Source organism: Streptococcus sp. 23.2 (assembly GCF_016648665.1).
In the GTDB taxonomy this organism is placed as follows: Bacteria; Bacillota; Bacilli; order Lactobacillales; family Streptococcaceae; genus Streptococcus; species Streptococcus salivarius_E.
The window spans coordinates 1-57,671 of record NZ_JACLQJ010000008.1 but is presented as its reverse complement, the minus strand read 5'-3'; the positions used below and the strand labels follow the sequence as shown (position 1 = coordinate 57,671).

General features: G+C 40.7%; 49 protein-coding genes and 3 pseudogenes. 9 read left to right on the top strand and 43 right to left on the bottom strand.

The window, feature by feature from the left end; genetic code table 11:
* Positions 1-333: 333 nt before the first annotated feature.
* A pseudogene (locus H7T98_RS05745) lies at positions 334-1,306 on the bottom strand (transposase); the annotation flags it as partial.
* On the opposite strand from H7T98_RS05745, the pseudogene H7T98_RS05735 reads away from it, so the two are divergent.
* A pseudogene (locus H7T98_RS05735) lies at positions 1,298-1,780 on the top strand (transposase); the annotation flags it as partial. The pseudogenes H7T98_RS05745 and H7T98_RS05735 overlap by 9 nt on opposite strands.
* Before the next feature lie 353 nt (positions 1,781-2,133).
* Here H7T98_RS05735 and H7T98_RS05730 read toward each other — a convergent pair.
* From H7T98_RS05730 to mecA, 23 genes are all read right to left on the bottom strand, one after another.
* Positions 2,134-2,496 (bottom strand): PTS glucitol/sorbitol transporter subunit IIA, encoded by a 363-nt coding sequence (locus H7T98_RS05730; protein WP_195520192.1) that lies wholly within the window; start codon positions 2,494-2,496, stop codon positions 2,134-2,136.
* Between the two features lie 94 nt (positions 2,497-2,590).
* Positions 2,591-3,571: a PTS glucitol/sorbitol transporter subunit IIB gene (locus tag H7T98_RS05725; protein ID WP_022496544.1), complete on the bottom strand. Its 981-nt coding sequence runs from the start codon at positions 3,569-3,571 to the stop codon at positions 2,591-2,593.
* A gap of 16 nt (positions 3,572-3,587) precedes the next feature.
* A complete protein-coding gene (locus tag H7T98_RS05720) occupies positions 3,588-4,130 on the bottom strand; it encodes a PTS glucitol/sorbitol transporter subunit IIC (RefSeq protein WP_022496543.1) in 543 nt (180 codons plus the stop codon).
* A complete protein-coding gene (locus tag H7T98_RS05715) occupies positions 4,127-4,624 on the bottom strand; it encodes a transcriptional regulator GutM (RefSeq protein ID WP_022496542.1) in 498 nt (165 codons plus the stop codon). The genes H7T98_RS05720 and H7T98_RS05715 overlap by 4 nt, the downstream gene beginning before the upstream one ends.
* The gene (locus H7T98_RS05710) at positions 4,624-6,450 is read right to left on the bottom strand and encodes a BglG family transcription antiterminator (RefSeq protein ID WP_079119902.1); all 1,827 of its coding nucleotides are present in this window, start codon (positions 6,448-6,450) and stop codon (positions 4,624-4,626) included. Before H7T98_RS05710 ends, H7T98_RS05715 begins: the two co-directional genes overlap by 1 nt.
* Positions 6,451-6,512: 62 nt before the next feature.
* A complete protein-coding gene (locus H7T98_RS05705) occupies positions 6,513-7,313 on the bottom strand; it encodes an SDR family oxidoreductase (RefSeq protein ID WP_022496540.1) in 801 nt (266 codons plus the stop codon).
* A gap of 184 nt (positions 7,314-7,497) precedes the next feature.
* Positions 7,498-8,847, bottom strand: coding sequence for a glucose-6-phosphate isomerase (locus H7T98_RS05700; protein ID WP_022496539.1), 1,350 nt, complete (start codon positions 8,845-8,847; stop codon positions 7,498-7,500).
* Positions 8,848-8,950: 103 nt separating this feature from the next.
* Positions 8,951-9,766, bottom strand: a complete 816-nt coding sequence (locus H7T98_RS05695) for an endonuclease/exonuclease/phosphatase family protein (RefSeq protein ID WP_037600399.1) — start codon at positions 9,764-9,766, stop codon at positions 8,951-8,953.
* Positions 9,767-9,863: 97 nt separating this feature from the next.
* Positions 9,864-12,050, bottom strand: a complete 2,187-nt coding sequence (locus H7T98_RS05690) for a PTS transporter subunit IIBC (protein ID WP_201061458.1) — start codon at positions 12,048-12,050, stop codon at positions 9,864-9,866.
* Between the two features lie 153 nt (positions 12,051-12,203).
* Positions 12,204-13,142, bottom strand: a complete 939-nt coding sequence (locus tag H7T98_RS05685) for an AEC family transporter (RefSeq protein ID WP_201061456.1) — start codon at positions 13,140-13,142, stop codon at positions 12,204-12,206.
* Positions 13,143-13,305: 163 nt separating this feature from the next.
* On the bottom strand, positions 13,306-14,118 hold the full coding sequence (locus H7T98_RS05680; RefSeq protein ID WP_037598920.1) for a metal ABC transporter permease: 813 nt from the start codon (positions 14,116-14,118) through the stop codon (positions 13,306-13,308).
* Complete coding sequence (locus H7T98_RS05675; protein ID WP_037600153.1) at positions 14,111-14,818, bottom strand: metal ABC transporter ATP-binding protein; 708 nt, start codon at positions 14,816-14,818, stop codon at positions 14,111-14,113. Before H7T98_RS05675 ends, H7T98_RS05680 begins: the two co-directional genes overlap by 8 nt.
* Before the next feature lies 1 nt (position 14,819).
* Positions 14,820-15,263 (bottom strand): zinc-dependent MarR family transcriptional regulator, encoded by a 444-nt coding sequence (locus H7T98_RS05670; protein WP_037600147.1) that lies wholly within the window; start codon positions 15,261-15,263, stop codon positions 14,820-14,822.
* A 165-nt stretch (positions 15,264-15,428) separates the two neighbouring features.
* On the bottom strand, positions 15,429-16,406 hold the full coding sequence (gene dusB / locus H7T98_RS05665) for a tRNA dihydrouridine synthase DusB (RefSeq protein ID WP_201061455.1): 978 nt from the start codon (positions 16,404-16,406) through the stop codon (positions 15,429-15,431).
* Positions 16,399-17,265: an Hsp33 family molecular chaperone HslO gene (gene hslO / locus H7T98_RS05660; RefSeq protein ID WP_037600144.1), complete on the bottom strand. Its 867-nt coding sequence runs from the start codon at positions 17,263-17,265 to the stop codon at positions 16,399-16,401. Before hslO ends, dusB begins: the two co-directional genes overlap by 8 nt.
* An 80-nt stretch (positions 17,266-17,345) precedes the next feature.
* Entirely contained in the window at positions 17,346-17,705 is a 360-nt protein-coding gene (locus H7T98_RS05655; protein ID WP_201059455.1) for a hypothetical protein, read from the bottom strand.
* A gap of 174 nt (positions 17,706-17,879) precedes the next feature.
* Complete coding sequence (gene sufB, locus H7T98_RS05650) at positions 17,880-19,298, bottom strand: Fe-S cluster assembly protein SufB (RefSeq protein WP_002883666.1); 1,419 nt, start codon at positions 19,296-19,298, stop codon at positions 17,880-17,882.
* A 75-nt stretch (positions 19,299-19,373) separates the two neighbouring features.
* A complete protein-coding gene (gene sufU / locus H7T98_RS05645; RefSeq protein ID WP_002883658.1) occupies positions 19,374-19,805 on the bottom strand; it encodes a Fe-S cluster assembly sulfur transfer protein SufU in 432 nt (143 codons plus the stop codon).
* The gene (locus tag H7T98_RS05640; RefSeq protein ID WP_201059452.1) at positions 19,792-21,024 is read right to left on the bottom strand and encodes a cysteine desulfurase; all 1,233 of its coding nucleotides are present in this window, start codon (positions 21,022-21,024) and stop codon (positions 19,792-19,794) included. The genes sufU and H7T98_RS05640 overlap by 14 nt, the downstream gene beginning before the upstream one ends.
* 53 nt (positions 21,025-21,077) lie before the next feature.
* Positions 21,078-22,340, bottom strand: coding sequence for a Fe-S cluster assembly protein SufD (sufD, locus tag H7T98_RS05635; protein ID WP_048790376.1), 1,263 nt, complete (start codon positions 22,338-22,340; stop codon positions 21,078-21,080).
* A 36-nt stretch (positions 22,341-22,376) separates the two neighbouring features.
* Complete coding sequence (gene sufC, locus H7T98_RS05630; protein WP_002883600.1) at positions 22,377-23,147, bottom strand: Fe-S cluster assembly ATPase SufC; 771 nt, start codon at positions 23,145-23,147, stop codon at positions 22,377-22,379.
* Positions 23,148-23,308: 161 nt separating this feature from the next.
* The gene (locus H7T98_RS05625; RefSeq protein ID WP_061652476.1) at positions 23,309-24,466 is read right to left on the bottom strand and encodes a glycosyltransferase family 4 protein; all 1,158 of its coding nucleotides are present in this window, start codon (positions 24,464-24,466) and stop codon (positions 23,309-23,311) included.
* Positions 24,467-24,469: 3 nt separating this feature from the next.
* Positions 24,470-25,219 (bottom strand): adaptor protein MecA, encoded by a 750-nt coding sequence (mecA, locus tag H7T98_RS05620; RefSeq protein WP_014633817.1) that lies wholly within the window; start codon positions 25,217-25,219, stop codon positions 24,470-24,472.
* Between the two features lie 206 nt (positions 25,220-25,425).
* Between mecA and H7T98_RS05615 the strand changes: the two genes are divergently transcribed.
* Positions 25,426-25,797 carry a DUF3021 family protein gene (locus H7T98_RS05615; RefSeq protein ID WP_073689825.1) on the top strand — a complete coding sequence of 124 codons (372 nt, stop codon included), beginning with the start codon at positions 25,426-25,428 and terminating at the stop codon, positions 25,795-25,797.
* 59 nt (positions 25,798-25,856) lie between these two features.
* Here H7T98_RS05615 and H7T98_RS05610 read toward each other — a convergent pair whose 3' ends face one another.
* Positions 25,857-26,711, bottom strand: a complete 855-nt coding sequence (locus H7T98_RS05610) for an undecaprenyl-diphosphate phosphatase (protein ID WP_002883622.1) — start codon at positions 26,709-26,711, stop codon at positions 25,857-25,859.
* A gap of 205 nt (positions 26,712-26,916) precedes the next feature.
* On the opposite strand from H7T98_RS05610, the gene H7T98_RS05605 reads away from it, so the two are divergent.
* Both H7T98_RS05605 and H7T98_RS05600 read left to right on the top strand, forming a co-directional pair.
* Positions 26,917-28,464 (top strand): ABC transporter substrate-binding protein/permease, encoded by a 1,548-nt coding sequence (locus H7T98_RS05605; RefSeq protein ID WP_156685181.1) that lies wholly within the window; start codon positions 26,917-26,919, stop codon positions 28,462-28,464.
* Positions 28,464-29,204, top strand: coding sequence for an amino acid ABC transporter ATP-binding protein (locus H7T98_RS05600; RefSeq protein ID WP_073689731.1), 741 nt, complete (start codon positions 28,464-28,466; stop codon positions 29,202-29,204). The genes H7T98_RS05605 and H7T98_RS05600 overlap by 1 nt, the downstream gene beginning before the upstream one ends.
* 90 nt (positions 29,205-29,294) lie before the next feature.
* On the opposite strand, the gene H7T98_RS05595 is transcribed toward H7T98_RS05600, so the two are convergent.
* Entirely contained in the window at positions 29,295-31,862 is a 2,568-nt protein-coding gene (locus tag H7T98_RS05595) for an SEC10/PgrA surface exclusion domain-containing protein (RefSeq protein WP_073689730.1), read from the bottom strand.
* 298 nt (positions 31,863-32,160) lie between these two features.
* Here H7T98_RS05595 and H7T98_RS05590 point away from each other — a divergent pair, with 298 nt between their 5' ends.
* Positions 32,161-32,751 carry a VanZ family protein gene (locus H7T98_RS05590; protein ID WP_049529346.1) on the top strand — a complete coding sequence of 197 codons (591 nt, stop codon included), beginning with the start codon at positions 32,161-32,163 and terminating at the stop codon, positions 32,749-32,751.
* 214 nt (positions 32,752-32,965) lie between these two features.
* Here H7T98_RS05590 and rpsO read toward each other — a convergent pair whose 3' ends face one another.
* Positions 32,966-33,235, bottom strand: a complete 270-nt coding sequence (gene rpsO / locus H7T98_RS05585) for a 30S ribosomal protein S15 (protein ID WP_002883618.1) — start codon at positions 33,233-33,235, stop codon at positions 32,966-32,968.
* Between the two features lie 149 nt (positions 33,236-33,384).
* Positions 33,385-34,542: an MFS transporter gene (locus H7T98_RS05580; protein WP_110980925.1), complete on the bottom strand. Its 1,158-nt coding sequence runs from the start codon at positions 34,540-34,542 to the stop codon at positions 33,385-33,387.
* 107 nt (positions 34,543-34,649) lie between these two features.
* Here H7T98_RS05580 and H7T98_RS05575 point away from each other — a divergent pair, with 107 nt between their 5' ends.
* Positions 34,650-35,288: a Crp/Fnr family transcriptional regulator gene (locus H7T98_RS05575; RefSeq protein ID WP_002883647.1), complete on the top strand. Its 639-nt coding sequence runs from the start codon at positions 34,650-34,652 to the stop codon at positions 35,286-35,288.
* Positions 35,289-35,381: 93 nt separating this feature from the next.
* On the top strand, positions 35,382-35,996 hold the full coding sequence (gene def, locus H7T98_RS05570) for a peptide deformylase (protein ID WP_002883663.1): 615 nt from the start codon (positions 35,382-35,384) through the stop codon (positions 35,994-35,996).
* Positions 35,997-36,121: 125 nt separating this feature from the next.
* Here the strand turns inward: def and ilvA are convergent, their stop codons facing one another.
* From ilvA to H7T98_RS05550, 4 genes are all read right to left on the bottom strand, one after another.
* On the bottom strand, positions 36,122-37,372 hold the full coding sequence (ilvA, locus tag H7T98_RS05565; RefSeq protein ID WP_002883616.1) for a threonine ammonia-lyase IlvA: 1,251 nt from the start codon (positions 37,370-37,372) through the stop codon (positions 36,122-36,124).
* A 110-nt stretch (positions 37,373-37,482) separates the two neighbouring features.
* Complete coding sequence (locus tag H7T98_RS05560) at positions 37,483-41,244, bottom strand: glycoside hydrolase family 66 protein (RefSeq protein ID WP_037604084.1); 3,762 nt, start codon at positions 41,242-41,244, stop codon at positions 37,483-37,485.
* Positions 41,245-41,629: 385 nt separating this feature from the next.
* Complete coding sequence (dtd, locus tag H7T98_RS05555) at positions 41,630-42,073, bottom strand: D-aminoacyl-tRNA deacylase (RefSeq protein WP_002889739.1); 444 nt, start codon at positions 42,071-42,073, stop codon at positions 41,630-41,632.
* Between the two features lie 12 nt (positions 42,074-42,085).
* On the bottom strand, positions 42,086-44,305 hold the full coding sequence (locus H7T98_RS05550) for a RelA/SpoT family protein (protein ID WP_037604083.1): 2,220 nt from the start codon (positions 44,303-44,305) through the stop codon (positions 42,086-42,088).
* A gap of 168 nt (positions 44,306-44,473) precedes the next feature.
* Here H7T98_RS05550 and nrdI point away from each other — a divergent pair, with 168 nt between their 5' ends.
* The gene (gene nrdI, locus H7T98_RS05545) at positions 44,474-44,932 is read left to right on the top strand and encodes a class Ib ribonucleoside-diphosphate reductase assembly flavoprotein NrdI (protein WP_022496522.1); all 459 of its coding nucleotides are present in this window, start codon (positions 44,474-44,476) and stop codon (positions 44,930-44,932) included.
* A 42-nt stretch (positions 44,933-44,974) separates the two neighbouring features.
* Here nrdI and H7T98_RS05540 read toward each other — a convergent pair whose 3' ends face one another.
* The 9 genes from H7T98_RS05540 to tig all read right to left on the bottom strand — a co-directional run bounded on the left by H7T98_RS05540 (position 44,975) and on the right by tig (position 55,177).
* Complete coding sequence (locus H7T98_RS05540; RefSeq protein WP_175057377.1) at positions 44,975-47,515, bottom strand: bifunctional 2',3'-cyclic-nucleotide 2'-phosphodiesterase/3'-nucleotidase; 2,541 nt, start codon at positions 47,513-47,515, stop codon at positions 44,975-44,977.
* Between the two features lie 165 nt (positions 47,516-47,680).
* The gene (locus H7T98_RS05535; protein ID WP_175057376.1) at positions 47,681-48,424 is read right to left on the bottom strand and encodes a 16S rRNA (uracil(1498)-N(3))-methyltransferase; all 744 of its coding nucleotides are present in this window, start codon (positions 48,422-48,424) and stop codon (positions 47,681-47,683) included.
* Complete coding sequence (gene prmA / locus H7T98_RS05530) at positions 48,425-49,378, bottom strand: 50S ribosomal protein L11 methyltransferase (protein ID WP_175057375.1); 954 nt, start codon at positions 49,376-49,378, stop codon at positions 48,425-48,427. It abuts the gene before it with no gap.
* Between the two features lie 10 nt (positions 49,379-49,388).
* Complete coding sequence (locus H7T98_RS05525) at positions 49,389-50,285, bottom strand: GIY-YIG nuclease family protein (RefSeq protein ID WP_175057374.1); 897 nt, start codon at positions 50,283-50,285, stop codon at positions 49,389-49,391.
* A 3-nt stretch (positions 50,286-50,288) separates the two neighbouring features.
* A complete protein-coding gene (locus tag H7T98_RS05520; RefSeq protein WP_175057373.1) occupies positions 50,289-50,723 on the bottom strand; it encodes an NUDIX hydrolase in 435 nt (144 codons plus the stop codon).
* Between the two features lie 15 nt (positions 50,724-50,738).
* On the bottom strand, positions 50,739-51,209 hold the full coding sequence (locus H7T98_RS05515) for a DUF3013 family protein (protein ID WP_175057372.1): 471 nt from the start codon (positions 51,207-51,209) through the stop codon (positions 50,739-50,741).
* 94 nt (positions 51,210-51,303) lie between these two features.
* On the bottom strand, positions 51,304-52,908 hold the full coding sequence (locus H7T98_RS05510; RefSeq protein WP_117647281.1) for a CTP synthase: 1,605 nt from the start codon (positions 52,906-52,908) through the stop codon (positions 51,304-51,306).
* A gap of 252 nt (positions 52,909-53,160) precedes the next feature.
* The gene (rpoE, locus tag H7T98_RS05505; protein ID WP_002885605.1) at positions 53,161-53,736 is read right to left on the bottom strand and encodes a DNA-directed RNA polymerase subunit delta; all 576 of its coding nucleotides are present in this window, start codon (positions 53,734-53,736) and stop codon (positions 53,161-53,163) included.
* A 157-nt stretch (positions 53,737-53,893) separates the two neighbouring features.
* The gene (gene tig, locus H7T98_RS05500) at positions 53,894-55,177 is read right to left on the bottom strand and encodes a trigger factor (RefSeq protein WP_002889721.1); all 1,284 of its coding nucleotides are present in this window, start codon (positions 55,175-55,177) and stop codon (positions 53,894-53,896) included.
* A gap of 142 nt (positions 55,178-55,319) precedes the next feature.
* Between tig and H7T98_RS05495 the strand changes: the two genes are divergently transcribed.
* A complete protein-coding gene (locus H7T98_RS05495) occupies positions 55,320-56,162 on the top strand; it encodes a mechanosensitive ion channel family protein (protein ID WP_175057371.1) in 843 nt (280 codons plus the stop codon).
* Positions 56,163-56,274: 112 nt separating this feature from the next.
* On the opposite strand, the gene H7T98_RS05490 is transcribed toward H7T98_RS05495, so the two are convergent.
* Entirely contained in the window at positions 56,275-56,772 is a 498-nt protein-coding gene (locus H7T98_RS05490; RefSeq protein WP_175057370.1) for a sigma-70 family RNA polymerase sigma factor, read from the bottom strand.
* Positions 56,773-57,323: 551 nt separating this feature from the next.
* Positions 57,324-57,491 (bottom strand): annotated as a pseudogene (tnpA, locus tag H7T98_RS05485) (IS200/IS605 family transposase); the annotation flags it as partial.
* Between the last annotated feature and the right edge of the window lie 180 nt (positions 57,492-57,671).

Sequence of the window (57,671 nt, the reverse complement as noted above, 5' to 3'; positions counted from 1 at the left end):
TTTTTTTATTTCTGTGATTTGTAAAACCACTGTAGAGATTATAGAGCTTTTTGAGTATACACAAAAAGTCCCATAAAAATTGTACTGACCCCAAAAAGTTAGACAATTAATTTATCCAAAGGATTTAGTTCTGTATTGCACAGGACTGAGTCCTTTTCTACCATTTGTCAAGCATATCAAGGCATTTGATAAAAAAATAGATTGAATTACATAGTCAAACTAAGGAGTTTGTCTATTTTTGAACTAAAGTTTAGTGTAAAAAGTGCACGCAAAAACAACACCTTACCTAGTGGTTTTTTGATAAGGTGTTACAATCATATGGCATAAACAATTTTACCGATTTTGGGTAGAAGTATAATCGTAAAGCTTGTTATGTGTTATGAGGTAATACATTGTTCTAATGAGACGATGTGTAGAGGCAATCGTGTGTGGTTTGGTTGAAGTCACTTGCGATTGTCTTTTCCGTTTCTCATAGAAGTCTGCTATATGACAAGGATTGGTGTAGCCAGCTGAAGCTATGTTATGAATGCACTTAAAGAGAACCTTTATGGCATAGGGATTCCCACGTTTGGTGATATGTTCCTTTGCTAGAAAGTCCCCAGATTCATAGTGGCTGAGGTCAATGCTGATCAAAGCATTGATTTGATTGGCAGAATGAAATTGACGAATGTCACCAAGTTCGCCAATAATACTTGTCGCTGTGGTTTCAGTGATTCCAGGAATAGAGAGAAGAATCTCGTATTCTGGCAAAGGTTGAGCCAAAGTTACCATCTCCTCTAAAACGCCTTGTCTATATTCAGAAAGCCTAAGTAACTCCCCTGCATAGTATTTGATCTCTTCCATCATTGGAGAGGTTTTCTTGACCTCACAATAAGACTGATTAGCTAGTTTTGTAAGCTTATCTACTAAGTAAGTCACACGTTTTTCAGAGATGCGTTTTGCCGTAGACTGACGGATGATAGCTGTTAATTCGGCGTCATCTAACTCCAGTACAAAACTATTACATGGAAAAGTCATGACCAAGTTCCAATATTGTTCCCACAGTTGGTGAAGATAAGATGTTTTACAATTCAGGAAAAGAGACCTGTAGAACCTTGTGCAGACGATTTTTAGCGCAGAAAATATCCCCAGTAAGATTCTGATAGAAATGGCTGAGGTCGCGTAATTCTTGATAAAGCACTTCTTGGACATAGCTTGGTTTACGATTGAGGATGAACTGAGACGTAGCTAGTTTTTCAGCGTCAATCTTATCTGTTTTACGTACTCGTAAGCTATCTAGTTGTTTTTGTGATTCTAAGGGCTTGAGCAGATTATCAGTCAGGCTTACCCATTAGCTAAACAACAACGTTGCTTGATTCATATTAGTCGAAATCTGGCTAGTAGGGTGAAACGATCTGATCGAGCGGTTATTCTGGGGTAATTTAAAATGATTTATCGTGCTGAAAATTTAGAAATGGCAGTACAAGCTTTAGAGGACTTTATCGCCGAATGGAAACCAAAGTATAGGAAAGTCACGGAAAGCCTGGAGAAAACGGATAATCTTTTAACTTTTTTTCAGTTTCCCTATCAAATTTGGCACAGCATTTATTCGACAAACCTCATTGAGTCTCTTAACAAAGAAATCAAACGTCAAACGAAAAAGAAGGTTCTTTTTCCTAACGAGGAGGCTCTGGAACGTTACTTAGTTACTTTGTTTGAAGATTATAATTTCAAGCAAAGTCAACGAATCCATAAAGGGTTTGGACAATGTTCTGACACACTTGAAAGCTTATTTGATTAGCACTCTATAACTCTACTTGAGTGTTTACACAAAATTATTGACAGTATCATAAAGTCGAAATCAACCTCTGATTCCAATTGGCGAAGAAAGTGATCTTCTGGGACCAATTCGTCTATCGTATAGAAGCCATATTGGCAGCGATGATAATCAGGTTTTTCTTTGTGAAACATAGCTAGCACCTCACAACTTTTCTTACCTCTATTATACAACTTTACAAAAAGAAAAGCCCTTAGAAAAGTGTCTTCTAAGGACTTTGTCTTCAATCCGAACCTCCCCTAAGGGAGGCTGCGTTTAGTTTTAGGCTGCTGCTTTGATAGTTTACAGGATTTGATTTTCTATCCTACTTGAGCTACTTAGAAAATCTGAATGGTAGAACCTTTCTCAATTACTACTGCTTGGTCTGCTGCAACATGGAGAGTGCCCGGCAGACTGCCCTCTTTTGAACCATCAAAAGAAATAGTGATATGGCCCAGTCCAGTTAAATTTTTTTCTACTACATTTCCCACGGCAGTAATCGAATATTCCTGATTATCTACCACCAGCTTGCCGCCTTCTAGTATTGAACCTAGCAGATTTTTGTTATCAATCTTAAAACAATACTCTGCTAAGTCTTCCGGAGCTTCTTCTCCAAATAAAATGAGCATATTAGCGTCTTGAATCATATTCTGAGCTTCAGGTCCCACTTGAATTACTTTAGCTTCAAAAATTTTCTTCATCTAATTCCGATCCATCCTTTCTCTAATCTTTCATGTTCCTAATAGATAAGTTTAAGATACTATTTTTTATATGTGTGCACAACCTAACCATGCTCTACTGATAAAGACCAATACTAGCGACCCAAGCTACTAAGACCCGAGGAACACCATTGAGAAAACGTGAATAGAGAACAGAAGGGACACCAACCTCAACAGTTTCAGCTTTCGCCTCAGATAGCCCAAGTGCTACAGGAATGAAATCACAGCCATTTTGAGTGTTGATAGCAAATATAGCTGGCAGAGCCATTTGAGGCGGAATATTTCCTTTTCCGATTTCGACTCCAATTAAGGTTCCGATAATCTGACTGATAACAGCTCCAGGGCCCAACAAAGGAGATAAGAATGGCAAGGAACAGATAAAGCCAATCAAAATGAGTCCCCAAATGTTCCCAGCTAGAGGAACCATTAGTTTTGCCAGCCAATTTCCAACACCAGAACCCTGAATAACCCCAATTAGTAAAGAAACAAAGGCCATGAAAGGAATAATAGTATTGAGCATTGTTTGGATGGCTTCACGAGCAGCCTGGTTGAAAGTCGCAACAACCTTACCAGCCCCCATCCCAATTCTTGCTACAATACTTGTTTCTGCTTTTTGTTCTGTGATTTTTTTACTAGTATCGTAAGTTGGTTTTTCAGTAACCACCGTTGTCGCTTTTTCATCTTCATTAGCAGCGGAAATTTGATCAAGACCAACTGCTGATACATAGATTTCCTCTGTAATATACTGAGCTAGAGGTCCGCTTTTACCTGTAGCGACAATATTGATCGTCGGAATCCCCTTCTTAGGATAGATTCCACAGCGAAGAGTTCCGCCACAATCTACAATTGCCAAAGCAATTTCCTCATCAGGAATAGATGTTTTAAATCCATTAACAGCTTCCATACCTGTCAAATCAGCAATTTTATCCACAATATCTGGCTTTTCTCCGCCGCCAGTGATATAGATAAATTTATGCTTTGCCTCACTAGGAGTAATGACCAAAGGTCCTCCGAAACCGCCATTTCCTTTAACAACTTTTATACTCTTATATGACATAAATTCACTCTTTCTATCAATCAAATGTTTTACTCAAGGTAACCCCTTGCTGTTTCGCAACATAAGCAGTTGTAAAATCTGTTACCCAGCCACCTACAAAGTTCATGACAATCCCAACAAGCATGTAACGAATGGCTAAGTCCATTTGACTCAAGCCTAAAGTTTGAATCCCTGTCGCGATTCCCATCCATACAAACAATTCCCCAGGATTGATATGCGGAAATACACCATTTGAAGTGTGGCAGAACTGCATCTGAGCTGCTACAAAACTAGGTTTATAATATTCTGGTAAAAAACGTCCCATACTGATTGACATCGGGTTCCCCAGCATAAAGGCTGAAATGAAAGGTAAAATCATATACCGGCTAACAGGATTTTTGGCAGAAATCTTAGCCAGGGAATTGACCTTCTCTTCTCCCAAGAAAGCGATAAGGGTATTCATTGCAATCAATAGCATTAGGACAAGCGGTACAATATTTGTCATCCAGCTAATAAAGGTTTCTCCACCTAATTGGAAGAGTTTCATAAAATTCTCTGCAAATTTTGTAATGTGATTCATAAGGAACCCCTTTTCTTATTTTTTTTTAATAACTGTTTAATAGATAATTGTAAGTAATTCGCATAAAAGCCAAATCCCAAAAAAGAATCAGATGAACTTGTCTCTTTCTCAATACCTGCCTCATGCAAAAGATAGACTTTTCTAGCATCTTCTATGGCTGATTGCATCAACTTATTTTCTTTTCTCACAAGAGGATTATACTTGTCAAAATAATGGATGTCTTCTCCAACATAATCGTCCATATTTTGAAAACGCGCTAAGATTGTGACTCCTTGCATTTTGCTAGCTTTAAGAACCCGACCGTTTTCATCAACCGCGAACATGACAATCGTACCGGATTTGATTCTTCCGGACTTCCTGCCAATCGCTACGCGACCCAGTTTTCGGAGCATCGTATAGGTCTTATTGAAGTCTTTGAGTTGCTGCCAGCCGAGGAACATTTGAAATATATAAGCTGCCATTACAAATACGGCGAAAATTATTAGCGAATTCATTAAAATACTCCTTTGCTCTTAGAAAATGATAGAAACTCTGTCTCTGTTTCTACCGATCTCAATGCCTCTTTCAGAGAAGGCTCTCCTGCAATTCTAAAAATATCATCATACAATTCCAGTAATTCACTTTCCATTTTTGTTTCAATTTCTGAGGGAATGGCGACTAGAAAGATAAATTCAATCCATTCATCTCCTTTTTGATAAGGCTCTTCTAGTTTTCCAAACATTAAAATAGTCTTTGCATAACCCTGGTTAATTGTATGGGGGAAGGCAATTCCTCCACCAAAAATGGTTGATTGCTTTTTCTCCCTATCAATTATCCGTTCTATAAAACCTTTATCAATCATCTGAAGTTTCCCTAACTCTGCAACCATATTTAGCAAGTATTGCTGATAGGTTTTTTGGGGGCTTAATCGAAGAAAGCGTAAGCTAACTGTTTCTAGATTTTTTTGATGAAAAGCATTGGCTTTCTGCCATTCTTCCTGCAGCCATTGATCATCAAAAAGATGATTAACTTGAATGACTGGAGATTTAGAATCTTTATATTTTAGAGGAACTGTCGTAAAAATCGCGAAATAGTCCTGATTCAATTCCACATTAAAATCCTCTTCAGAATACTGAGTAATGTCTACATCATTTCCAAGGACTCGTCTGAGTTGCTGAATAATCATCGCAGCGGTTCCTCTTCCTGTTGTGCAAACTACAGCTATCTGCTTGCGAGAACCCTTAACAGCAGAATTTTGCTTTCTTAAAATCATTTCAAAATACAAAGCCAGATATCCGATTTCAGATAATTCCAATTCTGAACCCAAAATTGCAGATAGTTCTTCTCCAGCAATTTTCGCCATTTCAAAAGCAAAAGGATATTGAGTTTGAACCTCGCCATGAAATATATCATTAGCTTGCACATGGAAAATCAGTCGATTGATTAAAGCGCCTAGATGAGACTTTATTTCTTCAAATAATTCTTCATCATCAAAGTGAACCAACATTGTTTCTTTGACTTTCTTGACAATCCCTTGAAAAATGTTTGCAACCTGTTCAGATTGATAAGACGGCTTGCTTAAAGTGTCAATAAAACGGACATTAAACGGAAAACACAAAAAGTCTATTTCAAACTGACTGAGGGAAATCTTATAAGTCATCTCAATATGATAGATTAATTTCTCAGCCAAAGGTGTCTCTGTTAAATCATTCTTATAATAAGGAATAGGACAATTCAACACCTTAGATGTATGAATACGTTCCACCATAATTGAAATGGTCTTTCGAAGGAGTTCCTGTGTTTCTTTAGGGATTTTATAGTCCTGGACTAGCGTCTCCAGAAAAGAAGAGGTTGCCTCAGTGAGTGTCCTTTCTTCAAAGTAAGGAGCCACTTGGTGAATATAGAGCAAGCGCAAATTCAGCTCGCTCCCCAAGACCTCCAGCCCACGGTTGGGCTTTCCTGAAATAGTAATAGAGTAACTCTCTGCCAAAGATTTTACTTGTTTTAAATCCTTATTAAGGGTACTTCTACTAACACCTACTTCCTCAGCCAAGTCGTCAATAAGAAGAGGGGAGGTTGACTCAATTAAACGTTTTAGCAAATAGGCAATTCTTTTACTGGAAGAATTGAAGTCACTCTCCTGTTTTAAACTACCAGATAAAATCCTTTCCAACTCTGTATAGTCATACACTTCCAACATTAACAGATCATCTTGTGAGATAATCTGGATATTAGGAGCCAAAACATCATTTAATTGTTGGATACTCTTTTGCAAGGTTTGCAAACTAATATCCAGTTCTGAGCGCATATCTACCAAGGAATAAGTTGGCTGCGAAACCATTTTGTCTAAAATATTATACCATCGATTTACTAAGGTCAACTCTCTTCCCCACCTTCATTGTTTTATCCGCGAGTTTTACCTCCGGCAATATTTGTAGTGACACCTGTTATATAGCTAGAACGGTCTGAAATATAGAACGCTACAAGATCAGCTACTTCACGTAGTTTCCCACTCCGTCCCAATGGAGTCGTTGAGGTTGAAGCATAACCAGCTCGAATATCTTCTACCGTCTTTCCACGGGTATAAGCAAGAGCTTCCTCATAAGAAAGAGTTCGAAGTCCCGTAGCTTCCATAATTCCTGGAGCAATTCCAACCACACGTACACCATGCTTACCAAGCTCTTTCGCCCATGAACGAGTGTAACTATAGACTGCTGCTTTTGTTGCAGCATAGGCACTTTGTCCTTCAGAACCTTCCAAGCCTGCTTCTGAAGCCATGTTCACAATTACACCTTTTCCATTTTTCACTAAAATACGTCCTACTGCCTGACTAACCAAATACAAACCTTTTTGATTAATCATTGTTATTTTTTCGAACGTCTCATCGTCCAACTCGTAAGGACCTTTAGGATTTTCTGCATCGATTAATAATCTAGGTACATTAATCCCCGCATTATTGACTACCGCATCAATATTGCCAAATCTTTCAACTATTTTAGCGACTCCTGCTTCTACTTCAGAGCGAGAAGTTACATCAACTTTTACAAATAATAGATTCGGGTGACGCAAATCGTTGTCGCTAAGATCAAAATTCGCTACATTGACTCCTAATTCCAACAATTCTTCGACTATTGCCTTACCAATCCCAGATGACGCACCCGTCACAAGAACTGTTTTGCCTTTAATGTCTAACCAATCATTCATTTTGATACCTCTCAAATTTTATTTACAAGGCAATTATACAGCGCTTTCATAAAAGAATTAAGACACTCTTTTTTACACTGTTCAAAAAATTAATAAACTAATTAAGAGGCTTGTACTAAAAAATCCACTAGAAATGAACTTGTGGATCTTTTTATATTCTAAATGAACTCAAAGCATATGAGAATCAAAGACGTGCATTCAACTCAGCACCAAGCTCTTCAAAGCCTGGTTTACCAAGCAAGGCAAACATATTCTTCTTGTATGCTTCCACACCTGGTTGGTCAAATGGATTGATACCATTCAGGTAGCCAGAAAGAGCAATAGCTAACTCAAAGAAGTAAATAGTATAGCCCAAAGTGAACTCATCTTGCTCAGGCAGGGTCACAAACATATTTGGCACTCCGCCGTCTGTATGAGCTAACAGCACTCCATCTGTTGCTTTCTTATTGACAAAGTCAACATCTTTTCCTTGCAGATAGCCAAGGCCATCCAAGTCTTCTGCTAATTCAGGAATCAACACATTTTTGCGAGGCTTATCTACACGAATAACTGTTTCAAAGAGGATACGAGTTCCTTCTTGAATAAATTGCCCCAAAGAGTGCAGGTCTGTTGAGAAGTTCGCTGAAGTTGGGTAAATACCTTTTTGGTCTTTACCTTCTGACTCACCAGCCAATTGCTTCCACCATTCTGAGAAGTATTGCAATGATGGTTCGTAGTTAGCTAGAACTTCTGTCAGATAACCTTTACGGTACAAGATATTGCGTACAACTGCATATTGATATGCTTCATTTTCAGCCAACTTATCAGAAGCATAAGCCTTGCGAGCAGCATTTGCTCCTTCCATCAACTTGCTGATATCAGCCCCTGCAGCTGCGATTGGCAAGAGTCCCACTGCTGTCAATACTGTAAAACGACCACCAACACTATCAGGCACTACAAAAGTATCCCAGCCATTAGCATCTGCTTCAACCTTAACTGCACCTTTAGCGCGGTCTGTAGTTGCATAAATCCGTTTATTTGCTTCTTCCTGACCATACTTCTTAACCAAGAGTTCTTTGAAGACACGGAAAGCAATAGCAGGCTCTGTAGTTGTTCCTGACTTAGAAATAACGTTGACAGAGAAATCTTTGTCTGATACATAGTCTACCAAATCAGCCAAATAGCTTGATGAGATAGAGTTTCCAGCATAGAGGATTTGAGGTGCCTTACGTTCTTCCTTGCTTTGTAGATTTACAAAAGAATTATTCAAGAAATCAATCGCTGCACGTGCCCCTAAATAAGATCCTCCAATACCGATGACGATTAACACTTCACTATCAGATTGGATTTTAGCAGCCGCCTTTTGAATACGAGCAAATTCATCTTTATCATATTCTTCAGGCAGATTCAACCAGCCTGTCATTTCTGCTCCGGGACCTGTTCCGTTTCGTAGAGCATTATCTGCTGCTGTAACTTGTGCTTGCATGTATTCCACTTCATGTGGTGCAACAAATTTGTCTAATACTTTTGAATAATCAAATGTAATATGAGCCATTAGTTTCTCCTTTAAAAAAATCAATTCTACCCTTTATTCTACTCTTTTATTTATCTTTTGACAATACTTTTTACCCTTATTAGGTCAAGATAGGCTACAGTTACTATCTAAATGCAAGGTCTGCTTCAAGGCCATAGTGATCACTTACTAGAGGTTGATTGTTTCCATCAAAAATGACACTAAGGCGATTTACTGTCCACTCTTGGCTTGCAAAGACATAATCGATACGTAAAGGCTCTTCATTGCCCTTCCAGCCATCGATACCAGGTCCAACTGTATAGCTACCAGTTGTTTCTTTAGCTACTTCAAAACTATCTTGAAGATTGAGTGGGCTAGCCAAAATGGCTTGATAACCTTCGCGACCTGCTGGGTTGTTAAAGTCACCTGCTAGGATGAGTGGTTTTCCAATAGCTTTGAAACGTTCCTCAATACGTACCCACTCTTCTTGGAAACCTTTGTCCCACCATGAAAGGTGAACACTAGCAACAGCCACTTCTCGGCCATCTACAGTGGTTTCAGCAACTGCTACACGGCGTGTATGGTAGTCAGTTGGATCATCAACATCTGAAACCAAGATTTCGCTAGCTGTCAATGGTTGACGTGACAAGACGGCAACCCCTTCATTAAGGTGATCATAACCAATGTGATTATAAGCCCAAGTCCAATGGTATTGAAGACCTTCTTCAGCCAACTTTTCCACAAGAAGACGGACAAAGTGATCTTGGTGGATTGGTGTTGCTGATGGAAGTGCATGATAGTAATCATCCGTGTCTACAACAGAAGTCTCTATTTCTTGGTTAACTTCTTGGAAGCAAATAATATCATACTGAGCTTTAAGAATCTGTTCCTTTAAGGTTTGGAATTTCCCTTCTGCATCTTCTTCCATCCAACTGTGGGTATTTAAAGTTAGAAATTTCATAAGTTTATCCCTCTTCTGACTTGCATCTAGAAATGACATAGGGCCATTTACAAACAAAACAGCCCAAGGGCTGTCTGCTTGTTTATCGTTTAGCAAATTAAAGTTCTACTTTTGCAACTGGAGCGTTAGCAGCCAATTTACCTGTATGTTCTACTTTAACTGATTTGATTGCATCTACATTTGTAAAGACAACAACTGTAGATGTTTCACGACCTGCTTCACGGATAGCATCAAGGTTCGCTTCAACCAAGAGATCACCTGCAGCAACTGTTTGACCTTCAGTAACTTTAACGTCGAATGGTTTACCTTCAAGACTAACAGTGTCAAGTCCGATGTGAACCAAAACTTCAAGACCATTGTCTGTTACCAAACCAAGAGCGTGTTTAGTTGGGAAGATGCTTGTCACTTTACCAGCTACTGGTGAAACGATTTTACCGTTTTCTGGTTCTACAGCGAAACCGTCACCCATCATTTTTTGTGAGAATACTGGGTCTTTAACATCTTCGATGTTGATAACTTGACCATCAGCAACTGAATGTACTTCGTCAGTCACACCTTTGAAGGTAGCTTCTGCTTTTTGAACAGCAGTCATTTGACTTGGAAGTGTTTCAGGAATAACTTCACCTGAATCAAGAACGTCTTGAATATCAGATTTCAATACGTCTGCTTTAGGACCATAGATAGCTTGAACCCCTTGTCCTTTCATGACAAGACCCATAGCTCCTTCAGCTTTCCATTGTTCTTCAGTTCCGACTTTATCAGCATCTTTAACAGTAACACGGAGACGAGTCATACATGCGTCAACGTCGACGATGTTAGCACGTCCACCAAGAAGGTTGATGATATTGATAACTTGTGAGCTTGCTGAGCTTGTTCCAGCACCTGCTGATCCAGCAGATTCTGATGGAGAATCTTCACCTTGCTCATAGTTACCGTTACGTCCTGGTGTAGCGTAGTCAAATTTCTTAATCATGAAGTTTGCGATGAAGAACATGATAACACCAAAGAGTACAGTTACCCAAATGAAGTTAACGATATCCATCGCCAAACCAGCGTTAATAGCAAGTGGTGTACGTGTCAAGAACTCGATAGAACCGAATGAGTGAACACGAAGGTTAACGATATCAGCCATGGCAAAGGCACATCCTTGTACCAAAGCATAAACGATGTAAAGTGGAGTAGCCACGAACATGAACATGTACTCGATTGGCTCTGTTACCCCTGTCAAGAATGTTGCAAGTGCAGTTGCAGTCAACATCCCTTTGTATTGATGTTTTTTATCATCATCGACGTTACGATAGATGGCTACTACGATACCCATCAAGATACCGAATGAACCGATCATTTGACCAACTTTAAAGCGGGCTGGTGTAACAGATTCAAGAAGGTGTTTGTATTGTTCTGGGTGTGCACCTTTAAGGTTTGCAAGGTCAGTAACCCAAGCAAGCCAGAGTGGGTCTTGACCCACTACTTCAGTACCTTTAGCGGCACCAGTCAATACGTGGTAAGTACCACCCAATTGAGTGTAGTTAATTGGGATAGTCAACATGTGGTGGAGACCAAATGGCAAGAGAAGACGTTCCAAAGTACCGAACAAGAACGGTGCCAAGATTGGAGCAGTTTCTTTTGAGTTGGCAATCCACATACCGAAGCCGTTGATTCCTGATTGGATAACTGGCCATACGATAGCAAGGACGATAGCTGCGATAGCTGAACGAAGAATAACTACGAATGGTACGAAGCGTTTACCATTGAAGAATGACAAAGCTTCTGGCAATTTACGGAAGTTATAGTATTTGTTGAAGGCAGTAGCTCCGATGAAACCAGAGATGATACCTACGAACACACCCATGTTGAGGGCTGGAGCTTCCAAAACACTGATGAAGTAATCAGATACCTTGATTGATTGACCAAAAATGGTGTGGACTGTAGCAGCTTTATCAGCAAGAATATCTGAAGTAACACCAAAGATTGAACCAGTCAAACGGTTAATCAAGATAAAGGCAAGACCTGCCGCAAAGGCACCGCCTGCACGTTCCTTAGCCCAGCTACCACCAATGGCAAGGGCGAACAAGATGTGAAGGTTACCAATAACCCCCCAACCAATCTGCTCAAGAAATCCACCAGTAATAACGAGTGGTGCCACGTTTGGATTAATCATGGCAACTGTTTTACCGAGAGAAATCATGAGACCTGCTGCTGGCATAACTGCGATAACAACCATGAGGGCTTTACCGAATTTTTGCCAGAACTCAAAGCCAAATTTTTCTTTTAGCTTATTCATTTCATTTCCTCCTACGTTTCGATGCAAACGTTTGCATAACTTATGTATTTATTATAGCATCTTTTTACGATTTGTAAAGCGTTTTCGTAAACTTTTTTTGAATTTTTTTACAAATTTAAAAACCCCCAGAAAACAGGGGTGACTTGATTATTTTCAAGCCATCAGAACCATCAAAATTGGGATGACAACCATGGTTGCAAGGGTAGTCTCAGTAACCATAACAGCTGCGTAATCACTATCAGCTCCATAGAGTTTAGCAACTACTGGAGCATTGGTCATGACAGGCATAGCCGACTGGATGATAAAAACTTGCTTCATCAAGGTTGGGAGGGGCGCCCAATATACGATGGTAGCCATCAAGAGAGGAGCAACCACAAAGCGTCCCAGCAAAATCAGTAACTGGTCCTTTTTAAGAACCAACTGCTTGACACCTGCATTGGATACTGACAAACCGATGAAAATCATAGATAAAGGAGTCGTCAAACTACCTAAATACTGCAAGTCACTGGCTAAAAAGCTTGGTAATTTAATATGAAGGATAACAATAATAAGGCCTAACATGAAGCCCATTAGAGGGGGTGAGAAGATTTTTTTCAGACTTGTTCTTAAATCAAACTCAGCGTCTCCTTCCCCATCACGTTGGATGAGGTAGGTCCCCAAGGTCCAGAAAAAGGTCGTATTGCACATATAATAGATAAGAACATAGGGAATACTAGCATCGCCAAAGAGGGCTTGATTGATAGGGAGCCCCACAAAAATGGTATTCGAATTAAAAAACATGGAAATAAAGAGACCACGACGCTCCTTTTTCACTGCAAAAATTCTAGCCACCGCTGTCGCAATCCCTAGTAAAATCACCATAGAAAGTGTAGGAAAACGCAATTCCGGCAACATTTTAAGTAGGTCTGCCGCTGTGAAACGCTGTGTAATCGTATAGAGCATATAACAAGGAAGGGCAATTTGAGTGACTAGCTTAGCTATAAGACCACGTGACTTGTCGTCAAACCAGCCTTTTTCACCCATTACGAATCCCACTAAAATCATACCCAAAATGACTAGGATTCCCGATATACTCGTTAGAAAGATTTCCATGTTTTCTCCTTTTTTGTTACTATTACAAATGATAGTGGATACCAGAGAAATATAATCATCATTTCTGCCTAGAAAGCTACCATTCTTATTTTAACTTTTCTCAAAAACCACTTTAGTATATCACAAAAAGAGCTTGATTTCTCAAGCCCTTTTCTTCTATTATCTATTCTGCTTTTAAGAGAGGTTCAAAGATTGATACCAGACCAAAGAAGGCGATAAAGATAAGGGTAATAGTGGCACTAGCTGGTGTTTCCCAATAATAGGAAATAAAAATACCAGAGAGCATGCCAACCAAACCAATACCAATAGCCCAGAAAATGACAGATTTAAAGGTTTGACCTATTTTCATACCAATAGCTGCTGGAAGAATCATGATGGTGGAAACCAAAAGTGACCCTGCTGCTGGAATCATCAGGGCAATCGCTATCCCTGTCACAATATTGAAGAGGAGAGACATGAGACGAACTGGCAAGCCATCCACATGAGCGGTGTCCTCGTCAAAGGTTAAAAGATACATAGGACGAATAAAGAGTAAGGTCAAGACCAGTACAATAGCCGCAATAACAAAGAGGGCATAGACCTGTTCAGAGCTAATGGTGATGATAGAACCAAAAAGATAGCTATCCAGACTCATGCTACTGCTACCCGCCTTGTTACTAAGAATAAGAGCCACTGCCAATCCCATTGACATGAGGATAGCCGTTGAAATCTCCATATAATGCTTGTAACTGACCCTGAGATATTCCAAGACCAAAGCGGCAATAACCACAACCACAAGGGTCATCCAAGTGGTTGATTGTCCCAAGAAAATCCCAACAGCCACCCCAGCTAGGGACACGTGACTCAACGTATCACTCATCAAGCTCTGACGACGAAGAATTAAGAAGAGCCCCAAAATTGGCGAAAAGATACTAATAGCAATCACGGCGAGAATAGCACGTTGCATAAAATCATAGGCTAATAATTCACTAATCATGTTTGTGCTCCTCTCCATCCTTTTCATGGACGTTGAAACAACGCCAAGGCAATTTCTGGTTACGAACCAGATGAATATTACGGTCTGTGTACTCCTTGACTTCCTCTGGGTCGTGGGTAATCATCAAGACAGACTTGCCATGCTTATGGGCAGAGTGGTGCATGAGTTCATAGAAGGTATTGGCTGTTCCTGCATCCATCCCTGTCGTTGGTTCATCCAAAACAAAGATATCAGGATCTGAAGCAAAGATACGCGCAATAACAGCACGCTGCTTTTGGCCACCTGAGAGATGTCCAATCTGCTTGTGACGATTTTCCCACATACCAACAGACTCTAGGGCACGTTGAACATGCTCCAAGTCGTGTTTCGTCAAACGACGGAACCAGCCCTGACGAGGATAACGGCCAGACTTAACAAACTCGTATACCGTGCTTGGAAAACCTGCATTAAAGCTGGCAATCTGCTGTGGAAGATAGGCCATACGAAGCTTTTTACCATCTTTGTTAATATCAGAAATCGTCACAGTCCCTTTCTTAGGCTTGAGAATTCCTAGGGTAGCCTTAATAAGCGTTGACTTGGCAGCTCCATTTTCCCCAGTCAGGGTCACAAACTCCCCAGAATCCAAATGATAGTGAATATTGTCCAGAACGGGCTCCGCATCATACTGGAAGCTCAGTCCTTCAACTGTAATATAACGCATCTTATTCCTCGATTTTTTCTGCTAATGTTGTCAAGAAACGTCCAATAACCTGACGCTCTTGATTATCGAACTGATCCAATACAGACCGATAAACCCCCAAGGTCTCTTGGTGGTGTTCCTCATGCTCTCGGGCTATGGGTTGAGCTTCTTGTGTCAAGACAAAGTAGGTCACGCGCCCATCATCCTTGTCTTTCTTAGCCTCCAACATGCCCTCTTTGACCAAGGTTTTTACCGCCTTGGTAACAGCAGCCTGACTGACATTGAGAGTCTTAGCCAACTCAGAATTAGTCTTTCGCCCCTCAGACAAAAGCATGAGAATATGCTCCTGGGTGTTGGTCAACTTAACCTGACTACGGCACTGACCAATAAGGAGCTCATGCTGATTCTCAGCCTTAAGCAAAATTTGGTTAATCAATTGATTGACTTGTTCTTCTAGTTCTAGCATTTCTTTCTCCATTTACTTAACCAGTTAATTATATCGAAAACACAGAGGTTTTGCAAGGGAAGACCTAGAAAAAGATTAGCAGTTCGCTGTCATCAATATCAGGGAAGAATAAGAGTAAAATAAAAACCTAACCAAGTTGGTCAAGTTTTCATTATGTATATACATTTATCGCAAAGTCGCAAATATTTCTTCGACCTGAGCAACAGACTCGGCACGTGAGACTTCGCCACGAACCTTAGCTGCTCCTGCTGTTCCACGAAGATAGTGTGGTGCCAGACCACGGAATTCACGAACAGCAATCTTTTCACCTTTAAGGTCCACCAAACGTTTGAGGTGGTCTTCAGCGATGTCCAGCTTCTTATCAAATGGAAGCTCTGGCAATTCCTCTCCCGTTTCGAAGAAGTGATTGATTTGCGTGAAGATGTATGGGTTGTTCATAGCTGCACGCCCCACCATAACCGCATCTACACCAAGTTCTTCAATCATGAGTTTAGCGTCTTGAACGCTACGAACATCACCATTTCCGATAAATGGAATCTTAGTAATAGCTTTAGCAACACGAGCCAGCGTCTCATGGTCACAGTGACCAGTATACATTTGTTCACGGGTACGACCGTGCATAGCAAGAGCAGAAACACCTGCAGACTCAGCTGCAAGAGCGTTTTCCACAGCCAAATCACTGTCTGACCAACCCGTACGCATCTTAACAGTCAAAGGAATATCAAGTACTGACGTTACTTCCTTGACAATGTGGTAAATCTTATCTGGATCCTTGAGCCACTTGGCACCAGCTTCATTTTTGACTACCTTATTGACCGGACAACCCATGTTGATATCAACGATATCAGCCTTCGTATTGGTCTGGATAAAGTCGGCTGCTCGCTTCAAGCCTTCAGCATCACCACCGAAAAGCTGGATAGACATTGGATGTTCATCCTCATCGATGTGAAGCATGTGAAGAGTTTTCTCATTATTGTAGAGGAGACCTTTTTCAGAAATCATCTCCATCACCACAAGACCAGCACCAAACTCTTTTGCAATGGTACGAAAGGCAGAGTTGGTCACGCCTGCCATAGGAGCTAGGACTGTTCGGTGAGGGATCTCTACATTTCCAATCATGAAGGACGAATTAAGTTTAGTCATTGATGAGTTCCTCCAAGTCAGCTTCTGAAAATTCATACTTGTTTTGGCAGAATTGGCAGATGATTTCAGCACCGTGATCTTCATCTTTAATAGCTTGAAGTTCATCCTTACCAAGCGTCAAGAGGGCATTTTCAAAGCGTTCACGTGAGCAATCACAGTCAAAACTCAGCTCCTCTTCAGACAAACGTTTGAAAGGCTCATCCCCATAAATAGCATTCAAGAGAGCTTCGATATGGTCATCAGACTCCAAAAGCGTTGAAATGGCTGGCATCTCTTGGATGCGTTTTTCGTAACGAGCGACTTCTTCCTCGCTAGCCCCTGGCAAGACCTGAAGCATGAAACCACCAGCAACCTTAACCTTATCCTCTTCGTCAAGAAGTACATTAAGACCAACAGCAGATGGTGTTTGCTCAGATTCTGTCAAATAGTAGGCAAAGTCTTCACCGATTTCACCAGAAATAAGTGGTGTTGATGACGTGTAAGGATTACCAGTTCCATAATCGATGATTGAGACAAACTGCCCTTGACCCATGAAAGGACCCACCAAAACTTCACCAGTCGCTGTTTTCTTGATGTCCACACCTGGATTTTGGATGTAGCCCTTAACATGTCCTTTGGTATCAGCTACAGAGATGATATGACCAAAAGAGCTGTTTCCGATAACCTTAACTGTAATTTTGCTTTCACCCTTTTGGTTAGCAGCCAAGATTTGATTGGCAATAAGAGTACGCCCCAAAGCAACTGTTGATGATGATAATGTATTGTGTTTTTCTTGTGCGGTTCTAACTGTTTCAGTGCTATCAAGAACATAAGCACGGAAAGAACCTGATTCTGAAATTGTTTTAATTAATTTATCCATAGTGTCTCTATTATAACACAAAAAAGAGGGTGGAAAAGTCGTAAACGCTTGGCGTTTCCTCTCCCACTCTCTCTAGCAAATTACCATGAAAACTCGGACAGTTTAGCTTTCCAGTCCATTATTTGGCGATTATCAAGCTGATGTTTTTCTTTTATTAATGGCGGCAAATTCTCCAAATACTCAATATAGATGCTGACAAGGAGATTATAGTCATTAGTCGTCAAACGTTTGAGTTGACTATGAATGAAGGCTGTCGCCTGATCATACTGTTCATGGATCAACAAGTCGTCAATATAGTCATTACCATCAATAGTGTGACCTTGCTCGTCCTCCACCTGACCTAAATCAATGTCTAAAGTCTCAAATTTAAAAGCCTTACTGACCACATTAGCTGTTCCTCGAATTTGATTGAGTAGCCAGTCACTGTTATACACTCCCATATTAGTCCCCTCCATTACTTGCTATTCAAATCTATTATATCTTTTTAAATAAAAGTTGTAAACGCTTTCTACACTTTGCAATTACTCTGTTCCTAACAGTTATCTATAGCCCATCTCCTGATTTTTCAGGCAAGACAAAAAGGACCATCTGGTCCCTTTAGATTATCAGAGTTTTTACCCAACTGATCCTTCCATTTCATAACTAATCAAGCGGTTAAGCTCAACGGCATATTCCATTGGAAGTTCTTTGGTGAATGGTTCCACAAATCCCATAACAATCATCTCTGTTGCTTCTTGTTCTGAAAGTCCACGACTCATGAGGTAGTAGAGTTGCTCTTCAGAAATCTTAGAAACTTTAGCTTCGTGTTCAAGGGCAACTTGTGAGTTGTGGATTTCGTTGAATGGGATAGTGTCTGATTTAGACAAGTCATCCATCAAGATGGTATCACATTCGATGTGAGATACCGATTTCTTAGAATCCTTGTTGAATGTGACTTGTCCACGGTAGTCAACCTTACCACCATTACGAGCAATTGATTTAGAGACAATAGATGATGATGTATGCGGTGCATTGTGAATCATCTTAGCCCCTGTATCTTGGTGTTGACCAGCATTGGCAAAGGCAATTGAAAGCATAGTACCACGTGCACCTTCGCCATCAAGGTAAACAGAAGGGTACTTCATGGTTACTTCAGCACCCAGGTTACCATCAATCCACTCAACAGTTGCGTTTTTCTTAGCCGTAGCACGTTTAGTTACCAAGTTGTAGACGCTATCTGACCAGTTTTGGATAGTTGAGTAGCGCATGTAGGCACCATCAAGTGCAAAGATTTCAACGATAGCCGCATGAAGGCTGGCAGTTGTGTAAGTTGGCGCTGTACATCCTTCAACATAGTGAACGCTGGCACCTTCATCAACGATGATAAGAGTACGTTCAAACTGAGCAGTTGCTTCGTTATTGATACGGAAGTAGGTTTGAAGCGGAATATCCACCTTAACGCCTTTAGGTACATAGATAAAGGTACCACCTGACCAGAAGGCTGAGTTAAGGGCTGCAAATTTATTATCTGTTGGCGGAACCAGTTTTGAGAAGTACTTCTTGAAGAGTTCTGGATGCTCTTTAAGAGCTGAATCCGTATCTGTAAAGATAATCCCCAACTTGTCGTACTCTTCTTTCATATTGTGGTAAACCACTTCTGATTCATACTGAGCTGAGGCTCCAGCAAGATAAGCACGCTCTGCTTCTGGGATACCAATACGTTCAAAAGTTTCCTTAATTTTCTCAGGAACATCTTCCCAGTCACGAGCAGGTTTGTCTGATGCCTTTTGGAAATAAGTCAGGTCATCAAAGTTAATACCAGAAAGGTCTGGTCCCCACTCTTGCATAGCCATTTTGTTAAAGGTTTCCAATGATTTTAAGCGGAATTCAAGCATCCACTCAGGTTCCCCCTTTTCAGCAGACATGGCACGGACCACGTCCTCACTGATCCCTTTTCCTGTTGAAAAGACTGGTGTCACATCGTCATGGAAACCATATTTATATTCTCCCAAATCAATGGGTTTTGGTTCTACTTTTTCATTTGTTTCAGTCATAGTATTTTCCTTTATTAAAGGTTTGATTCGTTTTCCTTTTTGCTTGGGCAAGGAGACTAACTGCTCCCTGACTTCCTAAAGCTCGCTTCTCTCTATGGCTTTTTTGAGCGCATTCCAAGAGAGTGTTGCACATTTGATACGTTGTGGAAATTTAGAAACCCCCGCCAAGAGCTTGGCTTCGCCCAGCTTATCTTCATCTTTATGATCTCCTTGAATCATAAGAGAGAAAATCTCCGCTAGTTCCAAAGCCTCGGCCTTGGTTTTTCCAATAACTGCATCCGTCATCATACTTGATGAAGCTGTAGAAATGGTACAACCATCACCAGCAAAGGCAATGTCTTCAATCACGTCACCATCAAATTTAACTGACAGATTGATAACATCTCCACAAGTCGGATTATTCAGTTGAAGTTGCTCCACATCAGGTAGGACACCATGATGGTGAGGGCTCTTAGAGTGATCGGCCACAACAGCCATATATAAACTATCTAGTCTAGAGAGTGCCATTGAAAAACTCCTTCGTCGCAAGAATTGCCTCTACAAGTTTGTCGCAATCCTCTTTAGTATTATAAATATAGAAGCTAGCTCGGGCAGCTGATGAGATTCCTAAATGATTAATTAAAGGCTGAGCACAGTGGTGACCCGCACGCACTGCCACTCCTTCATAGTCAAGAGCGGTCGCCACATCATGAGGGTGAAGCCCATCAATATTAAAGGCAACAACACCTGCATGCCGACTAGGATCTTCTGGACCGTAGACTGTCAGACCATCAATCGCCTGAAGCTTAGGCAAAACATAGTCTACTAATTCTTGCTCGTAAGCATGAATATTTTCCATACCTAAAGCAGAGAGGTAGTCCACAGCAGCACCAAGAGCAATAGCCCCCGCAATGTTAGGTGTACCAGCCTCAAATTTCCAAGGCAATTCCTTCCAAGTGGCTTCCTGTTCGTAAACAAAATCAATCATCTCACCACCGAATTCAATAGGATTCATCTGGTTAAGAATCTCTTCCTTGCCATAAAGAACCCCAATCCCTGTTGGACCTAACATCTTATGTCCAGAAAGGGTGAAGAAATCACAATCCAAATCCTGAACATCAATGGCCATGTGGGGCGCCGATTGGGCACCATCCACCACCATATAGGCACCAACTTGGTGGGCGAGCTTGGCAATTTCTTTGACAGGATTGATGCAGCCTAAAACGTTAGAGACCTGAGCTAGACTGACAAATTTTGTCTTTTCAGTAATCTTGTTAGCCAAATCTTCCATATCCAATTGGCCATCTTTCAAGTAGGCATAAACAAGTTTTGCCCCCGTCTTCTTACAAGCTTCCTGCCAAGGAATGATATTTGAGTGGTGTTCCATAATTGAAATAACCACCTCATCTCCTGGCTCAAGAACCTGCTCTGCAAAACGACCAATCCAGTTAAGACCAGTTGTCGTTCCACGTGTAAAGAGGACCTCTTTGGTTGATTTAGCATTGATAAACTGACGAAGCTTTTCACGACTAGCTTCGTAAGCAGCTGTTGCACGCTCAGCCAAAGTATGCACACCACGGTGAACATTGGCATTGTCCTCATGATAGTAGGCCATGAGAGTGTCCAAAACTACTTGGGGCTTCTGGGTCGTTGCTGCATTATCCAAGTATACCAAAGGTTCATCATTAACTACCTGATCTAAAATGGCAAAATCTTGTCGAATCTTATAGGCATCTAAAGCTGACATCTTATCTCCCTATCTAGATATATCATAGGTTAGACTATCTGCGTCGATAGTTCCTAACGTTTGTTTAGTTTTGTATCAGTTACAGAAATCATTTCATCGCGCACTTCTTTAACTGGGATTTCAGTAATAACTGCTCCTAAGAAACCGCGAATAACCAAACGTTCTGCAGTGTCTTGATCAAGTCCACGACTCATGAGGTAATACATATCCTCTGGATCTACCTGACCGATTGAAGCAGCATGTCCTGCTGTAACTTCATTTTCGTCAATCAAGAGGATTGGGTTCGCATCTGAACGTGCCTTGTCAGAAAGCATAAGCACACGGCTTTCTTGTTGTGCATCAGCACCCTTAGCACCTTTGACAATGTGACCAATACCATTGAAAGTCAAAGTACCACGTTCCAAGATAACACCGTGTTGGAGGATATGTCCCACAGAGTTGTTACCATAGTTAGTCACACGAGTATCAATCCCTTGAACCTGACGACCTGATGAAAGACCAATAACTTTAAGGTTGGCATGACTTCCATTACCAATCAAGTCACTATCAAAGTCAGCAATAACATTGCCCTCGTTCATAATCCCGAGAGCCCAGTCAATGCTGGCATCACGACCGATACGACCACGACGACTAATATAAGTTGTGACATTTTCACCCAAACGGTCAATAGCCGCAAACTTAACTTGTGCACCGTCTTGAGCAATGACTTCAACCGAAATGTTGGCACTAGCTTTTTCAGTCGCTTCACCTAGCGTTTCAAAACGCTCAAGGTAAGTCAATTTACTGTTTTTACCCGCCACGATCAAAACGTGTTTGTTAAATGGAACATTTGAAGTTCCATCTTGGTAAAAATAGCTTTCAACTGGCAAGTCAATTTCAACATTATCTGGTACATAAAGGACTGCTGCACTATTGAAGTAGGCATAGTTATAAGCTGCCAATTTGTCCTCATCATAGGCTACAGCCTTACCAAAGAAGGCTTCAACGACTTCTGGGATTTCCTCAAGAGCAGTCGTAAGGTCTGTAAAGACCACACCTTGGCTAATCAAGTCGGCTGGCAATTGTTCAAGTACAGTATTTGTTCCTACTTGGACCAATTTAGGGTTGTTTCCAAGCGCTGTAAAATCAGGCACATTTGCTGATGGTTCATTTTCAGTAATCGTTCCATCACCGAGATTCCAACGGTGGAATTTAACACGCTCAATTTTTGGAAGAGCCAAACTTTCAAGCTTATCAAAGGCTGCTTGACGAAGGTCTTGCAACCAAAGTGGCTCTGCTTTTGCTTGTGAAAAAGCGATAATAGATTCTTTTGACATAGGTTACTCCTTTTCTAGTTATTTCGAGTAACAGACTTACGCTTCTTCGTGGTACTCGTAACCGAGCTCTTCAGCGATTTTCGCATAACCTTCTTGCTCAAGACGAGCAGCCAATTCAGGACCGCCTGAAAGAACCACTTTACCTTCCATCATTACGTGTACAACATCTGGAGTGATGTAGTTCAAAAGACGTTGGTAGTGAGTGATAATCATAGCACCGAAGCCTTCGCCACGCATAGCGTTAACCCCTTTTGAAACCACTTTAAGGGCATCGATATCAAGACCTGAGTCAATCTCATCGAGAAGAGCAAACTTAGGTTCCAACATGAGCAATTGAAGGATTTCGTTACGCTTTTTCTCACCACCTGAGAAACCTTCATTAAGGTAACGCTCAGCCATTTCTTCACGCATACCAAGCAATTCCATCTTTTCATCCAATTTAGTGATGAAATCAAGAACAGAAATCTTTTCGTCATCTTCTTTACCAGCGTTCATAGCCGCACGGATGAACTCAGCATTTGTGATTCCTGGGATTTCAGCTGGGTATTGCATAGCAAGGAAAAGACCTAGGCGTGCACGTTCGTCAACTTCCAAATCAAGGATGCTTTCGCCATCAAAAAGGATGTCCCCTTCTGTGATTTCATAGTTTGGGTTACCCATGATAGCAGCTGAAAGGGTAGATTTACCAGTTCCGTTAGGACCCATGATAGCAGCAATCTCACCAGTTTTAAGAGTCAAATTAAGACCCTTCAAGATTTCTTTATCTTCAACAGAAACATGAAGATTTTTGATTTCAAGTACAGACATTGTATACTCCTTTTTCATATATACAGCGAGCACTTGCTCGCTAATTTGCATTATTTTTTTGAAAATAGTCTTGCTATTTTCTGGAAAATAAAAAGAGAACTTCCATTTTCCTTAATTAGAATCATTATAACAAAAAAGCCATTACTTGGCTTTTCAAATGTTTAATTTTTTCGCCCTTGCTTCCATTTTAACATGGTTGCTTGGCGATAATCACTATTCCCGATAAATTTTAGGAAATTGAAGAGAGGTGTTCGACCAACGCCCCAAATCTCAAGCCCTTCAATCAGAATTTCCATTCCCAAAAGTAAACTCAAGAGCAAGAGAATACCACCGAGACGACTGGAAACATTTAACAAGAGGGCAATCAATGAAAAGAGAATAGCGATGGCATAAACCACCAGAACCGCTCCTCGATGAGTGAAGCCCATGGCTAGAAGGCGATGATGTAAGTGCATCTTGTCAGCCTCCATGGCTGGGCGCCCTGACAACTTACGGCGGACAATGGCTACCACTGTGTCAACAATAGGCACTCCAAGGATAATAACAGGTGACAAAATAGCCACTGCAGTTGCATTTTTCAATCCTTGCAATGACAAGACACCAATCATAAAGCCAATAAAAAGCGCCCCCGTATCACCTAGATAGATAATCGCTGGATGATAATTGTAAGGGAAGAAGCCCATAATGGCAGCCACCAAGACAAAGATGGTCATGGTCAAGAAAATATCAGTATCATAGAGGAAGAAATAAGAAATCACCCCCATAGTCATAAGGGAAATGATAGAAACTCCTCCAACCAAGCCATCCAAACCATCAATCAGATTAATGGCATTGGTGATGGCCGCAATCCATAACACCGTTAAAATCAAGGTCAGGACTGGCCCAAAATGAATCATGGGACCACCAAATGGAATCTTAAAGCTATCAAATCGGAAGTCTGTAAAAGCCCAAACGATAACAGCTCCAATAACAATACCAAGCATCTTAGGTAGAGGCTTTAATTCCAAGATATCATCAATGAAGCCCGTCAGAGCTACGACAGATCCCCCCACAACAACCGGCAAGATGTACCTAATGTAAGAAACATGCCAGATATCCTTATGGATAATCATAGGCATAAAGACCAAGGTCGCTAGTACAAAGGCCAACAAAATAGCTAGACCGCCAGCACTAGGCATGGGCTTTTTATTGATACGTCTTGCATTGGGATTGTCAACAGCTCCGACACGTAAGGCCAAAGAGCGTACCAATGGGGTCGTCACAATGGCAATCAAAAAGGTCCCAATCAAAACGAATATATAGTTAATGGTCCAAGGCATGTCTTAGCTCCATTTCGTTGCTTGTAGTACCGGTAAGGCGTCCTCTTCCATCAAGATTGTTGCATGCTCTTGTAGGTAGGCACGTGTTCGGTCTGCTACATTCGCATATTCAAGAAAACGCGCATACATATTGTTCGCGTAATAATCAGGCTCATCAGCCAAGTAAAGAAGGATCGTCATGTAGTAGACATCCCCAAGTTTATAAAGCTCAGAACCTTCAACAGGTATATCCTTCAAACCTTGCGTAAAAGTCACCACTTGATCAAAGTCAGAGAAGGCCAAGACATAGTGGGTATAGTCTTCACGAATATTTTCTTCAGCCACTTCCTTGGTAGGCTCTGTCATAGCCTTATCAACCTCTTCCAAGGTCTTTTCAAGCTCTTCGAGCTTATGGTGTGCTTCGATGTCACCCTTGTCCATAAAGTTACCCTCAAGGGCCTTTAGAAACTCTTCTGGAGAAAGCCCTGAATAGTCATCCATATCTGACAAATCGTTGAAATCAAGGTCTTCCTTAAGATCTGATTTAGTCACAAAGACATCCACACGATCCTTGCGTGGCGTGACACGGAAGCTCAGCATTCCACTATTTTTAAAGTTATCAGGCAAGTCCAACTCATCCATGACAGTATAGAAAAATTCCTCTGTTTTTTCCTGGGGAATCAAGAAATCCTTCAATTCCATACCATGTTCTTCAAGATCTTCCATGGTAATCATGATTTTTAGAGTTGTCTCGCTTATTTGTTTCATTTCCATATGTAAAAAACCTCGCACGAGTAGTTATTTCATTATACTAGAAAAGCCAAGAGATAGCAATTTCTGAGCAAGTTTGAGTCTTATTTTGGAAAGGATTTCTACAAACTTCTTAATACTAACAAAACCTTGTATTTCCCCATTTATACCTGTCATCTATCCTAGATTGGAGTATAATAAAAGTGAAGATATACATGGAGGTGATGACCATGACTGCCTATAAAAAAGGGTGGCTACGAGCTAGCATTGCTGGAGGAATAACGAGTTTATTGACGCTCTTTCTCTACTTATCGGGGCAACCTTATCAAGTAAACAAATCTACTTTTCTTACAGGGCTAATCGTCGCCATCATACTAGCAACTGCACCCATTTACGACGATAACCGTTTATCGCTCAAACAGCAATCACTTCTGCACTTCTCTATCATGTGTGTTACCATCCTTCCAATTCTCTGTTTGTCCGGATGGTATCCCTTGCATAATATCGTGGACTTCTTGAAAATCCTAGCTAGTTTCTTAACTTGTGGACTGGTCCTATGGTTGCTAGCTTACCTTATCTTTGGAAAACTTCTCCACAATTAATCTCTAAACCAGATAAAAAGGACTTCAATCGAAGTCCTTTTCAGTTTACTTAAAAGTAATTATCCGAAAATAAGTTTGACAGCTCCATAAAGAAGCACAATAATACCAAGTACGATACGGTATTTTCCGAAAACTGTGAAATCATGTTTCTTAATGTAATTCATCAAGAAGCGAATCACGAACAAGCTGACAACAAAGGCTGTCACACTAGCTACCAAGAGAATAGCCACTTGTCCACCTGTCAAGGTATTCCCGTCAATGAAATACTTAACCGCCTTAAGGCCACTATAACCAAACATGGTTGGAATACCAAGGAAGAAGGTAAAGTCAGCAGCTACGCTACGACTAGTACCAACGATGATACCCCCAAGAATAGTAGCACCTGAACGGCTTGTCCCTGGAATGATACTCAAGACTTGGAAAAGACCAATATAGAAAGCTGTCTTGTAAGACATACGTGCCAAATCCGTTACCTTAGGTTCTACACGTCGATTGCGGTCCTCAATCCAAATAAAGGCAATCCCGTAGACCACCAACATGATAGCTACTACAAAGAAATTACTGAGATGGGCCTCCATCCAGTCATCTAAAAGTAGACCAAAGAAGGCTGAAGGAATACAGGCAATGACCACCTTGAGCCAAAGTTGCCAAGTCAATTGCACTTCACGTGCTGTCTTACCAGGTTGGAAGGGATTCAAACGTTTAAAGTAAATGACCATAACCGCCAGAATAGCACCAAGTTGGATAACGATATTAAACATATCGATGAAATCTTTACTTTGTCTCAAGTTCAAGAATTCATTCACCAAAATCAAGTGACCTGTAGATGAAATCGGTAGCCACTCAGTGATACCTTCGACAATCCCAAGAAAGACTGCTTTTAGTAATTCAATAATAAATTGTGCCGTTTGCATAATTATCTCCGTTTTAAAATGCTAGCCTCATCACACCAAAAATGATCAAGGCTCCAAATCGTCCTTCCCATTATATCAAATTACAACTTGTATTTGAAGACAATCTTGGTATAGAGATTGTTTTTCTAATCCCAACTTATTGTCATTAATCCTAATTTCCTGTAAAATAGTAAGGTATGACATTTTTATAGGAGACATTGTTTCAATGAAAAGAATTATTGTAGCCTGCTTTGCAGCGCTCCTCCTCGTTTTTGGCGGAGTATCAAGCGCTCAAGCAGACGAGTATCTCCGTGTCGGTATGGAGGCTGCCTATGCACCTTTCAACTGGACGCAGGACGATGACTCAAACGGAGCCGTTCCAATCGAAGGTACTAAACAGTATGCCAACGGTTATGACGTGCAAATCGCTAAAAAAATCGCTGAAGCTCAAGGGAAGAAACCCTTGGTGGTCAAAACCGCTTGGACAGGTTTGATTCCTGCCCTCACTTCCGGCAAGATCGATATGATCATCGCAGGTATGAGTCCAACAGCTGAACGTCGTCAAGAAATCGACTTTTCAGACAGCTACTACCGAAGCGAACCTGTCATGGTTGTCAGCTCAGACGGTGATTATGCCAACGCTAAGAGCCTCAAAGACTTCAAGGATGCTAAAATCACAGCTCAACAAGGGGTTTATCTCTATAATTTGATTGACCAAATCCCAGGTGTCAGCAAACAAACCGCTATGGGAGACTTCGGTGCTATGCGCCAAGCCCTTGCGTCTGGTATCATCGATGGCTATGTTTCAGAGCGTCCTGAAGCCAAAACTGCCGAAGAAGCTAGCTCAAAATATAAGATGATTACGCTTAAAGATGGTGGTTTCCAGGTTTCAGACGATGACGTGTCCTTGGCCGTCGGTCTTCGTAAAGGAGACAGCCAGCAAATGGAACAAGTCAATAAGGTCCTTGCTGGAATCAGCCAAGAGGAACGTGTCAAACTGATGGATCACATCATTGCCATCCAACCTGCAGATAAGACTGATGAGGCTAAAAAAGGAAACTTCTTTAGTCAGATGAGCGCTATCATCGCTAAGAACTGGCCACAATTCTTACGTGGTACAGGAATTACCCTTCTTATCTCAATTATTGGTACAGTTGTGGGTACTTTTATCGGTCTTATGATTGGTGTTTACCGTACAGCTCCTAAAGCTGCTAATAAATTTGTAGCTTTGCTCCAAAAACTCTTTGGTTGGGTTCTTAATGTCTATATCGAAGTTTTCCGCGGTACGCCAATGATTGTACAATCTATGGTTATCTACTACGGTACTGCCCAGGCCTTTGGTATCAACATTGACCGTACCCTAGCAGCTGTCTTCATCGTTTCTATCAACACCGGAGCCTACATGAGTGAAATCGTTCGTGGTGGTATCTTCGCTGTTGATAAAGGACAATTCGAAGCTGCAACTGCTCTTGGATTTACCCATGGTCAAACCATGCGTAAGATTGTTCTTCCACAGGTTATCCGTAATATCTTGCCAGCTACTGGTAATGAGTTCGTTATCAATATCAAGGATACCTCTGTTTTGAACGTTATCTCTGTTGTGGAACTTTACTTCGCAGGTAACACTGTCGCAAGCCAAACTTATCAATACTTCCAAACATTCTTTGTTATCGCAGCAATCTACTTTGTCCTTACCTTCACAGTGACACGCATCTTGCGTTATGTAGAACGCCGTTTGGATCAAGATACTTACACACAAGGAGGGGTTCACTAATGACTGAGACGATTTTAGAAATTAAAAACCTCAAAAAATCATACGGAAAAAATGAAGTCCTCAAAGATATCTCCCTCAGCGTCAAAAAGGGTGAGGTTATCTCAATTATTGGTTCTTCAGGTTCAGGGAAATCAACCTTCCTTCGCTCTATTAACCTACTCGAATCACCTTCAGGTGGTGAAATCCTCTATCATGGGGACAACGTCCTTGAAAAAGGTTACGACCTCACTACCTATCGTGAAAAACTCGGTATGGTTTTCCAATCATTCAACCTCTTTGAAAACCTTAATGTCTTGGAAAATGCTATCGTAGCTCAAACAACCGTTCTAAAACGTGACCGTAAAGAAGCTGAAAGCATCGCCAAAGCTAACTTGGAGAAAGTTGGTATGGGGGAACAATACTGGAAAGCTAAACCAAAACAACTTTCAGGGGGACAAAAACAACGTGTAGCAATTGCTCGTGCCCTCTCTGTTGATCCAGAAGCCATCCTCTTTGACGAACCAACTTCAGCCCTTGACCCAGAAATGGTAGGGGAAGTACTCAAGACTATGCAGGAGCTATCTGGAACTGGTTTGACCATGATTATCGTTACCCATGAAATGGAGTTCGCACGTGACGTTTCAGACCGTGTCATCTTCATGGATAAAGGGGTAATCGCTGAACAAGGTAGCCCAGAACAAATCTTTGAAAATCCTAAAGAAGAACGTACCAAGGAATTCCTCAAACGTTTCTTGGGTTAAAAACAAAAAAGTTAAGGTTTCGGCCTTAACTTTTTTAGATTCTCAGACATATAAAAAAAACGGCAGTTGCCGTTTTTTTGTCTATAATGATTAGTTACGACGTGTACGTCTGTCAACGAAACCAAGGAAGGCCAATAGTGTCATGAAGAGACCTACAAGACTGAATCCTGCTGCAGTTGACTCACCTGTTTCTGGCAAGCTGTCTGCTTCTTGTACAGGAGCTTGTTTCTCAGCTTTTGTTTGACCATAATTTACAGGAACTTGCGCTACAGTTTGAGCTGCCTGTTCTTGTGTTGTGAAAGCAATAACTTTCCCATCTACATCGTAAACAGGTACTGGTGTAAGACCTTTAGATGTAATGTTAGCGAACTCTTTAGCCAATTGTGTTTGAAGCTCTTTGTCTGCCTTAGCTTTCATGTAGTTATCGAAGGCTGTTTGAACAGTCGTGTATTCGCTCGTTAATTTATCACGCTTAGCTGACAATTCAACAAGTTTCGCACGTTCAGTTGAAAGAGCTGCTTTCGCCGCAGTAAGTTTGGCAAAGGCTGTTGCACGTTCTGCTTTAGCCTTAGCTAGGTTAGCTGAAGCATTTGTAAGGGCTGCTACACGGTTCTTAGCAGCAGTCAAGGCTTGGTTAGCTTGTGTCAATGCTACTTGTTTCTTAGCAGTATCTTGCTTAGCAGCGTTGTAGGCATTTGTCAAACGTTGCAAGGTTGCAGAACTTGTCGCAAGTTTATCTTTAGCTGTTTTAAGCTCTGCTTGTTTTTCATCAAGAGTTGCTTGAGCTTTGCTAAGGGCTGCTGCTTTTTCTTGTGCGTTAGCATTAAGGTTTTCAACTGCAGCGTTAGCTTTTTCCAATTCTGATTTAGCAGTTGCAAGGGCTGCTTGTTTTTCAGAAAGGTTATTCTGAGCAGTTGCCAACTTGCTTGCAGTCGCTTTAAGAGCTGCAAGTTCTGACTGAGTATTCTTAAGCTTAAGAGTTGCTGACTCAGAAGCCGCTTTCTTGCTAGCCAAGTCACTTTGAGCTTGATCGTTAGCTTGCTTAGCAGCTTCATAAGCTGCTTTTGCAGCAGCAAGATTTGCATTTGAAGATGATTGAGATTGGTTACCTTCATATGGGTTAGCAATCTTAGTTGTGTCAAAGCTACTATCAGAAGCGATAGAATTTTTATTGACATTGTTTACGTGAACGTTAAAGGCACCGGCAACAACACTGATGTCTGTTCCAATGTAAGACTCACCACCATCTGCTGTAAGTCCAGAGATAGAACGAGCATGGTTCCACTCATTACCGTTAAACATGAAGTCAAGCATAGCTTCATAGACATATTTCTTAATGTCGTTAAGGGTAAATGGTCCTGTCAAACCTTGCCATGTATTAAGGTTTTCACCAATACTTACACTATTAAATGACTTACCAGCACGGTCAAGGGCGGCACTATCATGTCGTTGATGGGTAATAGCTTCCCAACCCCAGTTATCTGCTACATAACCATCTGAAACACGGTCAGCCGCAAGAACACTACCTTTTGAAACAGATGTTTGAGTTGTACCAAAGGCTGTACGAATTTGGTTAATCAAACTTGAAGCATACAATGACAAATCTGTAATTTGAGCTTCACTAAGATTATTCAAATCACTAATTTTAACATTTTTATCCGCTTCATTATCTTGATAACTATTGTTACCACGATCACGTTTATTAACGTTCTTCAAGACTTGTTCAGCTTGAGCTTTTTCTGCTGCGGTCGCTGTTTTAGACTCATGAATCTTAAGAGCATTGACATACTCTTGTGACACTGAGAATTTTTGACGAACATTAGCTGTTGAAGTTGTTGAAGATTCTGCTTTTTTCTTAGCTGCTTCAGCGGCTGCAAGTGCGGCTGCCTTTTCATTAGCTACTGTTTGAGCAGTCTCATAAGCTGCTTTAGCTTGGTTTGCTGCATTTTGGTCTGCAGTCAATTGCCCTTCTTTAGCTGAAATAGCAGTAGCTTTTTCTTTATCAGCTGCCTGAGCGGCTGCCAATTCTTCTTGAGCTTTTTTCTCAGCTGCTGTTGCAGCATCAAAAGCTGATTGCGCTTTAGCTTGGTTAGAAGCTGCCTCAGAAGCACTAGAACCATTAAGAGCTGCTTTAGCGGCATCTACTGATTTTTGAGCATTAGCCACTTCAGTAGCTTTAGCATTGACATTAGCTTGATCTGTATTAACGACAGCTTGCTGTTTGTCTGCTGCATCTTTAGCAGTTTTTTCTGCTGATTGAGCTGTTTCGACTGCTGACTTAGCTTCCTTAGCTGCATTTTCAGCAGTAGTTACTTGACCTTGAGCGGCAGCAATAGTTTCTGGACTTGCTTCATCGGCTGCTGTTTGTGCCTTTTGCAAGTTAGAATCTGCTGTCGCTAGGTTTGCTTGAGCCTGGTTTGCAGCTACTTCATGATTAGCAACAACTGACTCTTGTTGCGATACTGCTTGATTTGCAGCGCTGGCTTCTTCTCTAGCCGCTTCGACTTGGGCTTGAGTTGGGACAGCTTGTGTAGCTGTCGATGATACTGATGCTGTTGTTGAGGCTTGATCGTTTGTCGTTACCTCATCAGCTTTAGCAACTGTAGCAGAAACTGCAAGTGCTGCAATTCCAGCTGTCGCCAAAACCTTTTTATTCATAAGACGAACTCCTTTTTATGTTAAAAATTCACTACTATATAATAACATTTTAATAATCTCGAAACAAGGTGCTGACTCCTAATTTTTAAAATTTAATTATTTTATAAGCTTTCATAGCCTGTTTACAAAAATCATTAAATTGTTAGTCAAAAGTAGAGTTGCTGTTTCAAAGTCCTTTTTTAGTCTTTGATTCTGCCTTATCCTTTTATTCTATCAAAACTTCGTTACAGTTTCTTAACTTTCTTTAAACGTTTTTTTGATATAATGTGTACTCATCATATGCAAATGGAGGAGCAAAGTGGCAAAAACATTAAAAACATTGAGTAACATCTTACTAGGAATCCTCTCACTGGCCTTGTCTTATTGGTTTTATAGGGGGCATCTCGAACAGTACGTTCATTACATCGCCCATTATGGCTCCTACTTTCAAGTCTTACTCAACCTAGTCATTATTGTCCTACTGAGTTACTTTGTCTACGCTTTTTTGAAACTACTTCTTACTAGAAAGCTGAAAAAACAGACACTACTCCTACTCTACTTCATTTACTTTCTTGCTCTCTTCTACCTACTTTTCTTGAAAAACATTGGTACCCAAGGTCTCTCACTTAACCCCCTTTCCTTTGCTCGGGAATTATACTGGGGTAGCCACTTCGTTCCCATCATGAACCTGTTAATGTTCATTCCTCTGGGACTCCTCTTTTCTTCACGATTGAGTAATCTCCTACTTTGTCTCCTTACCCTTTTCTCCGTCGAATCCATTCAGTACTTCGGACATTTGGGAGTCTTTGATTTGGGAGATATCACCTTAAATATGTTAGGTATCCTTGTCGGAACTGCTATCCATCAACTCCCTCAATTTCAAACAGTTATCAAAAAGATTTTAAGTTAAAAAACTTCCAGAATTAATTTTGGAGTTTTTTTTTGTTCTATAGATTAATCATCGTAAGAAATTTTTAGAGGAATGCAGAAAAACAGCCCTCTACATCTAGAGAGCTGTTTTGAACTCAGGCTAAAATCCTAGCGAATAAAAAAACTGCCCCATCATAGAGCAGTTCCATTTTCGTGTATTCAATTGAACAAGGCCTAGACACTTGTATCTTGAATTAACGACGAAGTCCGAGTGAGCTGATCAACTCACGGTAACGGTTAACGTCTGTGCGGCGAAGGTATGCCAACAAGTTACGACGGTGACCGATTTTTTTCATCAAACCACGGTAAGTAGCGTGGTCTTTTTTGTGTTGTTTAATGTGTTCGTTAAGGTGGTTGATTTCCCAAGTAAGGACAGCAACTTGAACCTCTACTGAACCAGTGTCACCTTCGTGACGTGCGTATTGAGCAATGATTTCATTTTTTTTCTCTTTTGAGATTGCCATGTTTTTTCTCCTTTTTTTGCTCCATCCGAGTCTTAGGATTGGCTCTCCTAAAACCAAGAAAGAGTTGGTTTGTCTTTACGACCTCTCTATTTTAGCTCATCTACTAATCTTTGTCAATCGCAAGATTTCACTGATTAAGTTTTTGAAGCTTAGACTTTTTTGGCCATTTTTGCATTCAGAAAGAATCCAAGGAAAAGTAGGAAACTTACGATAGCATAAGCTAGAAAAATCCAACTAAAACTTGGAGATATGAGTGCTAACAATTTCAAAACATAAGGGGAAATGGCTGACCCTAGGTTACAGCCTAAGAGGACATAGGCTGTCGCCTTGTTCAACAGACTTCTAGCAATAGACTCAGAAAGTCGGTTAAAGATAATTGTCAAAATAATACTATAAAAGAAACCAACACCAACTGAAGATAAAATCAAAATCGGTAAGTTACTAGCCACTGACATCCCAAAGAGACAAACCGCTAACAAGAACATCACTATAAGCAAAAGACGATTTTTAAAATGTCCTATAAGCGAGGCGAAACTCAGTCCAGCTACAATTCCAATTCCCTGCTCTAAACTCAGTACTAAGGCTGATTGACCACTCTCAATAGTCTTACCAGCAACTTGAAACAGAGGCACGCGCAAACTAATCGAAGAATTGATACAGATGACAAAACCTGCTAAAAGAGCCATGCCAAGAATCATACCAAGGTCTTTTTTGTTCAGAACTTGTTTTCTTTTTGTAATCTGCTTCTTCTCCACCTGCTCCATCGATGGCACAAAAAGGAGGTACATAATCAAAATCACAAAACCAAAACCATAGATAAGAAAGGCAAAGGTCCAATGAATTTTCAGTAATTGTCCAACTAAAAGAGAACAAGAAGCTCCACCAATCAACTCCATGGAGCCACGAATACCTAACATCTGAACTCGCTCTTTACCTTGATAACGTTGACTGATGATGGCAATCGCCTTAGCATTGATAAGACCAATCCCCATTCCAAAAGCAATACGTGACAGTAAGACAAGAGGATAGGCTTGTACAAAAAAAGGAAAAATCCCAGCACTACTAAGTAAGAGCAGCCCAGTCACAATTAGCTGTCTATCACTTAGCCATTTGTCAATAAATGAATTAAGTAAGAGCATCGCGACTACGGAAAATGAAGGGACAGATACTAAAAGCTCCACTTGCGCGGCAGAAAAGGTTGGGCTATAGTAGTCCAACATAGGTGGTAACGCTGTTGAAATCGAAAAGGCCGAAATCAAGAGCAAGGATAGCCCAAGCAGGCTCATTTTTTCTAAAATTCGTGTCATAATATAGGGATAAGAACATCCTTTCCTTACTTGTCTAATAGTTATTTTTTCATTATAATCTAAGGAGACTTTAAAAAATAGGACCTAGGTCCTAAAAAAGGAGATGTATGCGTAATCATACCATAAGACCTCAACTTGACCAGGTCTTTCCACCCCCCTACCTCAACCAATTACAGAAAGTCACCTTTCAAAAGAACGATTATATTTGTACCCAAGGGCAAGCTATCACTGAGCTGACCTACATTTTATCAGGAAAGGTAAAAATTGTTCGTTCTCTCTTCAATGGTAAAGAACATATCCTAGAAACGCTCAATCAGCCTCAGATATTGGGAGATGTAGAACTCATGACCAACCAACCAGCAGGATCATCAGTCATTGCTTTAGAAGAGGTTCAAGCAGTTCAGCTCCCATTAAATAATAAAGAAGAACTCCTCAAAGACCCTGTTTTTCTCTACCAAATTGGACGTAACCTGGCTATGGCACTGCATAAGCAAGGTATCACTGCTTCAACGAATGCGAGCTACTCTGTCAAAGAGCGTCTGGCCACCCATATTTTGAATAGTGAAGAAGAGAATATCTTTCAATTATCGCCATCTATTTTAGCTTCCCGTTTTGGAACTAGCTATCGTCATGTACAGCGAGTCATCAAACAATTTATCGACCAGGGAATTATCGAAAAAGAGGCCTTTAAAACCTATCGTATTTTAGAGAGACAAACCTTGGAAAAACTGGCTTTTATCGATTAGAAAAAGCCTCACTTTAATCCTTGATGGTTTAATTTTCAACCCTTTTGTGCTATAGTTATAAACAAGTAAATCAAAGAAAATAGAGGTAAACAAATGGACGCTCAAACCAAAATTATCCGCGCCAGCCATATGATTGATATGAATGATATCATTCGCGAAGGAAATCCAACCTTGCGTGCTGTCGCTGAAGATGTAACCTTCCCACTATCAGACGAAGACATTATCCTAGGCGAAAAAATGATGCAGTTTCTTCGTAACTCACAAGATCCTGTTATTGCCGAAAAAATGGGGCTTCGTGGGGGAGTCGGTCTTGCAGCCCCTCAATTAGATATTTCAAAACGCATTATCGCTGTTCTCGTTCCAAACCCTGAAGACGCTGAGGGTAATCCACCAAAAGAAGCATATAGTCTTCAAGAAATCATGTACAACCCTAAAGTAGTTGCCCATTCTGTTCAGGATGCTGCTTTGGGCGATGGCGAAGGATGCCTCTCAGTTGACCGCGATGTTCCTGGTTACGTGGTTCGTCATGCTCGAGTAACTGTTGAATACTTCAACAAAGAGGGCGAAAAGCAACGTGTTAAACTCCGTGGTTACAACTCAATCGTTGTTCAACATGAAATCGACCATACTAACGGTATCATGTTCTACGACCGCATCAATAAAGACAATCCATTCGCCATCAAAGATGGACTCTTAATTATCGAATAAAGAAAACCTCAGTAGAAATACTGGGGTTTTAGTTTGAAGATAAGGCATTAGTACCACTTTATAGCTAAGTCAAAGTAGAAAAGAACCGACTTCGTCGATTCTTTTTTCATTGTCTGAACCTGTCCTCAGACAAGCATATTGTATAGTGTTTCGTTACCGTGAAGGTTGATATAACTTGGGTCAAAGGCCGAAAGACGCTCGAGAAGTCCATCATAGTCGTTCTTATCACTAAGAGCTATACCAATGAGAACCGGACCTTTTCCTTTATTAGCACGTTTGATGTACTCAAAACGAGTGATATCATCATTTGGTCCCAAGATATCATTTACAAATTCACGAAGGGCACCAGGACGTTGTGGGAAGTTAACCACAAAGTAATGCTTGATACCATCGTAGATAAGCGCACGTTCTTCCATCTCTGGCATACGGTTGATGTCATTGTTACCACCTGAAATGATGCAGACGATGGTTTTTCCTTTAATCTCATCTTTGATCACTTCCAAAGCTGCCACTGATGCCGCACCTGCGGGTTCTGCAATGGTACCAACCTTAGAGTACATATCAATTAGGGTTTCTGAAATCAATCCTTCATCAACTCCTAAGAGGCGGTCAACGTATTTACGTGCGACTTCATAGGTCTTGACACCTACCTTTTGAACAGCAATCCCGTCCGCAAACTTATCAATTTCTTCAAGTTTTACAGGATAACCACGGTCAAAGGCAGCACGCATACTACGAGCACCACTAGCCTCAACACCAATAACCTCCATAGACGGTGCTACATCCTTGATATAGGTAGCTACACCAGAGATAAGGCCACCACCACCTACTGGAACCAAGATACTATCAAAGGAAACACCTTCCTCTTGGGCCTGCTCATAAATTTCATAAGCAACAGTTCCTTGACCTGCTTGGACATTATAATCGTCGAATGGATCAATGAAAGTCATCCCTTCAGACTTGGTATATTCCTGTGCTGCTTGAGCAGAAGCATCAAAGGTATCTCCCACCAATTTGATTGTTACAAACTTGCCACCAAAGAAACGGACTTGACCAATTTTTTGGAGAGGTGTTGTTACTGGCATAAAGATGGTTGCCGGAATCTTCATCTCGTTACAAGTGTAGGCAACCCCCTGAGCATGGTTTCCGGCTGATGCACAAACCACACCACGCGCCTTGTCCTCATCACTCAATTGATGGATAGCATAGTAGGCTCCACGCAATTTGAAAGAGCGTACCTTTTGCATATTTTCTTTTTTAATATAAATGGTCGCCCCGTATTTTTCAGATAGGTAGCGATCAAAATCTAGTGGTGTGCGTTCCACCACGTTTTTTAAGACTTCATTAGCCTTTACGATATCATTTGCAGTAATCATTGGCTCTCCTTTGACACAATATTCAAACCATTTCTATTGTATCACAATTTTCAGAAAAAATAGCAGCCAGTATAAAGAAAACTCCTTGTTTACACAAAGAGTTCTTCTTATTATTTATCAACTTTTTTTGACATCAAGAAGTTACGGAGAGCTGCAAGGGTTGCCGCACCTGCAAGGACAATAGCTGTAAGGATGGCTACAGCATGTTCTCCCCACTTGTGAGATTTTGCTGTTTTAGCAATTGTAGCCTTAAGGTCTTCAGTTGTTCCTTTTTCACCTGCTTGCGTCGTTGTCTTACTTGCAAGGTTAAGATCTTGACTACCACTGTAAGTGTTATCTGACGAAGCTGTATTGACAAGGTCTTGACGGCTACTGCGAGTATAGCTGACATTTGTTGTAATACTATCAATCATCTCAACAATATTTCTGATTGTTGTTGCATCGTACAAGCCACCCTCAGTATCTTTCAAGATAGATACTGCTAATTTTTCAATAGAAACTTCTGAAGAAGCTGCTACCATAGAGTGAGATTCTGAGCTTGCTGTTTCTGAATATCTTGCATAGTTGCTAAAGAGTGATGCTGCTTCTGTAATCGTTTCAGAAGTACTTGGTAAGGTTTCTGAGACGCGAGGAGCTACAGAGAGTCTATTCCAACTATTGATGTTTTCTGATAGTCCATCAAGGACGACTTCCTCTGATGTGCTTACTGTTTCTGAAATCGCCGAAGTCACTTCTGAAGTGCTCACTTGACTTTCTGATTCTGTCAATGAAACAGCTGGTTCTTCAACTACTTCTGATTCTGAAACGACTGTGCTGATTGAATTCTCTGATTCAGATGCTGAAGTCTCTGAAGTTGATGCTTCTGAGATAATATCAGTTTCTGAGACCTTCGATGATACTGTTGTGCTTTCTGATACTTCTGACGGAGCAACTGAGACAATTGTGCTTGTAGTTTCTGAAACAAGGCTAGTGCTTGCTTGACTCTCTGATTCTGTCAAAGAAGCCACTGGTTCAACTACTGCATGTGATTCTGAAATTGCTGTCGTCGTTGGAATTTCTGACTCTGAAGTTGATGCTTCTGAACTATTTTCAGTTTCTGATGCTTCCGATGATACTATTGCACTTTCTGATACTTCTGATGAGGCTGTTGAGGCAGCTGTGCTTGTAGCCTCTGAAGCTGGTGTAGTGATTGAATCTGACGCTACTGTACCTTGATCCGTATTAGATACTGAGTTGTCATCTTTCTTATCATGTGCGGTCTCTGACACAGCTATCGCCACTGGAACAGCTGCTGAGTTTACTAACTCGTCAACTGATGGTGCTGGTTTAGTTGTTTCATCGAGTTTAGGAGCTTCAACAGATGGTTTCTTATCAGTTGGAGCCTCTGAACCTTTGTTTACTGTTGAATTTTCTGATTTAGCTGTTTCTGAGCTTGCTTCAGATGTTACGGTATTATCTGCTTTCTTACCAGCTTGGTTAGTAACTGGTTTCAAGATAACTGGTTCTACCGGTGTTGCTGTTGTGTCTTCCTTGATATAGAGCATGTTCCAAAGAGTTAGTTTAGGAACTGAAATGACAAGCACTGGTTGACCATTTTCATCTGTTTCAAGACTTGCTTGTGCCTTCTTCATGCTTGAAGTTGCCCAATCATCTGGTGACGTCACATAGACTTGATTGGCAATTTTAGCAGCTTCTTGAGCTGTTTTACCTGCTAGGCTAAGACGAACTGTGAGATTTTCTTGTGCGTCCGGTGTTTTATTGTCCGCATAACCCTCTTCATTATGCCAGCCCGCATTGATGCCCATCATATTAATCATTTGAACAGTTGAGAAACCTTTTCCTGATTTAGCAAATGTCCAAACTTGATCTCCTGTCACACCAAGAGCATCTTTAGAAAGGATTTCACCAGAAGCATTCTTGGTAGATACGGACTGAGTGCTGTTTGTCACACCCTCACCACGGAGAAGATTTTCATAAGCAGTGATAAACTGTTGGTAATTGTAAAGCTTACGAATAGTGTCCTTAGCTACACTGAGGTATTGCGTTGGGTAATAGGCACTTTGAAGAACGTTAAGGGCTGCATTAGCATTGGCAAGGGCTGCAATGGACATGTGATAGCCACCGGCTGCAGCTACTGTCGCATCTACGAGAAGTGTCGCGTCAGCTTGCAATGGTTTACCAGCAAGGGCATCTTTACCCGCACCGTTAGTTGCTTTTCCGCCAGGAACAGTATAGTCAATACCTGGTTCTTCCATGTAGGCACCAACGATAAGTGATTTACCAGTTTTATTGCGTACCATATCGATACGTGCTTTCAAATCACCATAGGCAACCTGCATACGTCCTGGAATAACTGAACCACCATTTGTCCAAAGCTCATTATAAACAACATCTTGACGTGCCTTGGCTAGTTTATCATCATTACCACCATTAACATCATTGATTGTGATGTAGTACTTTTCACCGATGAGGTCCTTCATGGCATTAATAAATGACGCATATGAATCAGACATCATGTGTGAGTCAGCCTCGTCTGTACTGTTACGGTGCTCATAATCAGTCACACGGTTGTCACCAATTGTATCACCTTGCCAACCATCGAATCCCATACGATCCATAGCTGATTTCATGACACCTGCGATGTATTTTTGCCAATCTGGATTCGCCGGATCATAGTAAACTTGAGTTGGGTTATCACCGATAGTGTAAGTCATCGGTTCACCCTTCTTACCAAAGCTATCGTAGAAGTTATAAGCCAAAGCAGCAAGTGGAAGGGCCGGATTCTTTGGATTTGAATCTGCTGAAATCATGTTATAAAGCATGGCAACAGCACCTGAATTATGAACTTGATCAACCAATTCTTTAACAGCCTTAGTGTCAACTTGAGTGTGACTCCAGGTATTCCATTTTTGAACAAAGCTATCGACACCCTCTGGGAAAGGATCTGTAGCTTCATTATAAGCATCATAGAAGAAATATGAATTGATATTCATAGACTTCATGAGCTCAAGCTCTTTACGGTAGGCTTCAAGATTTTTAACAAGAATACTGTTTTGATTAGTTGGCGAACCTGCTACGATACCGTAACGTGGGAAAACTGTCCAATCATCTTCAACAGACAAGCCAGCACGCTTGCTTGACAAAGTACTACCTGATTTATCGTTGACACTGATTGTCACCAAGTAACCTGTATTGTTTGTCAACCACTCTGACGCTACTATCAAGTTTGAAACCTTAGCTGAGGTTCCTGCCGCTAGCGTAAGGTCAACGTTATCTTGACCGATGATCTCTGAAGCATGTTGAAGTGTCAAGTTGACAGTCATCGTCTTAGTTTCTGCTGTTGGATTAGACACAACAACAGAATAGTTAATATCACCATCTGTCTTGCTATAAGCAGCTTTTGTTGTTTCTGGATCTGTCAAGTAAGCATCACCATTTAAGTTTTGCTCTGTCACTTCTGTAACTGGTGTCACTTGAGCAGTTGAATGGCGTCCTGCTTCAGTAGCATTATCAGATGATGATGTGATGGTTTCCACAGCAGCTGACTCAGGATCTAGTGCTTCACTGGCTACAAGCATTTCTGAGCTAGCACTCTCTGCTGACACAGCTTGTGAAAATATTGTAGAAGCTGTTGCTGTTGTTGCAGTATCTGTCGCAACAGCGGCAGATGATGGACCTACTTCTGTTGTCGCAACTGGAGCAACTGCCTCCGTTGGTACCACCACCAAGTTATCTGCTTCAGTTGTAATGACTGGTTTTGTTGCTTCTGAACTGACCATGCTATCTGCCTTGGCGACCTGATTCATCCCTAGGACACCGCCGGCTACAAACAACCCTGATAATAATTTAGTTGACGCTACTTTCTTTGACATATCTCTCTATCCCTCTAAAAAAAGTTTAAATCACCTCGGCGTTTCAAATTATCACTATTGGTATTTGCATGCTGTGAACTCGAGTTATTTTTTAGTTTCATAAAAATCGCTTGGTGTTTCTTATGAAACTAATGTTAACTTAATCTTTTTTGTAAGACAAGGGAATTTCCGGCAATCCTCGTAAACGGTAATTTTTTCATCATGAATGGTCAGATTTTTTCAGAAATTTGAGAAAAACATTTTCTAATTTCATTAAATATTCACTTGGTTAAGCCTACTTAAAATAACAAAAATAAATCCCAAATAATGAAAATCGAGCACCTAAATTGCCCATACGATGAGAGTAAAAAAAACCACCTCTCACACAAGGCGAGAAATGGTTTGTTTATCGATTTTTAGTATCTAAAATAATGGTCACAGGTCCGTCATTGACCAGACTAACCTGCATATCTGCACCAAAGCGTCCTCTTTCTACAGGAACATGAGCTGACAAGGATTGGTTGAAATCGTCATAGAACTGGCTAGCCATGTCAGGCTTTGCAGCTCCCGTAAATGCTGGTCTATTCCCTTTTTTCGTATCTGCAAAAAGCGTAAACTGAGAAATCGACAAAATCTGGCCATCAATATCCTTAACAGAAAGATTCATCTTGCCATCTTCATCTGAAAAAATACGCATATTGACAATCTTACGAACTGCATACTCTAGGTCCTCTTTGGTATCCTCTGGACCAACTCCGACCAAGAGTAAGAGCCCCTGTTTAATGGCACCAACCGTAGAATCCTCAATAACCACAGAGGCACTTTGCACGCGCTGAATCACAATCTTCATCGCAGTAACTCCTTAACCATTTGTACGTTTAACGCTATAAACGTCTGGGATAATTTTAATCTTATCCACTAGACCGGTCAATTCAATAAGGTTTGCAATTTCAAAGCTAACGTGAATATTGGCAAACTTCATGTCCTTAGTCGGTTGCGCATTGACCGTAGCGATGCTCTTGGTCGTATTTGACAAGATTTGAAGAACATCATTCAACAGACCAGAACGGTTAAGGCCATAGATGTCAATCTCTGCCAAATAAGATTTATTGGCATTACGTTCATCCCACTCCACTTCGATTAAACGTTGTTCATAACCTTCTTGACTCTTGATATTATTACAATCTGAACGGTGAATAGCGATACCACGACCCTTGGTAATGTAACCTTCAATCTCATCTCCAGGAACTGGGTTACAGCACTTAGCGATACGCATGAGGAGACCTGAAGCACCTTGAATGATAACGCCATTTTCACTCTTAACCTTAAGAACTTCTTTCTTCTCAGTCTTAACCTCGCCACCGTTCATTAGCTCTTCAGCTTCAGCTTTTGCCTTAGCACGCTCTTCCTCACGGCGTTCTTTTTCTGTCAGACGATTGAAAACAGCAGCAGCACTAATTTCGCCAAAGCCAACAGCGGCATAGAGAGCCTCTTCACTACGCACACTCATACGAGGGAGAATTTCCTCAATATGTTTCTTGTCTAGGTACTTATTGGCAATATAGCCATGCTCTTGGAAGTAGGCAATCAAAAGCTCACGACCCTTGGTGATAGAAGCTTCCTTATCCTGATTCTTAAAGAATTGTCGAATTTTATTTCTGGCCTTGGTTGTCTTGACCATCTTAATCCAGTCACGACTAGGACCAAAAGAATTGGCATTAGTGACAATCTCAACCACATCACCTGTCTTAAGTTTGGCAGTCAAGGGAACCATACGGCCATTAACCTTAGCACCTGTAGCCTTCTCTCCAACTTGGGTATGGATAGCATAGGCAAAGTCAATAGGTCCTGAATCTTTAGGCAATTCCTGAACAGCACCATTTGGCGTAAAGACATAAATACGCTCTGAGAAGATATCCTCTTTAACAGAGTCTACAAATCCCATAGCATCACCATTTGAGGCATCTTGAAGTTCAACAAGATCTTTAATCCAGTTCATTCCCAAAGCGGACTCTTTTGAATCTACCTTGCCCTTAATCCCTTTCTTGTAAGCCCAGTGAGCTGCAACCCCGTATTCGGCAACTTGGTGCATTTCCTTGGTACGGATTTGGATTTCAATAGGTCCTTTTGGTCCATAAACCGTTGTATGGATAGACTGGTAACCATTGGATTTAGGATTGGCAATATAGTCTTTGAAACGGCCAGGCATCGGACGCCAGAGCTCATGAATATATCCCAACATGGCATAAACATCACTGTGCGTCTCCATAACACAACGGATGGCAATCAAATCATAAATTTGATCGAAGCGCTTTTTCTTGTCGCGCATCTTACGATAAATAGAGTAGATATGCTTTGGACGACCATAAACATCACCAACAAGTCCTTGTTCAGCTGTGTAGGTCTTAATTTTATCGACAATCTCGTCCACAAGTTCCTCACGCTCACGACGTTTTTCCTTCATCATGTGAGAAATCTTGTAGAATTCCACCTCATTAAGGTAACGGAAGGACATATCTTCCAATTCCCATTTGATACGACTGATACCCAGACGGTGAGCCAAAGGAGCATAGATTTCCATGGTTTCACGAGAAATGCGCTCTTGCTTATCCTTGCGAAGATGCTTTAGGGTACGCATATTGTGTAAACGGTCGGCCAATTTAACCAAGATGACACGGATATCCTTAGACATGGCCATAAGCATCTTACGGTGGTTTTCAGCCAACTGCTCCTCGTGGGACTTGTACTCAACCTTACCAAGCTTAGTAACACCGTCTACGATATTTCGTACATCCGTACCAAAATCCGTTTCCAAATCATCGAGCGTTTTTTCGGTGTCTTCAACGACATCGTGTAAGAAACCACAGGCTACTGTCACTGCATCAAGATGAAGGTCTGCCAGGATACCTGCCACTTGAATAGGGTGAATAATATAAGGTTCTCCTGACTGACGAGATTGCCCACTATGAGCATCTGTCGCATAATGCCAGGCTTTTTCAACTAATTTCAAATCATCTGCTGACATGTAGGCCGAGCAAATGTCTAAAATTTCTTCTCCTGTTACATTTTTATCTTTAGCCATGATTTCTTCCTTCGCTTCTTTATAATAACCTTTATTTTATCACTTTTACAAGTAAAGAAAAAGAGCTAGATAGGCAATTCTTAATCACAAGGAGCTAACTTGAAAAGCACAACATCTTGTGTTAGAATGATTGAGCAAACACAAGATATAGATAGAAAGAGGACGCTTATGTCTCAACTTACCCTCGTTTATATTAGTCTAAGTGGCAATACCCAAAGCTTTGTCAAACGTATGTCTGACTACCTATCCCTCAACCACGGGATTGAATGTCGCCAAATCAATATTAAAGAGCTTAATCATGAAACCTTCCAAGTAGATGAACCCTTTGTCGCACTCTTGCCAACCTACCTTGAAGGTGGAAATGGCGTGGACAATGGAGATGTCGAAATCCTAACCAATCCACTGGGAGATTTTATCGCAGCCCATGATAACCACAAACGTTGCTTTGGTATCATCGGTTCTGGTAACCGTAACTTCAATAACCAGTACTGCCTAACCGCCAAACAATACAGTCAACGTTTTGGCTTCCCTATGTTGGGAGACTTTGAGCTTCGTGGCACACAGTCTGATATCGAACGTCTGGCACCTATTATTCTAGAAGCACAAAAGAACTTTAACCAACGCTAAAACTACAGCAAAAAAGCCCCTGACAGGGGCTTTTTCCTTTGCTTAATTTTTTTCGTGTTTTTTGATTCCAAAGAATCCAGCCAAGGTCATAAGAACCATACCAGCTAAAGTTGCTGACATAGATTCGTCTGAACCAGTGTTTGGCAAGGCCTTAACTGAACTTGAACCTTGAGTTTCTTGCACTTGATCTTGAGGTAAGATAACGACTTGAGCGTTTGACAATTGGATAGCTGAAGCAGGTTTAGCCATGCTAGCAACTGCAGTAGCATTTGGTTTCACATGCTTAGTTTGGTCTGCCATCTCAACACCTTTTGGTGACTTCTCAGATTCTTTCTTAGTCGTATCCTCAACTTGATTTGCCTTTTCCTTAACAACAAAGCGGTACTCTGCAAATCCTGCTTGTGTTGATGGTCCTACATAACTAATGGCATCCTGACCAGCAAGGTGGGCACGTGCATTGTCAGATGAGGCAAAACGGATATCTGCATTCGTAATATTAGGAACGAAACTCCAATTTCCATCAGCCGTTGGGTTAATCGTTTTCTCACTAACGATATAATCAATGATTGCCTGACGATTCTCAAGATTGAGGAGACGTTTTTCTGCAGCATCCTTAACACCAGGGAAGTTACCAGTCGCACGATAGTTGTTAGTCACGACAAGGAAAGTCTGATTCAAATCAATGGGTTTACCTTGATAAGTCAAGTCACGAACACGACTAGCATCTGGGTTAACCAACTTACCTTCACGATCGTATTTGTTAGGTTGTGTCAAATCAAACTTATAAGTCAACCCATCAATCACATCGTAATTGTATGAGCGATAGCTACTATTAATGAGTTGTTGTGGCTCTTTGCTATTAGGATCAATTTGATTGAACTGTCCTGCAGACATTTCCAACCATTCTTTTATTTGTGCACCAGTCACCTTGAGTAGGGCAGTAACATTGTCGTAGAGGTAGAGGTCCGCGACATTCTTAATGGCTAATGGTCCTGCTGGAATATCGGTATAGTAGGTCGCATCCCCACGAGTCCCCGCCTTGAAAGGTGCTGCAGCTGAGAGGAGTGGAAGATTCGCATCTGCTGTTCCCGCTACTTGTTTTTTAGCATACCATAGTTGTGCATTATTAACGATTTGAATAGATGGATCGTCCTGAACCTGAGCAAAATAGCTAGTAATTGGTGCAGTAGTCTCACCAACTTCCTTACGAACATAGTTGATTGTTCCATTATGGTCATGAGCAGCCATATTAATTAAGTCCTTGTCCGCAACATCTGACTTAGTATCAATCTTTTCAAGCTTGGCCTTACTGTTAACAACTTTCCATTTACCATCCGTGTAAGTCAATTTGACATCCATGATGCCTAGATGATCTCCGAATTTACCAGCCATAACCACAGGTTTCCCATTGATGAGACCATTGACATCATCTACACCAGGGTATTTCGCATAAAAACTTGTACCATCTCCATTTGGGAAATCCGCATGAGAATGCCCTGTCGCAACAGCATCAACACCTTCGATACCAGCAATTTGGTAACCTTCATTTTCCTCATTCTTAGTGTATTCATTGTCACCAATACCAGAGTGAGCAGCAACAAGGATAAAGTCAGCTCCTGCAGCCTTCATCTTAGGAACGATAGCCTTAACAGCCTCCATTGGATCATCCACAGTTACCTTACCTTCAAGGTTGGCCTTATCCCAAACCAAAATCTGTGTTGGAAGGACACCTGTAATACCGATTTTTAGCGTTACCTGTTTGCCATCTGTATCAGTAAAGGTCTTGTTAACAATCTTATAAGGGTTGTAATAGTAGTCACCTGTCTGAGCATTACGCACATTGGCATTGATAATGTTAATCTTAGCAGCCTTAACCATACGATCCAAAAATTCTAGACCATAGTTAAACTCGTGGTTTCCAAGTGTTTCGGCATCGTAGCCCAGCATCTCAAAGGCCTTGTACATAGGGTGAGTCTCACCTTGGGCAACAGGGTCAATCAAAGCCTTATAAGTCCCAAAAGGAGTTCCCTGAATCGTATCCCCACTGTCCACTAAGACCGTATTGGGATTAGTTTCACGGGCTTTTTTGATAAGAACAGCAGTTTTAGACAAACCAACTGTTTGAGACGGCTTATCTTGATAATAATCATAGTTAACCAAGTTGGTATGAAGATCTGTTGTTGACAAAATCTGCATATCAACGGTCTGCCCCTCATGAGCAGGCTCTGTAACAGTTTCAGCCTGTACTGGCACTGCCGGTGTCACCTGATTGGCATTCGTCAAAACAGCACTGGCTTCTTGACTTGCTTGGGCCGTTGAGGTATTAGCTGATGGCTCTGCAGACGCATTTGTCGCTACTGCTGTTGCTGTAGTAGAAACAGTTTCTGTTCCTCCTTGAACAGCTGTTCCCGAAGTTCCTTGTCCAGATACGGCAACAGTCCCACTATCTGTCACAGTTTCAGTTGAAGTAGTTGGTACTGGTGCGGTTGCCTCATCAGCATGACCTAGGACTTGTGGCACAGTCAAGAGAGCAAAAAGGCCCAAAACCACAGCAGATTGAGTCACATAACGATTCGTTTTCATTAAAAATCTTCCCCTTTTATAAAGATAGTACAATTATATTAAATCTAAATAAGATTATCAACTTTTTTAGAAATGCTCAATTTGTCATACAAAACTAATGGCACGATGCAATCTTAGCTTAAAAGTGTCAAATACAAAAAAAGTTGGAACAAGGCCAACTTTCTCTTACTTATTCAATTCCAAGGCATAACTGACACTACTCAAAGCGTAGAGAGGAGCGGTTTCCGTCCGCATAATGCGCGGTCCAAGGCCAATTTTAACACCGCCAGCTTCTTCAAAGGCATCAATCTCAGACGGAGAGATACCACCTTCTGGTCCAAAGATAAAGAGAATTTTCTGACCACTCTCTACCTGAGCCAACTCACGAGCTAGAGTAGCCAACTCACCTGCTTTGGCTGTTTCCTCATAGGCGATAAAAATCTTATCAAAATTATCTAATTCTGATAGAAATTCCCCTTTTTTCTCGAACAATCTGACTTCTGGAACACGATTACGCTTAGATTGTTCTGCAGCTCCTAGACCAATCTTGGCAAGTTTATCTTCCTTCTTGGCTAGCTTCTTACCATACCACTTAACCACAGACCAGTCGGCAGGGAAGGCCCAAATAGCCTGAGCTCCAAGCTCTGTTGCCTTTTGTGTCACCAACTCCAGTTTATCTCCCTTGGGAAAACCTGAGGCAATGGTTACAGAAACAGGCATCTCGACATTATCAGTTAAATCTTCAATCACTTCAAAGACGTGATTCTCACGGTCAGTCACACGCGCAAGACGCTTGATACCATCTTCAAAAACCAAGACAACCTGATCATCCTCTGTCAAACGCATAACGTTAAACATATGCTTCACAGTATCCTTATCCTTGATGATTACTGGATTTTCAACCTTCCCCTTTATAAAATACTGTTGCATTTAGCCTCCAATCACACCTGAAATATCATCTGTCTTCTTGAAGACACAAGCATTCCACTCTCCCTGAACCATGTGAGTTTCTAGGAAGAAACCTGCTTTCTCAGCCGATTCACGCACCATATCCCATTTTTCAGAGATAATGCCTGACATAATCAAGTAACCTTCATCCTTAACCAAACGGTAGGCATCTTCTGTCAGATGAATGAGAATGTCCGCCAAAATATTAGCCACGATAACATCAGCTTCTTGCGTCACACCCTTCAAAAGATCTCCCGCAGCAACGTGGATATTTTCCATATCAGGATTCATATCAATATTTTCCTGTGCCACTCGAACCGCCACATCATCAAGGTCATAAGCGTAGATTTCCTTGGCACCAAGCAGAGAGCTAGCAATCGAGAGGACTCCTGAACCAGTCCCCACATCAATCACCGTCTCACCACCACGAAGCACCTGCTCCAAGGCAAAGAGGCTCATCTTAGTCGTTGGATGTGTTCCTGTCCCAAAGGCCATACCAGGATCTAGCTTGATAATCTTCTCACCTACTGATGCCTCATAATCCGTCCATGACGGTACGATAGTCAAATCATGGGTAATGCGAGCTGGTTCATAGTACTTCTTCCAATTCTCAGCCCAATCCTCTTCAACCAATTCTTGAGTAGCCAAGTGAATATCTCCTGTTTCAAGACCAAAATCCGTTAACTCAGCCAAACGCTCATTAACCTGCTTGGTAATGGCCTCGATATCTGCTGATTCCGGATAATAAGCCGTAATTTTAACCGTCTCTACCTGCTCAACCTCAGGATAAAGTTCCCCAAAACGGTCCGCATTTTCCAAATAATCTGCACTATCATCAATAGCCACACCTTGGCTCCCAGACTCAATTAAAATATTAGAAGCCGCTTCTTCGACCTCGCGATTAACTTCAATCGTTAATTCTTGCCATTTGTCCATTTATTTCTCCTTAATAATATATCATTTCTTCTAATTCTTTTAAGGTCTTGCCATCTTTATCTTTCCAATCCATTCGACCGTTCGTATTCATTCCTAAGACAAATGCTGCTGCATAAGAGGGACTAGAGAAAAGCTGTTTTTCTTGTAAGATACCATCTTTAATTACATTTTCTTTGATTAATTCCTTACGCAATTCCTTCAGGCTGGTAGGTATTGCTGGTGAATCTATCATCTCAACTTGACTACCTTCTAAAACAACAAAACCTTCTGTTGTTCTCTCACATTTCGCCTCAATAATTTGATTTGATTTCTTCATTTTTCTCTTCAAGTACAAATACTGCTCTGCATCATTGCGAGTTTGCTGATCTACATTCGTTGTCATAGGAATAAAAACTCGATACCCCAATGTCCCAACAATCATTAAAACATTTTCAACTACTTCATCCAGTTCAGATTGTTTTTCTTCCGTCACATTCCCAGGATTTGGCTCATTACCATTTTTTACAATGTAACGCCCTGACTCTTTTGCTAACTGAGTAAATTTATTCTCCAAGTAGCTAATCTCTGTGGGGCCAAAGGAATTATTCTGTGTCGTTAAAATTATGACATCATTAAAATAATCTGCATGACTATCACGAGTATGCTCCTGCACACGCAAAAGCACCCCTTCACCATTCTTCCTATTCGTTGCCTGGCCAATGTAAGTAACATTCTTTTGTTTATCTTCATCACGTCCAAATAAGAAATAAATACCAGTTTGTTTCAATTCATCACGTGATTTTAGATCAGCCAATTGAATTCGAGAAATTTTATAAATCACACCAGTCCAATTGGATAAGGTACATTTGATTTTCCCCGTTACTTCACCATCCATAAGAAACATGTTAATGTTTTTACCACGCTTCATAATTTAATACCTCTCCACATAATCACGTACTCGTTCCTGCAACTGGGGAATGACTCCTTCTGCTTTTATAAAATCCTCTATAGGCATTAGTTTAAATTCCTGTCCCTCGTCACCAAAACGAATCTCACGATACTGCTCTTGGCTAATTTGACCAACCACAAAAACAGCTGACCTATCTTTATCCAACATACTAGGATAGATTTTCGACCAAATAATAGATTCCTCTTTCAAAGTCAAGCCCAGCTCCTCCCAGACCTCACGTTGAAGACATTCAAGAGGCGTTTCTTGACCTTCTCTTCCACCACCTGGCAACTCCCATGTATTTGGCCAAGGAATATCTGGTTTATTATCTCTGAGAATGACTAAAATACTTTGCTCTACGAGTAAGGCAGCTTTAACACCTGTAAAATCGAACTGATCTTTTAAATAAGTATCCATCCCTTTTCGCTCCCTTTAATACCTTGGATAAGCAAAAAATTCCTTCTCTTCAAGTTGAGCTTTCCCTTTTTCGAAAGCTTCTTTGTCCCAAACCAAACCGAATTCCTCAGGTCCATCATCAGATAGAAAATCCATCAAGTCACTCAATCCTTCTGTTGCCACCTCATTCAAGGTCTCCGCAAAATAGGACAAAAACTCACGAGATAGACCTTTCTTAGGTTCATATGGAATTGTCACTAGGTAGTCCTCTTCATCAAAACGTGATTTTGCTGGATTATAAAAGAGCACGTAATCCTCAAAAATGACATCTTCATCAGACACTTCACCCTTAGCATCAATAGTCTCCACATTACTACTGTTTTGCGCTTCTAGGATGAACGTTACTTCCACAGCATGATTCTTTTTATCCCAGTCCATCGCAAAATCATAGTCCAGGTGCTTATCCAGTTCTTCTTCTAATACTGACAAAAAGCCGAATTTAGCCATTTGTTTTCCTCGTTCTTTCTTATTATTCCCTTTATTTTAGCATAAAAGGAGCCAATAAAAAACAGAGTAGGCTATCCCACTCTGTCTTAGATAATTATTTAGCATTTTCAACCGCTGCTGTCACAAAGGCACTGTAAAGTTCTTCCGCATGATTTGGACGGCTATGGTATTCTGGGTGGTATTGTGCTGCCACAAAGAATTTCTTGTCTGGGAGCTCCACCACTTCCATCAAACGATTATCTGGTGACACACCTGAGAAGACAAAGCCTTCAGCCTCAAACTGTTCACGGAACTTGGTATTAAACTCATAACGGTGACGGTGACGACGTTGAACAACTTCCTGGTTGCCATAAGCGGCAGCTGCCTTAGAACCTGGTTTCAACTTACATGGGTAAAGACCAAGACGAAGAGTACCACCCATGTCTTCAATGTCAATTTGATCACGCATAATATCGATAATTGGATATTTTGTGTTTGGATCAAGCTCAGCTGAATTAGCGCCATCCAAGTGAAGAACGTGGCGAGCAAACTCAATACATGTCAATTGCATACCGAGACAGACACCTAACATTGGCACATCATTTTCACGTGCATAACGAATAGCTTGAATCTTACCTTCAGTACCACGTTGACCGAAACCACCAGGAACAATAATACCATCAGCATCAGCCAAACGAGAGGCAACATTTTCAGCAGTCAAATCATTAGCATTGACCCAGTCAATATCAATAGCAGTATCATTTGCCAAACCAGAGTGTTTAAGTGCTTCAACCACTGACAAGTAAGCATCGTGAAGCTCCACATACTTACCGACAAGGGCAATCTTAGTTGTCTTCTTAAGATTAAGTACCTTATCAACCATAGCAGACCATTCTGTCATATCTGCAGCTGGAGCATCTAGTTTCAAATGATCACAAACGATTTGATCCATACCTTGAGCCTGCATATTAAGTGGCACTTGATAGATATGTTCCACGTCGAGTGATTCGATAACAGCCTCAGGTGCAACATCACAGAACTGAGCCAATTTATTCTTAATTCCTTGACCAGCAGGTTGTTCTGTACGAATAACCAACATATTTGGTTGGATACCCAAACCACGCAATTCCTTAACAGAGTGTTGCGTTGGTTTTGTCTTCATTTCACCAGCAGCCTTCAAATAAGGAAGAAGCGTTGTGTGGATATACATAACATTATCAGAACCCACATCAGCCTTCATTTGACGAAGAGCTTCAAGGAATGGAAGACTTTCAATATCCCCAACCGTACCACCAACTTCAGTGATAATGACATCTGAATCAGTCGTTGTCGCTGCACGCTTAATCTTGTCTTTCAAAGCATCGGTGATATGCGGAATCACCTGAACAGTCGCACCAAGATACTCCCCTTTACGTTCCTTACGCAAAACTTCGCTGTAAATCTTACCAGTAGTCACGTTAGAGTATTTATTAAGATTGATATCAATAAAACGTTCGTAGTGACCAAGGTCAAGGTCAGTTTCAGCACCATCATCAGTGACATAAACTTCACCGTGTTGGTAAGGACTCATTGTCCCTGGGTCAATATTGATGTAAGGATCGAATTTTTGAATCGTAACCTTAAGACCACGGTTCTTAAGCAAACGTCCAAGACTTGCAGCTACAATCCCTTTACCAATTGAAGATACCACACCACCAGTGACGAAAATATATTTTGTCATGTTAACTCCTTATAATATTATTCAAAACAACTACAGATAGTAGATTGATTACCCACTCAAATAATCACGACAGCCCTTTCCTAGTACCTGATTGGAGCAGTACAAAGTACCTCACCTTAGACAAGTCCAGTAAATGACTAAAAACAAAAATGACCCCCAAGAGTTTCACTCTGGGAGCCTTAATCATGACCTCTTCAAAAGAGGTGCCCGATAAATAGTCTAAACTATCCAAGACCATTTGTCAATGAAAACTTAGTCGTTTGACTCATCCTCATAGTCATCGTCATCATCTTCTTCTGACAACTCAACATCATCCAAATCATCATCTGGAATAATTTCATTCAACTCAGAGTCATAAGATTCCACTTCGGCTTTCTCATCATCTTCGCTATCGTCGTCATATTCAAGACTATCAGAATCAGGTGTGAAGTTTTCGTCTTCTGGATCATCGTCATTATAATCGATGGCATCTTCATCACCATCCATGAAGGCATTAACTTTCTTGTTCTTACGTTTTGGTGCATTTTCATCAGTATCTTCCAATGTGATGACCTCTTCATCGATTTCATCAATTGCATACCATGAACGCAAGCCCCATTTGTTATCACCTAGTGGAATGAAACTTCCATCCGTATTCAAATCTGAATAAAAGAATGGCAAAGCATTGCGGATATCAGCATCCGATTTTTCTAAGTAATTTTGAATTTCATTGACCAAATCATTGAAATACATTTCATTATCACGACCACGTGTTTCTAAGATAGCACGGGCCACTTCAATCATTGATAATTCACTTTTTTCTTGTCCAGCAAATACGTCTAGTTCCAAAGTGGTTCTCCTTCATTCTTACTCAAGCTAGTTTCCATCAGAAATAGCTCAGCAATCAATTTTTCGCTACCTTTTATTTTACGCTAAAAAGAGTCAATAGTCAAAGCATTTATAGAAGAAAAAATCAAGTCTCAACAGAAACTTGATTTTAGTCATATTATTTAACTTTTGCTGTGCTTGTGATAACTTCAACAGCTTTCTTCATAGTGATATCGTGTTTAAGCATTTCAGGTGAAAGAAGTGCAGAAACTTGTGATACTTCCATGTTGTACTCAGCTGCAAGATCATTGATTTCTTTTTGGATTTCTTCTTCTGTAGCGTCGAATCCTTCAGCAGCAGCAACAGCTTCGATAACAAGGTTAGTTTTCACACGTTTGTCAGCGTCAGCTTCATATTGTTTGTGAAGATCTTCTTGAGTTGTACCAGTGATTTGGAAGTACATTTCAGGAGAGATACCTTGACGTTGCATGTTACCCATGAATTCGTTCATAGCACGGTGAACTTCGTCTTCAACCATTTCTGCTGGCAATTCAACGATTTCAGCGTTTTCAACAGCCAAATCAAGTGCAGCACCTTCAACAGCGTCATCAAATGCGATTTCTTTAGCTGCTTCAAGTTCCTTACGGTATTTAGCTTTCAACTCGTCAAGAGTTTCAACTTCATCGTCAAGATCTTTAGCCAACTCATCATCAAGAGCTGGAACTTCTTTAGCTTTAACTTCGTTAACTTTAGTAACAAATACAGCAGCTTTACCTGCAAGGTCAGCAGCTTGATAGTCTTCTGGGAAAGTTACTTTAACTTCTACTTCATCACCAGCTTTTGCTCCAACCAATTGGTCTTCGAAACCTGGGATAAATTGACCTGAACCAAGTTCAAGAGAGTGGTTTTCACCTTTACCACCATCAAATTCAACACCGTCTACTGAACCAACAAAGTCGATAACAACAGTGTCGCCATTTTCAGCTGCACCTTCTTTAACAACCAATTCAGCCAAGTTTTTGCGTTCGTTTTCAAGCTTAGCATCAACTTCTTCATCAGTAACTTCTTTAGAAGCTTCAACTGAAACTTCAAGATCTTTATATGCACCAAGTTTTACTTCAGGTTTTGTAACAACTTCTGCAGTAAGTGTCCAATCTTGACCTTTTTCAATTGATTTTACATCAATTTTTGGTTGTGCAACAACATCAAGACCAAGTTCAGCAATCGCTGCTTCATAAGCTGCTGGAAGAATTGCATTCAAAGCATCGTCGTAAAGAGCTTCTTCACCAAATTTTTGGTTAAATACGGCACGAGGCATGTGTCCTTTACGGAAGCCTGGAGCGTTCAAATTCTTTTTAACCTTGTTAAATGCTTGATCCAAAGCTGGTTGAATTTTATCTTGACCGATAGTGAATGTCACCACACCACGGTTAGTGGCTGTGTTTTCAAATGATACAGACATGTAGTCATTCTCCTTAAAATTTTTTATAGATACAGTTTAGTTTACCATATTTCAAAGCCTTTTAAAAGTTTTTTTATCCAATTTAATCACAAGAAAATCGTTAGAAACTGCTACTTTATCAAAATTTTGATAAACTAGATCTATGAATATTTTACAAAGATACATCCAACAATTTAATTTTGAAGAGACCCTAATGGTACTCATTACGAAAGGGATTAAACTCCTTATTCTCCTCATCATCTTTCTTCTTAGTAAGAAGATTATCAACTTCCTTTTTAAACATACAGTGGGACGCTCTCTAGCTTGGACAATTCAAACACCTGCTCGACAAAAAACCATTGAACGATTACTACACAATTGCATGAACTACGTGCTATACTTCTTCCTTATTTACTGTCTTCTTAGTATCCTTGGGGTCCCAGTATCTAGCCTCCTTGCTGGGGCAGGACTTGCTGGAGTTGCTCTTGGTCTAGGAGCTCAGGGCTTCCTATCTGATGTCGTTAATGGTTTTTTCATATTGTTAGAAAACCAATTTGAAGTCGGTGACGCAGTTGAAGTAGGAGCCGTTACAGGCCTTGTTTCAACCGTAGGTATTCGAACTACTCAAATTCGAGGATTTGATGGAACCCTCCATTTTATACCTAACAGAAATATCACAATTGTATCCAACAAATCTCGAGGGGACATGAGAGCTCAAATTGATATCCCAGTCTATCCGTCAACCGATATCAATAAAGTGACAAGCATCATACAAGAAGTAAATCGAGAAAACATTGAAAACTATCCTCAAATCTGTGGAGCTCCAAATATCATTGGATTAAGCACAACTCCTTCTGGACAACTAGTATTTCGTATTGATATTTTTACGAAAAATGGACAACAAACTCATATCTATGCTGATTTCTTAAAACTTTACCAAGAAGCTCTAATCAAAGAAAACATTGAACTTCCAAGATTCATTGGAAACCCAATAGCAGTAAAATAAATTCTTTACACTACATTAAAAACACTTCAAAAGATAGATAACAGAAATCTACTTTCGAAGTGTTTTTTATGACTTTTACTCAATAATACTAGACTAGAATCTATATTCAAAATTAATCTTCTTCATTATAAGGATCAAAATCTACCATCCAAAATTTTAACTCCCTGATCATCTTTTTTCGACCTCTAAAACATTCTCCAGCTAGCAGACGGTCTAACTTAGTAGCATCTTCCGAAGACAACTGATTACGGAAAGCATTAAGCTGCTCATCATAAACAAGCCTATCTACCGCATCTAACTCTTTATTCGGAAGACAAAAAGCAATATCTGAAATTTCGATATAACATTGTCTATTAGCTTGTCGTTTTACAGACTCCTGTCTTCTAACCTCATCATTCAACCTATTCCTAAACTTAGTTTTGAAATAACGTCGAAGCTTATCATCATCAGACGCTAACTCAGGAAACTTTTTTAAAAGCTGATAAAGTGTCATCATTGCTTCCTGCTCCATATCAGCTTGGTCCCAAAGTTGGATGAAATATTGTCTACTAGCCTTAAGTACAATCGGCCTTACAACTTCATATGCGTGAACAAAAACTTCTTGTTCCATTAAACCTCCTATAAATAGATAAAATATTTGTAATTAAAATAATTACGAAATCTATTATAAGAGATACATAAGAAATAAAATAGAGACATATATGTCACTATAAAAATGGTAGACTCTATAATTTCTGTAGTGGGTAAAAACCACTGTAGAGATTATAGAGCTTTTTGAGTATACACAAAAAGTCCCATAAGAACTATAATGAAAAGCGACCAAACCATCATTAGGAAGAACTCATGAGACTTATTAAGAATACCACAGAATTAATCGGAATTAAAGAGTAAAATATTAAGGTTTCCCTTGTTTTTGAAACTGTCACTCATATCCAGATTTAAACAAAACTAGATTACCCTATACCACTATATCCACTCTAGATATTAGCTTTTCGTCACTCACTACGGTTGACAAACAGATCAGTCAAAACCACCCGTGAGAACCGGTGGCTTGCTCTTCGGCTAAAAGCCTCTGTTACCGGCCGAGGCCTAAAGGCCTACCGAATGGTTTCCCTTCAGCACTACCTTTTGTAATTGATTACGAATATATTCTTCAAGTCACTTCTGATTTCGCCCAACCGTATCAACATAAAACCCTCGAAACCAAAATTTGCGATTTCCAGATTTATACTTTAAATTAGCGTGTCGATCAAATATCATTAAGCTACTTTTACCCTTTAAATATCCCATAAATGAGGAAATACTTAGTTTCGGTGGTATACTCACCAATTAGGGGGACTTTTTTGATACATCGCTAAAAGCTTTTCGGAACCACTAGCACAGCTAGTGGTTTTCGTAAAACAAAAAAAGCTAGACCTGCGTCTAGCAATGAGAATTATACTCCGCCAGTAGGACTCGAACCTACGACATCATGATTAACAGTCATGCGCTACTACCAACTGAGCTATG

Bases quoted from the DNA above. Each gene is read 5' to 3' on its own strand.
- H7T98_RS05730 (WP_195520192.1), bottom strand. From the start codon at position 2,496: ATGAAGAAAATTTTTGAAGCTAAAGTAATTCAAGTGGGACCTGAAGCT.
- H7T98_RS05725 (WP_022496544.1), bottom strand. From the start codon at position 3,571: ATGTCATATAAGAGTATAAAAGTTGTTAAAGGAAATGGCGGTTTCGGA.
- H7T98_RS05720 (WP_022496543.1), bottom strand. From the start codon at position 4,130: ATGAATCACATTACAAAATTTGCAGAGAATTTTATGAAACTCTTCCAA.
- H7T98_RS05715 (WP_022496542.1), bottom strand. From the start codon at position 4,624: ATGAATTCGCTAATAATTTTCGCCGTATTTGTAATGGCAGCTTATATA.
- H7T98_RS05710 (WP_079119902.1), bottom strand. From the start codon at position 6,450: ATGGTTTCGCAGCCAACTTATTCCTTGGTAGATATGCGCTCAGAACTG.
- H7T98_RS05705 (WP_022496540.1), bottom strand. From the start codon at position 7,313: ATGAATGATTGGTTAGACATTAAAGGCAAAACAGTTCTTGTGACGGGT.
- H7T98_RS05700 (WP_022496539.1), bottom strand. From the start codon at position 8,847: ATGGCTCATATTACATTTGATTATTCAAAAGTATTAGACAAATTTGTT.
- H7T98_RS05695 (WP_037600399.1), bottom strand. From the start codon at position 9,766: ATGAAATTTCTAACTTTAAATACCCACAGTTGGATGGAAGAAGATGCA.
- H7T98_RS05690 (WP_201061458.1), bottom strand. From the start codon at position 12,050: ATGAATAAGCTAAAAGAAAAATTTGGCTTTGAGTTCTGGCAAAAATTC.
- H7T98_RS05685 (WP_201061456.1), bottom strand. From the start codon at position 13,142: ATGGAAATCTTTCTAACGAGTATATCGGGAATCCTAGTCATTTTGGGT.
- H7T98_RS05680 (WP_037598920.1), bottom strand. From the start codon at position 14,118: ATGATTAGTGAATTATTAGCCTATGATTTTATGCAACGTGCTATTCTC.
- H7T98_RS05675 (WP_037600153.1), bottom strand. From the start codon at position 14,818: ATGCGTTATATTACAGTTGAAGGACTGAGCTTCCAGTATGATGCGGAG.
- H7T98_RS05670 (WP_037600147.1), bottom strand. From the start codon at position 15,263: ATGCTAGAACTAGAAGAACAAGTCAATCAATTGATTAACCAAATTTTG.
- dusB (WP_201061455.1), bottom strand. From the start codon at position 16,406: ATGACTAAACTTAATTCGTCCTTCATGATTGGAAATGTAGAGATCCCT.
- hslO (WP_037600144.1), bottom strand. From the start codon at position 17,265: ATGGATAAATTAATTAAAACAATTTCAGAATCAGGTTCTTTCCGTGCT.
- H7T98_RS05655 (WP_201059455.1), bottom strand. From the start codon at position 17,705: ATGGGAGTGTATAACAGTGACTGGCTACTCAATCAAATTCGAGGAACA.
- sufB (WP_002883666.1), bottom strand. From the start codon at position 19,298: ATGACTGAAACAAATGAAAAAGTAGAACCAAAACCCATTGATTTGGGA.
- sufU (WP_002883658.1), bottom strand. From the start codon at position 19,805: ATGGCACTCTCTAGACTAGATAGTTTATATATGGCTGTTGTGGCCGAT.
- H7T98_RS05640 (WP_201059452.1), bottom strand. From the start codon at position 21,024: ATGTCAGCTTTAGATGCCTATAAGATTCGACAAGATTTTGCCATTTTA.
- sufD (WP_048790376.1), bottom strand. From the start codon at position 22,340: ATGTCAAAAGAATCTATTATCGCTTTTTCACAAGCAAAAGCAGAGCCA.
- sufC (WP_002883600.1), bottom strand. From the start codon at position 23,147: ATGTCTGTACTTGAAATCAAAAATCTTCATGTTTCTGTTGAAGATAAA.
- H7T98_RS05625 (WP_061652476.1), bottom strand. From the start codon at position 24,466: ATGCCTTGGACCATTAACTATATATTCGTTTTGATTGGGACCTTTTTG.
- mecA (WP_014633817.1), bottom strand. From the start codon at position 25,219: ATGGAAATGAAACAAATAAGCGAGACAACTCTAAAAATCATGATTACC.
- H7T98_RS05615 (WP_073689825.1), top strand. From the start codon at position 25,426: ATGACTGCCTATAAAAAAGGGTGGCTACGAGCTAGCATTGCTGGAGGA.
- H7T98_RS05610 (WP_002883622.1), bottom strand. From the start codon at position 26,711: ATGCAAACGGCACAATTTATTATTGAATTACTAAAAGCAGTCTTTCTT.
- H7T98_RS05605 (WP_156685181.1), top strand. From the start codon at position 26,917: ATGAAAAGAATTATTGTAGCCTGCTTTGCAGCGCTCCTCCTCGTTTTT.
- H7T98_RS05600 (WP_073689731.1), top strand. From the start codon at position 28,464: ATGACTGAGACGATTTTAGAAATTAAAAACCTCAAAAAATCATACGGA.
- H7T98_RS05595 (WP_073689730.1), bottom strand. From the start codon at position 31,862: ATGAATAAAAAGGTTTTGGCGACAGCTGGAATTGCAGCACTTGCAGTT.
- rpsO (WP_002883618.1), bottom strand. From the start codon at position 33,235: ATGGCAATCTCAAAAGAGAAAAAAAATGAAATCATTGCTCAATACGCA.
- H7T98_RS05580 (WP_110980925.1), bottom strand. From the start codon at position 34,542: ATGACACGAATTTTAGAAAAAATGAGCCTGCTTGGGCTATCCTTGCTC.
- H7T98_RS05575 (WP_002883647.1), top strand. From the start codon at position 34,650: ATGCGTAATCATACCATAAGACCTCAACTTGACCAGGTCTTTCCACCC.
- def (WP_002883663.1), top strand. From the start codon at position 35,382: ATGGACGCTCAAACCAAAATTATCCGCGCCAGCCATATGATTGATATG.
- ilvA (WP_002883616.1), bottom strand. From the start codon at position 37,372: ATGATTACTGCAAATGATATCGTAAAGGCTAATGAAGTCTTAAAAAAC.
- H7T98_RS05560 (WP_037604084.1), bottom strand. From the start codon at position 41,244: ATGTCAAAGAAAGTAGCGTCAACTAAATTATTATCAGGGTTGTTTGTA.
- dtd (WP_002889739.1), bottom strand. From the start codon at position 42,073: ATGAAGATTGTGATTCAGCGCGTGCAAAGTGCCTCTGTGGTTATTGAG.
- H7T98_RS05550 (WP_037604083.1), bottom strand. From the start codon at position 44,305: ATGGCTAAAGATAAAAATGTAACAGGAGAAGAAATTTTAGACATTTGC.
- nrdI (WP_022496522.1), top strand. From the start codon at position 44,474: ATGTCTCAACTTACCCTCGTTTATATTAGTCTAAGTGGCAATACCCAA.
- H7T98_RS05540 (WP_175057377.1), bottom strand. From the start codon at position 47,515: ATGAAAACGAATCGTTATGTGACTCAATCTGCTGTGGTTTTGGGCCTT.
- H7T98_RS05535 (WP_175057376.1), bottom strand. From the start codon at position 48,424: ATGCAACAGTATTTTATAAAGGGGAAGGTTGAAAATCCAGTAATCATC.
- prmA (WP_175057375.1), bottom strand. From the start codon at position 49,378: ATGGACAAATGGCAAGAATTAACGATTGAAGTTAATCGCGAGGTCGAA.
- H7T98_RS05525 (WP_175057374.1), bottom strand. From the start codon at position 50,285: ATGAAGCGTGGTAAAAACATTAACATGTTTCTTATGGATGGTGAAGTA.
- H7T98_RS05520 (WP_175057373.1), bottom strand. From the start codon at position 50,723: ATGGATACTTATTTAAAAGATCAGTTCGATTTTACAGGTGTTAAAGCT.
- H7T98_RS05515 (WP_175057372.1), bottom strand. From the start codon at position 51,209: ATGGCTAAATTCGGCTTTTTGTCAGTATTAGAAGAAGAACTGGATAAG.
- H7T98_RS05510 (WP_117647281.1), bottom strand. From the start codon at position 52,908: ATGACAAAATATATTTTCGTCACTGGTGGTGTGGTATCTTCAATTGGT.
- tig (WP_002889721.1), bottom strand. From the start codon at position 55,177: ATGTCTGTATCATTTGAAAACACAGCCACTAACCGTGGTGTGGTGACA.
- H7T98_RS05495 (WP_175057371.1), top strand. From the start codon at position 55,320: ATGAATATTTTACAAAGATACATCCAACAATTTAATTTTGAAGAGACC.
- H7T98_RS05490 (WP_175057370.1), bottom strand. From the start codon at position 56,772: ATGGAACAAGAAGTTTTTGTTCACGCATATGAAGTTGTAAGGCCGATT.